Origin of the sequence: Campylobacter concisus (assembly GCF_003049705.1) — a bacterium.
Taxonomy (GTDB): Bacteria; Campylobacterota; Campylobacteria; order Campylobacterales; family Campylobacteraceae; genus Campylobacter_A; species Campylobacter_A concisus_AR.
Genome location: NZ_PIRF01000006.1, coordinates 57,672 through 113,588 on the forward strand (window position 1 = coordinate 57,672; position 55,917 = coordinate 113,588).

The 55,917-nt window shown below is 37.9% G+C and carries 63 protein-coding genes (2 of these 63 running past the window's edge); 44 read left to right on the forward strand and 19 right to left on the reverse strand.

The features are described from left to right. Both CVT05_RS07255 and CVT05_RS07260 read left to right on the forward strand, forming a co-directional pair. On the forward strand, positions 1-115 hold the final stretch of the coding sequence (locus CVT05_RS07255) for a thioesterase (protein WP_103589560.1). 419 nt of this gene lie to the left of the window's left edge; the window shows 115 of its 534 coding nt (coding positions 420-534); its start codon lies beyond the left edge, outside the window; it ends in the stop codon at positions 113-115. A gap of 187 nt (positions 116-302) precedes the next feature. Continuing rightward, a complete protein-coding gene (locus tag CVT05_RS07260; protein WP_107698313.1) occupies positions 303-1,640 on the forward strand; it encodes a major outer membrane protein in 1,338 nt (445 codons plus the stop codon). A 175-nt stretch (positions 1,641-1,815) separates the two neighbouring features. Here the strand turns inward: CVT05_RS07260 and CVT05_RS07265 are convergent, their stop codons facing one another. Further along, positions 1,816-2,418: an MBL fold metallo-hydrolase gene (locus CVT05_RS07265; protein WP_107698314.1), complete on the reverse strand. Its 603-nt coding sequence runs from the start codon at positions 2,416-2,418 to the stop codon at positions 1,816-1,818. Positions 2,419-2,538: 120 nt separating this feature from the next. Between CVT05_RS07265 and CVT05_RS07270 the strand changes: the two genes are divergently transcribed. Genes CVT05_RS07270 through kdsB form a run of 6 tightly spaced genes read left to right on the forward strand, consistent with a single transcriptional unit; the run spans position 2,539 to position 7,865 of the window. Beyond that, positions 2,539-3,276 carry an NAD+ synthase gene (locus CVT05_RS07270; protein WP_107698315.1) on the forward strand — a complete coding sequence of 246 codons (738 nt, stop codon included), beginning with the start codon at positions 2,539-2,541 and terminating at the stop codon, positions 3,274-3,276. Between the two features lie 10 nt (positions 3,277-3,286). Then, a complete protein-coding gene (locus CVT05_RS07275) occupies positions 3,287-4,417 on the forward strand; it encodes a DegT/DnrJ/EryC1/StrS family aminotransferase (protein WP_107698316.1) in 1,131 nt (376 codons plus the stop codon). After that, a complete protein-coding gene (locus tag CVT05_RS07280; RefSeq protein ID WP_107698317.1) occupies positions 4,410-5,330 on the forward strand; it encodes a tetraacyldisaccharide 4'-kinase in 921 nt (306 codons plus the stop codon). Before CVT05_RS07275 ends, CVT05_RS07280 begins: the two co-directional genes overlap by 8 nt. Before the next feature lie 50 nt (positions 5,331-5,380). After that, the gene (gene cutA, locus CVT05_RS09730; RefSeq protein ID WP_103578738.1) at positions 5,381-5,695 is read left to right on the forward strand and encodes a divalent-cation tolerance protein CutA; all 315 of its coding nucleotides are present in this window, start codon (positions 5,381-5,383) and stop codon (positions 5,693-5,695) included. Further along, positions 5,692-7,155 (forward strand): threonine synthase, encoded by a 1,464-nt coding sequence (gene thrC / locus CVT05_RS07290; protein WP_107698318.1) that lies wholly within the window; start codon positions 5,692-5,694, stop codon positions 7,153-7,155. The genes cutA and thrC overlap by 4 nt, the downstream gene beginning before the upstream one ends. Then, on the forward strand, positions 7,152-7,865 hold the full coding sequence (gene kdsB, locus CVT05_RS07295) for a 3-deoxy-manno-octulosonate cytidylyltransferase (RefSeq protein WP_107698319.1): 714 nt from the start codon (positions 7,152-7,154) through the stop codon (positions 7,863-7,865). Before thrC ends, kdsB begins: the two co-directional genes overlap by 4 nt. A 105-nt stretch (positions 7,866-7,970) precedes the next feature. Here kdsB and CVT05_RS09365 read toward each other — a convergent pair whose 3' ends face one another. Further along, positions 7,971-8,144, reverse strand: a complete 174-nt coding sequence (locus CVT05_RS09365) for a hypothetical protein (protein WP_021091517.1) — start codon at positions 8,142-8,144, stop codon at positions 7,971-7,973. Next, a complete protein-coding gene (locus tag CVT05_RS07300) occupies positions 8,145-8,390 on the reverse strand; it encodes a DNA-binding protein (RefSeq protein WP_072594609.1) in 246 nt (81 codons plus the stop codon). A 347-nt stretch (positions 8,391-8,737) separates the two neighbouring features. Here CVT05_RS07300 and CVT05_RS07305 point away from each other — a divergent pair, with 347 nt between their 5' ends. From CVT05_RS07305 to CVT05_RS07320, 4 genes are all read left to right on the forward strand, one after another. Then, positions 8,738-9,532 (forward strand): HrcA family transcriptional regulator, encoded by a 795-nt coding sequence (locus tag CVT05_RS07305; protein WP_107698371.1) that lies wholly within the window; start codon positions 8,738-8,740, stop codon positions 9,530-9,532. After that, a complete protein-coding gene (gene grpE / locus CVT05_RS07310) occupies positions 9,529-10,071 on the forward strand; it encodes a nucleotide exchange factor GrpE (RefSeq protein WP_009294121.1) in 543 nt (180 codons plus the stop codon). The genes CVT05_RS07305 and grpE overlap by 4 nt, the downstream gene beginning before the upstream one ends. 35 nt (positions 10,072-10,106) lie before the next feature. Next, positions 10,107-11,981 carry a molecular chaperone DnaK gene (dnaK, locus tag CVT05_RS07315; RefSeq protein WP_107698320.1) on the forward strand — a complete coding sequence of 625 codons (1,875 nt, stop codon included), beginning with the start codon at positions 10,107-10,109 and terminating at the stop codon, positions 11,979-11,981. 126 nt (positions 11,982-12,107) lie between these two features. Beyond that, positions 12,108-12,539: a trehalose-6-phosphate synthase gene (locus tag CVT05_RS07320; RefSeq protein WP_107698321.1), complete on the forward strand. Its 432-nt coding sequence runs from the start codon at positions 12,108-12,110 to the stop codon at positions 12,537-12,539. A 51-nt stretch (positions 12,540-12,590) separates the two neighbouring features. On the opposite strand, the gene ppk2 is transcribed toward CVT05_RS07320, so the two are convergent. Beyond that, complete coding sequence (ppk2, locus tag CVT05_RS07325) at positions 12,591-13,400, reverse strand: polyphosphate kinase 2 (protein WP_021091543.1); 810 nt, start codon at positions 13,398-13,400, stop codon at positions 12,591-12,593. A 105-nt stretch (positions 13,401-13,505) separates the two neighbouring features. Here ppk2 and dsbD point away from each other — a divergent pair, with 105 nt between their 5' ends. Further along, complete coding sequence (gene dsbD / locus CVT05_RS07330) at positions 13,506-15,236, forward strand: protein-disulfide reductase DsbD (RefSeq protein WP_107698322.1); 1,731 nt, start codon at positions 13,506-13,508, stop codon at positions 15,234-15,236. Here the strand turns inward: dsbD and nth are convergent. After that, entirely contained in the window at positions 15,229-15,861 is a 633-nt protein-coding gene (gene nth / locus CVT05_RS07335; protein ID WP_085658278.1) for an endonuclease III, read from the reverse strand. The genes dsbD and nth overlap by 8 nt on opposite strands. A gap of 95 nt (positions 15,862-15,956) precedes the next feature. Between nth and CVT05_RS07340 the strand changes: the two genes are divergently transcribed. The 7 genes from CVT05_RS07340 to CVT05_RS07370 all read left to right on the forward strand — a co-directional run bounded on the left by CVT05_RS07340 (position 15,957) and on the right by CVT05_RS07370 (position 23,234). Further along, a complete protein-coding gene (locus tag CVT05_RS07340; RefSeq protein ID WP_107698323.1) occupies positions 15,957-16,775 on the forward strand; it encodes a peptidylprolyl isomerase in 819 nt (272 codons plus the stop codon). A 15-nt stretch (positions 16,776-16,790) separates the two neighbouring features. Next, on the forward strand, positions 16,791-17,855 hold the full coding sequence (gene fbaA / locus CVT05_RS07345) for a class II fructose-bisphosphate aldolase (protein ID WP_107698324.1): 1,065 nt from the start codon (positions 16,791-16,793) through the stop codon (positions 17,853-17,855). A 4-nt stretch (positions 17,856-17,859) separates the two neighbouring features. Continuing rightward, the gene (locus CVT05_RS07350; RefSeq protein ID WP_107698325.1) at positions 17,860-19,173 is read left to right on the forward strand and encodes a MotA/TolQ/ExbB proton channel family protein; all 1,314 of its coding nucleotides are present in this window, start codon (positions 17,860-17,862) and stop codon (positions 19,171-19,173) included. Next, the gene (locus CVT05_RS07355) at positions 19,170-20,261 is read left to right on the forward strand and encodes an OmpA family protein (RefSeq protein WP_107698326.1); all 1,092 of its coding nucleotides are present in this window, start codon (positions 19,170-19,172) and stop codon (positions 20,259-20,261) included. Before CVT05_RS07350 ends, CVT05_RS07355 begins: the two co-directional genes overlap by 4 nt. Then, positions 20,254-21,105 carry a pyridoxal-phosphate dependent enzyme gene (locus tag CVT05_RS07360; RefSeq protein WP_103589543.1) on the forward strand — a complete coding sequence of 284 codons (852 nt, stop codon included), beginning with the start codon at positions 20,254-20,256 and terminating at the stop codon, positions 21,103-21,105. The genes CVT05_RS07355 and CVT05_RS07360 overlap by 8 nt, the downstream gene beginning before the upstream one ends. After that, positions 21,102-22,394, forward strand: coding sequence for a histidinol dehydrogenase (gene hisD / locus CVT05_RS07365; RefSeq protein ID WP_107698327.1), 1,293 nt, complete (start codon positions 21,102-21,104; stop codon positions 22,392-22,394). Before CVT05_RS07360 ends, hisD begins: the two co-directional genes overlap by 4 nt. Positions 22,395-22,478: 84 nt before the next feature. Beyond that, the gene (locus CVT05_RS07370) at positions 22,479-23,234 is read left to right on the forward strand and encodes a flagellin (protein ID WP_199906744.1); all 756 of its coding nucleotides are present in this window, start codon (positions 22,479-22,481) and stop codon (positions 23,232-23,234) included. A 233-nt stretch (positions 23,235-23,467) separates the two neighbouring features. Here the strand turns inward: CVT05_RS07370 and rpoD are convergent, their stop codons facing one another. After that, complete coding sequence (rpoD, locus tag CVT05_RS07375) at positions 23,468-25,324, reverse strand: RNA polymerase sigma factor RpoD (RefSeq protein ID WP_107698328.1); 1,857 nt, start codon at positions 25,322-25,324, stop codon at positions 23,468-23,470. 148 nt (positions 25,325-25,472) lie between these two features. Here rpoD and CVT05_RS07380 point away from each other — a divergent pair, with 148 nt between their 5' ends. Both CVT05_RS07380 and flgG read left to right on the forward strand, forming a co-directional pair. Next, entirely contained in the window at positions 25,473-26,282 is an 810-nt protein-coding gene (locus CVT05_RS07380) for a flagellar hook-basal body protein (protein WP_107698329.1), read from the forward strand. Positions 26,283-26,297: 15 nt separating this feature from the next. Beyond that, the gene (flgG, locus tag CVT05_RS07385) at positions 26,298-27,086 is read left to right on the forward strand and encodes a flagellar basal-body rod protein FlgG (protein WP_021091447.1); all 789 of its coding nucleotides are present in this window, start codon (positions 26,298-26,300) and stop codon (positions 27,084-27,086) included. A gap of 185 nt (positions 27,087-27,271) precedes the next feature. On the opposite strand, the gene CVT05_RS07395 is transcribed toward flgG, so the two are convergent. Continuing rightward, complete coding sequence (locus CVT05_RS07395; RefSeq protein WP_107698331.1) at positions 27,272-27,718, reverse strand: tetratricopeptide repeat protein; 447 nt, start codon at positions 27,716-27,718, stop codon at positions 27,272-27,274. Between the two features lie 104 nt (positions 27,719-27,822). On the opposite strand from CVT05_RS07395, the gene CVT05_RS07400 reads away from it, so the two are divergent. From CVT05_RS07400 to CVT05_RS07430, 7 genes are all read left to right on the forward strand, one after another. Beyond that, positions 27,823-28,485: an AzlC family ABC transporter permease gene (locus tag CVT05_RS07400; protein ID WP_107698332.1), complete on the forward strand. Its 663-nt coding sequence runs from the start codon at positions 27,823-27,825 to the stop codon at positions 28,483-28,485. Continuing rightward, positions 28,482-28,817, forward strand: a complete 336-nt coding sequence (locus tag CVT05_RS07405; RefSeq protein ID WP_107698333.1) for a branched-chain amino acid transporter permease — start codon at positions 28,482-28,484, stop codon at positions 28,815-28,817. Before CVT05_RS07400 ends, CVT05_RS07405 begins: the two co-directional genes overlap by 4 nt. 85 nt (positions 28,818-28,902) lie before the next feature. Further along, positions 28,903-29,949, forward strand: a complete 1,047-nt coding sequence (locus tag CVT05_RS07410; RefSeq protein WP_103600153.1) for a type II asparaginase — start codon at positions 28,903-28,905, stop codon at positions 29,947-29,949. A 108-nt stretch (positions 29,950-30,057) separates the two neighbouring features. After that, positions 30,058-30,657: a LysE family translocator gene (locus CVT05_RS07415; RefSeq protein WP_107698334.1), complete on the forward strand. Its 600-nt coding sequence runs from the start codon at positions 30,058-30,060 to the stop codon at positions 30,655-30,657. Between the two features lie 74 nt (positions 30,658-30,731). After that, complete coding sequence (locus CVT05_RS07420) at positions 30,732-31,091, forward strand: DsrE/DsrF/TusD sulfur relay family protein (protein ID WP_072594648.1); 360 nt, start codon at positions 30,732-30,734, stop codon at positions 31,089-31,091. 19 nt (positions 31,092-31,110) lie between these two features. Beyond that, positions 31,111-32,007, forward strand: coding sequence for a DUF4299 family protein (locus CVT05_RS07425; RefSeq protein WP_107698335.1), 897 nt, complete (start codon positions 31,111-31,113; stop codon positions 32,005-32,007). A gap of 189 nt (positions 32,008-32,196) precedes the next feature. After that, positions 32,197-33,048: a hypothetical protein gene (locus CVT05_RS07430; protein ID WP_107698336.1), complete on the forward strand. Its 852-nt coding sequence runs from the start codon at positions 32,197-32,199 to the stop codon at positions 33,046-33,048. 20 nt (positions 33,049-33,068) lie between these two features. Here CVT05_RS07430 and CVT05_RS07435 read toward each other — a convergent pair whose 3' ends face one another. Next, a complete protein-coding gene (locus tag CVT05_RS07435) occupies positions 33,069-34,028 on the reverse strand; it encodes an SLAC1 anion channel family protein (protein WP_107698337.1) in 960 nt (319 codons plus the stop codon). 83 nt (positions 34,029-34,111) lie between these two features. Between CVT05_RS07435 and CVT05_RS07440 the strand changes: the two genes are divergently transcribed. The 12 genes from CVT05_RS07440 to glyS all read left to right on the forward strand — a co-directional run bounded on the left by CVT05_RS07440 (position 34,112) and on the right by glyS (position 44,149). Continuing rightward, positions 34,112-34,756, forward strand: a complete 645-nt coding sequence (locus CVT05_RS07440; RefSeq protein WP_107698338.1) for a Crp/Fnr family transcriptional regulator — start codon at positions 34,112-34,114, stop codon at positions 34,754-34,756. Positions 34,757-34,840: 84 nt separating this feature from the next. Beyond that, the gene (locus CVT05_RS07445; protein WP_107698339.1) at positions 34,841-36,178 is read left to right on the forward strand and encodes an NAD(P)/FAD-dependent oxidoreductase; all 1,338 of its coding nucleotides are present in this window, start codon (positions 34,841-34,843) and stop codon (positions 36,176-36,178) included. Positions 36,179-36,188: 10 nt separating this feature from the next. Beyond that, entirely contained in the window at positions 36,189-36,350 is a 162-nt protein-coding gene (locus CVT05_RS07450; protein WP_021091464.1) for a DUF2892 domain-containing protein, read from the forward strand. Positions 36,351-36,354: 4 nt separating this feature from the next. After that, entirely contained in the window at positions 36,355-36,537 is a 183-nt protein-coding gene (locus CVT05_RS07455) for a DUF2892 domain-containing protein (RefSeq protein WP_103628693.1), read from the forward strand. Between the two features lie 128 nt (positions 36,538-36,665). After that, positions 36,666-37,151 (forward strand): 3-isopropylmalate dehydratase small subunit, encoded by a 486-nt coding sequence (locus tag CVT05_RS07460; RefSeq protein ID WP_107698340.1) that lies wholly within the window; start codon positions 36,666-36,668, stop codon positions 37,149-37,151. Positions 37,152-37,154: 3 nt separating this feature from the next. Then, positions 37,155-38,222 (forward strand): 3-isopropylmalate dehydrogenase, encoded by a 1,068-nt coding sequence (leuB, locus tag CVT05_RS07465; RefSeq protein WP_107698341.1) that lies wholly within the window; start codon positions 37,155-37,157, stop codon positions 38,220-38,222. After that, the gene (locus CVT05_RS07470; RefSeq protein ID WP_107698342.1) at positions 38,219-38,464 is read left to right on the forward strand and encodes a hypothetical protein; all 246 of its coding nucleotides are present in this window, start codon (positions 38,219-38,221) and stop codon (positions 38,462-38,464) included. Before leuB ends, CVT05_RS07470 begins: the two co-directional genes overlap by 4 nt. Further along, positions 38,446-38,877 (forward strand): CiaD-like domain-containing protein, encoded by a 432-nt coding sequence (locus CVT05_RS07475; protein ID WP_199906745.1) that lies wholly within the window; start codon positions 38,446-38,448, stop codon positions 38,875-38,877. Before CVT05_RS07470 ends, CVT05_RS07475 begins: the two co-directional genes overlap by 19 nt. Further along, positions 38,837-40,024: a CCA tRNA nucleotidyltransferase gene (locus CVT05_RS07480; RefSeq protein WP_107698344.1), complete on the forward strand. Its 1,188-nt coding sequence runs from the start codon at positions 38,837-38,839 to the stop codon at positions 40,022-40,024. Before CVT05_RS07475 ends, CVT05_RS07480 begins: the two co-directional genes overlap by 41 nt. A 74-nt stretch (positions 40,025-40,098) precedes the next feature. Next, positions 40,099-40,578, forward strand: coding sequence for a tRNA (cytidine(34)-2'-O)-methyltransferase (locus CVT05_RS07485; RefSeq protein ID WP_072594657.1), 480 nt, complete (start codon positions 40,099-40,101; stop codon positions 40,576-40,578). Next, the gene (locus CVT05_RS07490; protein ID WP_107698345.1) at positions 40,575-41,978 is read left to right on the forward strand and encodes an endonuclease/exonuclease/phosphatase family protein; all 1,404 of its coding nucleotides are present in this window, start codon (positions 40,575-40,577) and stop codon (positions 41,976-41,978) included. Before CVT05_RS07485 ends, CVT05_RS07490 begins: the two co-directional genes overlap by 4 nt. A 152-nt stretch (positions 41,979-42,130) precedes the next feature. Beyond that, positions 42,131-44,149 carry a glycine--tRNA ligase subunit beta gene (gene glyS, locus CVT05_RS07495; protein ID WP_107698346.1) on the forward strand — a complete coding sequence of 673 codons (2,019 nt, stop codon included), beginning with the start codon at positions 42,131-42,133 and terminating at the stop codon, positions 44,147-44,149. A gap of 45 nt (positions 44,150-44,194) precedes the next feature. Here glyS and CVT05_RS09645 read toward each other — a convergent pair whose 3' ends face one another. The 8 genes from CVT05_RS09645 to alaS all read right to left on the reverse strand — a co-directional run bounded on the left by CVT05_RS09645 (position 44,195) and on the right by alaS (position 51,658). Beyond that, a complete protein-coding gene (locus CVT05_RS09645; protein WP_265094350.1) occupies positions 44,195-44,563 on the reverse strand; it encodes a sulfatase-like hydrolase/transferase in 369 nt (122 codons plus the stop codon). Next, positions 44,491-45,063 carry a sulfatase-like hydrolase/transferase gene (locus CVT05_RS09560; protein ID WP_265094351.1) on the reverse strand — a complete coding sequence of 191 codons (573 nt, stop codon included), beginning with the start codon at positions 45,061-45,063 and terminating at the stop codon, positions 44,491-44,493. The genes CVT05_RS09645 and CVT05_RS09560 overlap by 73 nt, the downstream gene beginning before the upstream one ends. A 69-nt stretch (positions 45,064-45,132) precedes the next feature. Then, a complete protein-coding gene (locus tag CVT05_RS09565) occupies positions 45,133-45,765 on the reverse strand; it encodes a phosphoethanolamine transferase domain-containing protein (RefSeq protein ID WP_234400579.1) in 633 nt (210 codons plus the stop codon). 76 nt (positions 45,766-45,841) lie between these two features. After that, complete coding sequence (locus tag CVT05_RS07505) at positions 45,842-46,129, reverse strand: ComEA family DNA-binding protein (RefSeq protein WP_107698347.1); 288 nt, start codon at positions 46,127-46,129, stop codon at positions 45,842-45,844. A 9-nt stretch (positions 46,130-46,138) separates the two neighbouring features. Then, positions 46,139-48,067: a transglycosylase domain-containing protein gene (locus CVT05_RS07510; RefSeq protein WP_084042053.1), complete on the reverse strand. Its 1,929-nt coding sequence runs from the start codon at positions 48,065-48,067 to the stop codon at positions 46,139-46,141. After that, complete coding sequence (gene maf / locus CVT05_RS07515; RefSeq protein ID WP_107698348.1) at positions 48,064-48,606, reverse strand: septum formation inhibitor Maf; 543 nt, start codon at positions 48,604-48,606, stop codon at positions 48,064-48,066. The genes CVT05_RS07510 and maf overlap by 4 nt, the downstream gene beginning before the upstream one ends. Further along, on the reverse strand, positions 48,603-49,103 hold the full coding sequence (locus tag CVT05_RS07520; protein WP_084042051.1) for a 3-isopropylmalate dehydratase: 501 nt from the start codon (positions 49,101-49,103) through the stop codon (positions 48,603-48,605). Before CVT05_RS07520 ends, maf begins: the two co-directional genes overlap by 4 nt. After that, positions 49,100-51,658: an alanine--tRNA ligase gene (gene alaS, locus CVT05_RS07525; RefSeq protein WP_107698349.1), complete on the reverse strand. Its 2,559-nt coding sequence runs from the start codon at positions 51,656-51,658 to the stop codon at positions 49,100-49,102. The genes CVT05_RS07520 and alaS overlap by 4 nt, the downstream gene beginning before the upstream one ends. Before the next feature lie 167 nt (positions 51,659-51,825). Here alaS and CVT05_RS07530 point away from each other — a divergent pair, with 167 nt between their 5' ends. From CVT05_RS07530 to CVT05_RS07540, 3 genes are read left to right on the forward strand one after another with little or no spacing between them, the layout of a single operon-like run. After that, positions 51,826-52,695, forward strand: a complete 870-nt coding sequence (locus CVT05_RS07530) for a Gfo/Idh/MocA family protein (RefSeq protein WP_107698350.1) — start codon at positions 51,826-51,828, stop codon at positions 52,693-52,695. Continuing rightward, on the forward strand, positions 52,695-53,648 hold the full coding sequence (gene hemH, locus CVT05_RS07535; RefSeq protein ID WP_107698351.1) for a ferrochelatase: 954 nt from the start codon (positions 52,695-52,697) through the stop codon (positions 53,646-53,648). Before CVT05_RS07530 ends, hemH begins: the two co-directional genes overlap by 1 nt. Before the next feature lie 49 nt (positions 53,649-53,697). Further along, a complete protein-coding gene (locus CVT05_RS07540) occupies positions 53,698-54,159 on the forward strand; it encodes a response regulator (protein WP_103576938.1) in 462 nt (153 codons plus the stop codon). A 53-nt stretch (positions 54,160-54,212) separates the two neighbouring features. Here the strand turns inward: CVT05_RS07540 and CVT05_RS07545 are convergent, their stop codons facing one another. The 3 genes in view from CVT05_RS07545 to CVT05_RS07555 are tightly spaced (at most 8 nt apart) and all read right to left on the reverse strand, a layout consistent with a single transcriptional unit that may run on beyond the window. Beyond that, positions 54,213-54,680: a phosphatidylglycerophosphatase A gene (locus CVT05_RS07545; RefSeq protein WP_103576937.1), complete on the reverse strand. Its 468-nt coding sequence runs from the start codon at positions 54,678-54,680 to the stop codon at positions 54,213-54,215. Positions 54,681-54,688: 8 nt separating this feature from the next. Then, on the reverse strand, positions 54,689-55,870 hold the full coding sequence (locus tag CVT05_RS07550) for a sulfate adenylyltransferase (protein ID WP_107698352.1): 1,182 nt from the start codon (positions 55,868-55,870) through the stop codon (positions 54,689-54,691). Beyond that, positions 55,848-55,917, reverse strand: the 3' end of a protein-coding gene (locus CVT05_RS07555) for a response regulator (RefSeq protein ID WP_107698353.1). The gene runs 821 nt beyond the window's last position; the window shows 70 of its 891 coding nt (coding positions 822-891); its start codon lies beyond the right edge, outside the window — the gene reads right to left on this strand; its stop codon occupies positions 55,848-55,850. The genes CVT05_RS07550 and CVT05_RS07555 overlap by 23 nt, the downstream gene beginning before the upstream one ends.

Genomic DNA, 55,917 nt, shown 5'->3' on the forward strand with positions numbered 1-55,917 from the left:
ATTTCAACTTGTCACACTTGAAGAGCATATCTTCTTGGCTCAACAAAAAAATATCCAAAAAGAAGCTGCTATAAGGCAGAAAAAAGAGCGAGAAGAAGCTAAGGCTAATAGCTAAAAGTAAGTAAAAATTTTTGATTTTTAATCCCAAATAAAACGAAATTTTAAAAAGACAATCTTTATCTCATTATCCTATTTTGGTAAATAATTGGTAACATTTTTTAAATTTTTAAGAAAAATTAAGCAATAAAATTAATTTTCTATGATAATATCCTTTCAAAACTTTTTATCAAAAGGAGATTTAGATGAAAATTACAAAAGTTAGCTTAGCTGCTTTGGTTGCTTTAGGTGCATTTTCAAGCGTTGCAAGTGCAACTCCACTTGAAGAAGCTATAAAAAATGTAGATCTTTCAGGATTTGCAAGATATCGTTATACAAATGATAGTACTAAAAGTTCAAAAGTTAATGATACTGTAAAAGGTAATGGTGCTGGCCATGCTTTTAGAATGGAAACAGCATTTAAAGCTGCAATAGATGATAACTTCTTTGGTGTTTTGAGACTAAGATATTCTGCTACAGATGGTTCTGGTGATAATGCAGGAGCTGGCACAGATAAAACAAACACAACCGGATCATTTGGTGTATATGAAATGTATCTAGGCTACAAGGTAGCTAATACTACTATCACAGCTGGTAAACAACTTGTCAAAGGTTTCTTCATTGATAGTGATATAGCTGGCACTGGTCTAAAAGTAGTAAGTACTGACGTGCCTGGTCTTACTTTAACAGCTGCTGCTTATGATGCTATTGATAACGATGCTGAAATAGATAGAAAGGATCCAGTTCCTCCTGCAACAGTTGGAGATCCAAAAAAAGATGCTTTTGGACACATTAAATATAAAGCTAAAAGCCCAGATATAGATGGCCCATTATTGTCAAGACTTGGCAGTGATGAATTTAGTGATGCTGCTGGCAATATCTATAATTTAGGTGCTATGGGTAGCTATGATCCAGTATCATTCAAAGTAGCAATTACAAATATCCAAGAGGTTGCTACACTTTATGGCACTGAAGCTGGTGTAAGCTTTAATGTAACTGATGATGTGAATCTAAACTTAAAAGGTCAATATGCTTATAGCGACTCAGATCATAAAAAAGTAGTTGACGCAACTTTCTGGGCAGTACAAGCTGGTACAAAACTATTTGGTGCTAAACTTAACGCTGGTTATTTAGACTTTGACGCTAAAAACAAAGAAAATGACGCTAAAAACAAAGACAAAATCGCATTTACATCAATTGATGGAAATGGACAGTTAATCAACCCAACTAAGATCTTAAATGGTGTAATGAGTGGTGGCCAACAATACTACAATAACATCAAGGGCAATAACGACTACTGGTTTGTTAATGCTGGGTATGATATAGATAAATTTGGCTTTGGTGCTGGATATACTCAAGGTAAAGGTACAAGCTATGCACTTGGTAAAGAGAGAGCAAAAAGAAACGAATGGTATCTTGATGCTAGCTACAAATACAGCAAAAAACTTACATTCCTTTCTTGGTATGCAGCTGCTAAAGATAAAAAAGATAGCGAAAGCTTTAAACAAAATCGTATAAGATTTGAAGCAAAATATAGCTTCTAAAACATTATATCCGAGCGAGTTTTCGCTCGGATCTTTTCAAAATTTAAAATAGATCCCATATAAAATTTCTCTACCCTTTTTGATTGAGTCTTAGCTTTATAAAAAATATAAATTTTTAATAGTGATTAAGTGTATTCTAGAAGCTTGAAATTTGAAATTAATACCACCGAAATTTTTAGCTATTTTTTACTATATCTATCCAATAATCAATATTGTTTTGCTCGACCTCTAGTGTACTGCCTTCTCCGTGCCCTGGATAAAGCGTGAAGTTGCCTTTTAAATTTTTACACTTTTCTAGGCTTTTTAGCATCTCGTTTTTATCTGAAAAAGGAAAATCCCAGCGTCCTATGCTTCCTCTAAATAAAAAATCCCCACTAAACATCGTGTCATCTATCTCTATCATCGAGCAGCCTGGTGTATGTCCTGGAAAATGATGAAATTTGATGCAAAAATCATCAATGTTAAAATTTTCATCATTATCAACTAAAACATCTGGAGCAAAAGTACTTTTCATATAATCAAAAATATCACTCTCACACATGAAAGCATCAAATTTGTTAATATAAACTGGAATTTCTAGCTCATCTTTTAACTTACCAGCATCAAAAATATGATCAAAATGCCCATGAGTACAAAGGATGGCTTTTAAATTTTTGGCATTTTGTAAAACCCATTCTTTTGCCCCATCTCCTGGATCTATCACTAAAGATGAATCATTTTTTGTAACGATGTAACAATTAGTGCCAAAATCTCCAAAACTTTTGTGTATTACTCTCATTTTTTACCTTAAATTTATTATTTCTTAAAATTTTACATCTTTTTACTTAAACTTAAAGAAAAATTTTAAATTTACTTAGTATAATTTTTGCAAAAGGAAGCAAATATAGGCAAAGGAAGAATGAAGGAGTATCAAAAGATTGAAGAAACTTTAGTTTTTAGCTTAAAAGATAAAACTAAAGATAAAAATTTGTTGTTGGGTGTTAGTGGAGGTATTGATTCTGCTGTGGTAGCGACTTTGTGTGCAAGAGCAAAACCAAATGAAACTCATGCACTCATCATGCCAACAGCATCATCAAACAGACAAAATATGGATGACGCCTTAAATTTATGCGAAAAACTAAACATGAAATATAAGGTTTTATCCATAGAGGGCATTTTAAATGCCTTTTACGAAACGATAGATGTAAATTTAAGCAATTTAAGAAAAGGGAATTTAGCAGCTAGAGTTAGAATGAGCTTGCTTTATGATTATTCATCTAGTATAAACGCTCTAGTTATCGGAACAAGCAACAAAAGTGAGCTTATGCTTGGATACGGTACGATATTTGGGGATTTAGCATGTGCGATAAATCCTATCGGAGAGCTTTACAAAAGTGAAATTTTTGAATTTGCAAAACATCTTGGGGTTGATAAAAATTTTATCAACAAAGCACCTTCGGCTGATTTGTGGGATGGTCAAAGTGACGAAGGCGACATAGGTTACAGTTATGCTGTTATTGATGAGATTTTAGAAAATTTAGAAAATAACAAGGAGCAAGTCATCAAAAAGTTTGGATTAAAAGCAGTATCGGATATAGAAAATAGAGTTGTTTCAAACAGGTTTAAACGACAAATGCCGTTGATAGTGAAAATTTAAAGGATTAAAGATGAGAGAGATTCCGTTTTATAGACCAACTATCACTGAGCGTGAAAGTGAGCTTATTGAGGAGGCTTTGCACTCTGAAAATACTACTAATATCGTTGCTAGATTTGAAGAGAAGTTAAAAGAGTATTTTGGTGCAAAATTTGTAGTTACCACAAATAATATCGCAGCCGCACATCACTTGGCACTAAGCGCGCTTGACACTAAACGCGGAGATAAGGTCATTTGCTCCATAAATGCTTTTCCTAGCATTGCACAAGCTGTTAGACATTTTGATGCTGAACCTATTTTTGTGGATGTTGATGAAGAAGATTTTAACATCTGCCCAGATGCCCTTGAGAAAGTACTAAAAGAACAAAATCACAAAAAATTAAAATGTGCTTTTATCTCTCATATCGCAGGTCAAAGTGCTAGGATGGATGAGATAACGGCGGTTTGTGAGAAATACGGCGTAAAAATTTTAGATGATGCAAATCGCGGTATGGGACTAACATACAATGGTAAAAAAGTTGGCTCAGACTCCTTTTTGTCATGCTTCCAGACACATTCGCGTGTACAAAATCCTATATCAACGGTTGGATTTTTTACGACAAATGATGAGGAAATTTATAAAAGAGCAAAATTACTTCGCAACTATGCTCTTGTAAATGGCATTGATAAATTTGGTAGCTTGAGTTATATTTATGATGTCGTAGATATTGGCTTAAAGTATGATATAAACTCGATAAATGCAGCATTTTCTATTGCGCAGCTAGAAAGAACAGATAAGCTCATACAAAGAAGACAAGAGATCGCAAAAATTTATGATAAAGAGCTTGGTGAGTGCCGCAATATAACAATCCCTGTCAAAAAACGCGAGCACATTTACACTCAGTATATTATTAAGATAAACAAAAATCGTGATGGCTTTGCTAGAGAGCTTTTGGAGCATGGCATTCACACATCATTGCACTACATACCGATACATTTACTAAGTTATTATAAAAATAAATACTCGCTTAAAGTAAATGATTTTCCAAATGCTTTAAAAAATTATCAGCAAGTGTTGTCATTGCCTATTTATCATAGTCTGAGCGATGAAGAGGTGCAATACATCTGTAACAAAGTAAAAGAAATTTCTAAAACTCGTGTTTAAGAAATTAAATATTTTCTTGCATACTTGGGCGAATGAATACTTCTTTCGCCCAAATTTCTTTCAAATTTTACTAGCATTTTTACTTTTGCCACTAAGTTTTATCTATTTTCTTATTGTTATTTTTAAGAAATTTACTGCTAGAAAAATAGACTTTGGCATAAAGATAATAAGCGTGGGAAATTTGACACTTGGAGGAAGTGGTAAGACCCCGCTTTGCGTGGCAATTGCTAAAAATTTCGAAGGTGCTTTTATCATTCTTAGAGGCTATAAAAGAAAAAGCAAAGGCATGCAAGTTGTCGCTCGAAATGGCGAAATTTTACTTGACGTAGCAGCAAGTGGCGATGAGGCAATGATATATGCCACAAGTCTTAAAAACGCAAATGTGATAGTAAGCGAAGATAGGAAATTAGCTATAAAATATGCCAAAGAGTATGGCGCAAAGTATATTTTGCTAGATGACGGATTTTCTAAATTCGACATAGCCAAATTTGACATTCTAGTGCGTCCAAACCCAGAGCCAAGACTAAAATTTTGCTTACCAAGCGGGGCTTATAGATATCCATTTAGCTTTTATAAATTTGCTGATTTTATCGCTAGTGAAGGACAAACTCATTTTAGAAAGAGTGAAATTTTAAATAAAAGCGAAGAAATGGTTCTAGTTACTGCCATAGCAAACCCAGAGCGTCTTAAGCCATTCTTTGATGAGTGCGTAGCTCAAGTCTTTTTTCCTGACCATTATGATTTTTCAAAAGATGAGTTAGAAGAAATTTTAAAAAGATATGATTCAGCCTCGCTTTTGATGACGCAAAAGGACTATGTAAAGGCAAAAGATTTTGGTTTGCCAGTATCGCTTATCATGCTTGAAGTTACACTAAGTGAAGAGTTTAAAAAGGTTTTAGAGCGACAAATTTAAGCCCATTTTGTTATAATGAGCCACTTTTTAAAAGGAAAATTTAGATCAAAATGAGAATTTTAATCACCTCAGTCGCAAAGAAAAAAGAGGCAAAAAAACTAAGCAAAAAGCTCGTGAAAAAGGGACTTGCAGCTTGCGTGAGTAGCTTTAGCGCAAAGAGCATTTATCTTTGGCAAGAGAAGCTTTGTGATGAAAAAGAGCAAATTTTACTTATAAAAACGGACGCGAAATTTAAAAAAGTAGCTAAATTTATAAGAAAGCACCACAGCTACGAAACCCCAGAAATTTTGGCACTTAAGCCAAAAGAGGTTTTTAAAAAATATGAAAATTGGATAAAAAAATCAACCAAAAAAGGCAAAAAATGAGACTAATACCAACTAGAAGCGTAAAAGATGAAAAGGTAAAAAATGTAAATTTAAGCACAGCCATGCTTAGCCCAAGCTCCGCTCACGGCGGACTTTATGCGCCAAAAAAGCTTCCAAAAATAACAAGATCAAAGTGGCAAGAGTTCTCACAATTAAGCTACGAGAAGCTAGCACTTTGCATTATCTCGCTATTTAAATTTGATGTGCCAGAGGCTTTTTTCAAAAAGGCGGTTAAGAGATACGCGAGTTTTGACGATCCAAAGCACCCAGTCATTTTTAAAAAAATAGATAAAAATTTATACGTAAATGAGCTATATCACGGCCCAACTAGGGCATTTAAGGATATGGCGCTTCAGCCCTTTGGCTCGCTGCTTAGCCAGCTAGCAAAAGAGAGAGGCGAAAGATATCTTATTATGTGCGCAACTAGCGGTGACACGGGCCCTGCGACACTTCAAACCTTTGCAAACGATGAAAATATCAAGGTCGTTTGCCTCTATCCAGACGGCGGCACGAGCGAGGTGCAAAAGCTTCAGATGCAGACTATGCAGGGTGAAAATTTAAAGGTTTTTGGCATAAAAGGCGACTTTGACGACGCTCAAAGGGCGTTAAAAACGCTACTTGCAAATGATAAATTTAAGGCTGAGCTGAAGAAAAAGCGCCTTAAACTAAGCGCGGCAAACTCGGTAAATTTTGGCAGAATTCTCTTTCAGATCATCTACCACGCCTACGCCTACGCAAATTTGCTAAAACAAAAGGCGCTTAAGGCAAACGAGAGCTTTGATATCATCGTGCCAAGTGGAAATTTCGGCAATGCACTTGGAGCATACTACGCTAAAAAAATGGGCGCAAAGATCGGCAAGATCAAGATCGCCTCAAACGCAAACAACATCTTGACGCAGTTTTTCACCACTGGCGTTTACGACCTAAGAGACAAAAAGCTGGTTAAGACGATAAGCCCAGCTATGGATATTTTGATAAGCTCAAACGTCGAGCGCTTGCTATTTGATAAATTTGGCAGCGTTAGAACCAACGAGCTCATGCAAAGCCTAGCTAAAAATAAATTTTATAAGCTTAGCAAGCAAGAGCTTGAGGCGCTAAAAGAGGACTTTGAGGCTAGCTGGTGCGACGACAAAGAGTGCGAGACATACATCGCAAAGCTCGCAAAGGACGGCTACGCGATCGATCCGCATACGGCTACTTGCTTTAAGATGGTGGATGCTAGCCGCATAAACGTCATCACATCGACTGCGCATTGGGTGAAATTTACGCCAAGCATGATCAAGGCGTGCCAGATTAAAGATACAAAGGATGAAAAAGATGCGCTGGCAAAAACTGCTAAAATTTTAAATGACAGCGTACCAAGCTCGATTAATTCGTTATTTAGCGCGAAAATTTTACACAAAAATATCATAAAAGAGGACGAGATCGAAAAGTGCGTCCTAGAATGGATCGAGCGATGATAATCATCCCAGCTCGCCTTGCTTCAACAAGGTTTAATAACAAAATTTTAAAAGAGATAAATGGCGTGCCAATGTTTGTGGCAACGGCTCTTAGAGTAAGTGGTGTGGATGATGTGGTGGTTGCTGTGGATGAGTCAAGCGTGCTAGAGATCGCCAAGGCTCACGGCATAAAAGCTGTGCTAACTAGCAAAGATCATCAAAGTGGCACTGACAGGATAAACGAAGCAGCGCAAATTTTAGGGCTAAATGAGAGTGAGATCATCATAAATGTTCAGGCTGATGAGCCATTTATTGAGCCTAAAAATATTGCTAAATTTAGGGCGTTTTGCGAGCAAAATAAAGAAAAGGCCTTTATGTTTTCTTGCTGCAAAAAGATGGACGATGAGTTTGCGGATGATAAAAATTTAGTCAAAGTAGTGACTGATTTTGAAGGCTATGCGCTTTACTTTTCAAGATCAAGGATACCATTTAACAGAAGCGAGTGTAAAAGCTATAAAGCGCATCTAGGCATCTATGGATACAGCGTAAAAAGCTTAAAAGAGTTTTGTGTTCTTGCTACTTCAAGCCTTGAAAATACCGAAAAACTTGAGCAGCTGCGCGCCCTAGAAAATGGTAAAAAGATAGCAATGCTAGAGGTTGAGAGTCAAAGTATCGGCATCGATAGCGAAGAGGACTATCAAAGAGCGTTAGCTAAATTTGGTAAGAAATAAGTCGGCAAATTCTCTTTAAATAAAGTCAATATTTAAGGAGAATTTATCTAAATTATTAATCTTTAAATGCAGTAAAAAATATTTTTCTGCTCAAATAATATAAAACTAATTTTTCTTGATTTTTATTTTTTTAATTCTGTCTTTAACTACGTAAAATTTTAAAATCGCACTCGAGTAAAAGTCTTTATAGAAACCTAAAAATTTAGGCTCTTTCTTAGTGCAGATAGCTGCAAACACGCTCTCAAGGTCTATTCTCTCTTTTTGTGTCAAATTTTCCATCTATTTTCCTAATAACTTTCTCATCTTATTGATAACAAATAATATTTCATCGTCGTCAAGCTCACAAAGAAGTTTGCAAACTGCAGCAGCAGCTTGTGGCTTTGAGTTGCCAAGCCTCCAATCTTGATATGTTCTCATTGGTACACCAAGCTCTTCTGCCATTTTTGCTTGTGAAATTTTCTTACCGATATTTTTTGCCTCAACTGCATTGTGAAGCAAATTAAATATATCACTTGTTTCAATCATTAAAGTATTATACGGACTATTTTATTAAATATACATAAAATAATATATAAATAATAATAATACGTATAAATAAATTAAAATATATTATATATTATACTATAAAAAATTATATTAGTACGTAAAAACGTATAAAAATATTAGAACGTAGAGGCAATATAAAAGACTTTTAAGTTTGTTTAATTATTTTTTGTAATTTTATTTTCGGAAAGGCTTATACAATTAATATTAAAGAAGCTTAGTTATATAGACTAAAGATACATAAATAAATTTTTTTAACTTATATACTTGACATTGATAAACTAAAGTTGTATAATCTGCTTAGCAATTAAAAAGAAAGAGTGCTAAAAGTGAATAAAACAAATAAACGCAATTTGATACTAAATTCTATCATTGAAGCCTATTTGCAGAACAATGCGCCTATTGGCTCAAACGAGCTTGGCTCTCGCATGAGCGTGGCGATACCAGCATCTACGATACGTGTTTATTTCAAAAAGCTTTCAGATGAGGGTGAGATCACAAAACTTCACATCAGTGGCGGTAGGATCCCAACCATTGCTGCGATGAGAAGATATTGGAGTGAAATTTTTGCTAAAAGCGACATAAATTTAGAGATAAATGATCCAAGAAGCTTAAAGATACTCTGTGATGAGTTTGAGCTTTATTGTATGATTTTTGGCACAATCGACAAAGAGCTGCTAGAAATTTTAAATTTAGATGATAGATATCTGGTCTTAAATTTTAGCGGTGATGAGATCGTTATCAAATTTGATGCTAGGATGTATAAATTTTTAAACAACCTTATCGGAGTTAGTTTAGACAAGCTTGAGCTTATCTGCTCTCAAGTTGGCTTAAGCGAACTAAAAAACAAGATAAGAGAGCTTAAAAGGACTAAAATTTACTTCCAAGAAAATGAGATTTTAGCCTTTGATATGTTTAAGGATAGACGCTTTAAGATGGTTTTTGACCCAAGTTTTAGCTTGCAGATGGATGAAGAACTTACATTTTCTCCTATGTTTGATGAAAATTACATGGGGCTTAAATTTAAAGCAAACTACCTTGGTAGCGAGGCGCAGATGATCTGCGCTGGCAGTGTTTATACTGATTATGTGAAATTTATAAATCTAATAAAGGAGGCCGCGTGAGCGAAGAGGTAAAAGAGCAAAATCTACCTGAGGTCGAGCCAGTGCAAGAGGCAGCTAGCGATAGCGTAAATTTAGACGCACTTGGCGATATCTCAAAAGTGGAAAAGCTCGAAAAAGAGCTTGGCGAGATCACTGATAAATATTACAGAGCAAATGCTGAGTTTGAAAATATTAAAAAGCGTTATGAAAAAGAGAAAGCAGACGTTGCAAGCTATGCAAATGAGAAATTTGCAAGGGACTTGCTACCAGTCATCGATGCGCTCGAGATCGCTGCAAATTTTGACCCAGAGGATGATGAATTTGCCAAAAAGATCAAAGAGGGCATTTTGATAACAATAAATCAGTTTAAGAAATGTTTTGAAAAGCATGGCGTGAGCGAGATCGCAACTGATGCCGAGTTTGATCCAAATGTGCATAATGCCGTTTTAAGGGTCGATAGCGAAGAGAAGCAGAGTGGTCAAATCGTGCAAGCTTTGCAAAAAGGCTATATGATAAATGGTAGGGTTTTGCGCCCAGCTATGGTCAGTGTAGCAAACTAAATTTATAAAAATAAAATCTAATAAAAAGGAAAAATATGTCAAAAGTTATAGGTATAGACTTAGGTACAACAAACTCTTGTGTGAGCGTTTTTGAGCGTGGCGAGAGCAAGGTTATCCCAAACAAAGAGGGCAAAAACACAACTCCATCAGTTGTTGCTTTCACAGACAAGGGTGAAATTCTAGTAGGTGACGTTGCAAAACGTCAAGCAGTTACAAATCCTGAAAAAACGATATATTCTATCAAACGTATCATGGGTTTGATGAGCAATGAAAAAAATGCTGAAGAGGCAAAAAACCGCTTGCCATATCACGTTGTAGACAGAAATGGTGCTTGCGCGGTTGAGATCGCTGGTAAGGTTTATACTCCACAAGAAATTTCAGCAAAAATTCTTATCAAACTAAAAGAAGATGCTGAAGCATATCTTGGCGAGAAGGTGACAGATGCGGTTATTACAGTGCCAGCTTACTTTAATGATAGCCAAAGAAAAGCTACAAAAGAGGCTGGAACGATCGCAGGACTAAACGTACTTCGTATCATCAATGAGCCAACAGCTGCAGCACTTGCTTATGGTCTTGATAAAAAAGAGGCTGAGAAAATTTTAGTTTACGACCTAGGTGGTGGTACATTTGACGTTACAGTGCTAGAGACTGGTGATAATATCGTTGAAGTTTTGGCAACTGGCGGTAACGCATTCTTAGGCGGTGATGACTTTGATAACAAGATAATTGACTGGCTAGTAAGTGAGTTTAAAAACGAAAATGGTATTGATCTAAAAGGCGATATCATGGCACTTCAACGCTTAAAAGAGGCTGCTGAAAATGCTAAAAAAGAGCTAAGCTCAGCTCAAGAGACTGAGATAAATTTACCATTTATCACAGCTGATGCGACTGGTCCAAAACACCTTGTCAAAAAGCTAACTCGTGCTAAATTTGAAGGCATGATCGACTCACTTGTGGGAGAGACTATCACTAAGATAAATGAGGTAACAAAAGATGCTGGTTTAAATAAAAGCGACATCAAAGAGGTCGTAATGGTCGGTGGTTCAACTCGTGTACCACTAGTTCAAGAAGAGGTCAAAAAAGCATTTGGTAAAGAGCTAAATAAGAGCGTTAATCCAGATGAAGTCGTAGCTATCGGTGCTGCTATCCAAGGCGCTGTTATAAAAGGCGACGTAAAAGACGTGCTACTTCTTGACGTAACTCCACTTAGCCTTGGTATCGAAACACTTGGCGGCGTGATGACAAAGATCATCGAAAAAGGTACAACCATACCAACTAAGAAAAGTCAAGTCTTCTCAACTGCTGAAGATAATCAAAGTGCCGTTACTATCATGGTTTTACAAGGTGAGCGTGAGTTTGCAAGGGATAATAAATCACTTGGAAATTTCAATCTTGAAGGCATCCCAGCAGCTCCAAGAGGTGTTCCTCAAATAGAAGTTGAGTTTGACATTGACGCAAACGGAATTTTAACCGTTTCAGCAAAAGATAAAGCAACTGGCAAAGCCCAAAACATCACCATCTCTGGATCAAGCGGCTTAAGCGAAGAAGAGATAAACAACATGGTAAAAGATGCTGAGCTTCATAAAGAAGAAGACAAAAAGCGTAAAGATGCAGTTGAAGCTAGAAACCAAGCTGATGCACTAGTTCATCAAACTGAAAAGAGTATGAGTGAACTTGGCGAGAAAGTTCCAGCTGAGGATAGAAGCAACATCGAAGCTGCACTAAACGATCTAAAAGAGGTCTTAAAAGATGAAAATTCTTCAAAAGAGCAAATTGATGCTAAAGTAGAAGCCCTAAGCAAAGCTAGCCACAAACTAGCAGAAGCTATGTATAAAAAAGATGAAAACGCTGGAGCAAACGGCGGAAATAATAAAAAAGACGACGACGTTATAGACGCTGAAGTCGAGTAAAACTCCTAGAGCAGGGCGCTTGCCTTGCTCTTTTGTAAATTTATCTTCATAAATTCTTAAAATTGATTCAAAATAAGCAGTTTAAATATTTAAAATTTATATAATGCCAAACAAAAAGGCTAAAAAATGTACTTATTTTTTTTGATTACTCATTTAATTTGTGCCATTGTATTTATAGGATACGTATTTTTCGATGTTTGCATATATCCATTTGCTAAAAAAACGGTTGATGCTAAAACCCTTGAAATAGTTAAAAAAGCCTACACAAAAGGCAGCGCAAAGGTTTTTGGCACAGCATTTTTGTTGCTTTTAATAAGTGGCGCTTATATGGCAAAAGACTATTTTGGAGGCGAGCTTGGCTGGTGGCAAAGCAACTTTCAAAAGCTGCTACTTGTAAAAATTTTTGTCTTACTCATAATGTGCCTTGTAACTTTTATCTCTGTTTTTAATGTCGTTCTTTTAAAAAAGCCTGATCCATTTGGTAAATTTTCACATTTAATAGCTCTAGTGCTTTGCCTGATAATGGTCATTTTAGCAAAAGTAATGTGGTGGGCTTAAAAATTTAGCTAGCAAATTTAAGCAAATCGCCAGCTAGAAGTTAAAAATTCTTTAATCGATACTCTTTAACTTATCTTTATTTAGCCCTTCTTCTATGCGTTTTATCTCTTCACTTCCGTCTCTTACGACGTTTTTGTCAAATTCCAAGTAGTCATTTATCTTTTTTGGATATTCAACGTGACTTAGGATAAATTTAAAGACATTTAGCCTAGCTTCTTTTTTGTTATCGCTTGAGACAATGACCCATGGCGAAATGCTATTGTGAGAGGCAAGAAGCATTGAGTATTTGGCGATAGAGTATTGATCCCAAAGCTCTTGTGCTTTTTGATCAACGGGTGAAATTTTAAATTGCTTTAACGGATCATTTTGCCTCTCTTTGAAGCGTTTTTTCTGCTCATCTTTTGTGATTGAAAGATAAATTTTAAAGAAAATTATGCCAGAGTTTATGATCATCTCTTCAAATTTTGGCACTTCACGTAAAAATTCCTTATGCTCTTCTTGCGTGCAAAAGCCCATCACTGGCTCAACACCAGCTCTATTGTACCAACTTCTATCAAAGATCACGATCTCTCCAGCACTTGGCAGATGAGTCACATATCTTTGAAAATACCACTGCGTTTTTTCGACATCACTTGGCTTAGCAAGCGCTACTATACGGCAACCTCTTGGATTTAGATGCTCAGTTAGGCGTTTTATCGTTCCTCCTTTACCGGCTGCGTCGCGCCCTTCCATTAACATAAGTACTCTAAGGCCTTTTTCTTTTACGTAATTTTGAAATTTTAAAAGTTCAATTTGAAGTAGTCTAAGCTCTTCCTCATAGCCAAGTTTCTCACTTTTTTGGTGTTTTTTGTCTTTTGACATCTTTGCTCCTTTAAAATTTCACATATTTTCACGATTTTACAATAAAATAGAATAAATTTAAGAATTTAGACTAAAATCATCTTTTTTAATTTAGCAAGGATTAGTATGTTTTTAAAATTTCTTTTTTCGATTATTTTATTTGCAGGCTCGCTTTTTGCTGAGGTTTTAGATGTTAGCAAAGCCTTTGTTTTAACTCCAAGCGTTGATAGTCAAAATGTTGAAGTGAAGTTTAACTTTGGTGAAAATATCTATCTTTATAAAGAGAGTTTTGAGATTAAACTAGCTGGCAAAAAGATAAATGAGCTATTAAATTTGCCAAGTAGTGAAAATACGGGAGAATATGAAATCTATCCAAAAGATTTTTCGATTTTTATCCCATTAAATTTAGTAAAAGAAAATCTTTCAAATGGCAAAGCAATACTTGACATTAACTATCAAGGCTGTGCTAAAAACGGCATTTGCTACCGTCCGCAAAGTAAAATTTATGAGATAACTGACCAAGCTGGAAAATTTAGCATCGCCACTTTTAAAAAAGAGCAAAAAAGCGATACCGATAGCTTTGCTGAAGAATTTTCTAGCGAGCAAGATATCGCAAATGGGCTTGGAGATAAAAATTTTTTTATCTCACTTCTTACTTTTTTTGGTTATGGTCTCTTGCTTTCGCTAACTCCTTGCGTCTTTCCGATGATACCGATACTTTCAAGCATAATTGTCTCAAAAGGCGCTAATTTAAATGCAAAAAAAGGCTTTTTATTATCATTTATCTATGTTGTCGCGATGAGCCTAGCTTATGCACTAGCTGGAGTGGCAGCTAGCCTACTTGGCTTTGGTATCGCAGGCGCTTTGCAAAACATCTATGTGCTTGGCGCTTTTGCGGCCATTTTTGTCATTTTAAGCTTTAGTATGTTTGGATTTTATGATATAAAATTGCCAGCAAAATTTGAAAATTTGATAAGTAAAAAATCGCAAAATAGTTCAGGCTATGTTGGAATTTTTATTATGGGTTTTGCCTCAGCTCTCATCGTATCACCTTGCGTAGCAGCACCATTAGCTGGTGCGCTTCTTTATATTGCCCAAAGTGGAAATGTCTTTTATGGTGGCATTATGCTTTTTGCCATGGGGCTTGGCATGGGCGTGCCACTACTTATTATCGGGCTAAGCTCTGGAAAACTCTTGCCAAAACCTGGTAGTTGGATGGATGAAGTGAAAAAATTCTTTGGTTTTTTAATGCTCATAATGGCGATTTGGATCCTTGCGCGTGTGCTTGGAGAATTTTTTGAGCTATTAGGATATGGCATTATAGGCGTTTTTATGGCAGTTTATTTTGGGGCATTTGAAGTAGCAGAGCAAAGCTGGGCTAAGTTTAAAAAAGCGTTTTTTATCTTGGTTTTTATATATTCAGTTATGCTAATAGTTGGCTCATTTTTGGGCTCAAAGGAAGCTTTTTCTCCACTTTCTGGACTAAATTTGGCAAAAAGTGATAGTGCGTTAAAATTTAATTCCGTTAAAAATTTAGATGAACTAAATGAGGTAATAAAAAACTCAACCAAACCCGTTTTAGTAGATTTTTATGCTGATTGGTGTGTAAGCTGCAAAGAGATAGAAAAGATCACTTTTAAAGATAGTGATGTTATGGATGCTTTGGCAAATTTTGCACTTATTCGTATCGATGTAACAAATGGTGGATCACAAAATGATGAGATGCTAAGAAATTTTGGGCTTATTGATCCGCCTGCACTCTTGTTATTTAATGGTGGTGATGAGCTAAAATTTCTTAGAACTATCGGCTTTATAGATGCTAAAAATTTTCTAGCAAAGCTTGAGAAAATTAAATAATCTTGTCCTTACTGTTACAAAGATCATTTAAGATACACTCATGGCAAAGCGGTTTTTTAGCTTTACAGGTGTAACGTCCAAAAAGCACCATGGCTTGATGAAGCTTACCAAGATCTGTTTTAAAGGCATGGCTAAGATCAGCTTCAGTAGCTTCTGGTGTTTTTGCATGGCTAAGATCAAGTCTGTGTGCCACTCTAAAAACGTGTGTATCAACAGCCATAACATTTGCATTTGTAGCTTCTAAAAGTACGACATGAGCGGTCTTTTGTCCAACTCCAGCAAGCGCTTTTAGCTTCTCTTCATCAAGCGGAATTTCTCCATTATAAAGCTCAACCACGCTGTTTGCCATTTTGATTAAATTTGCAGCTTTGTTATTAAAAAAGCTGCACGAGTTTATCATTAGTTTTAGACTCGCTAAATTTGCGCTAGCTAGCTCATAGACATCTTTATATGCTTCAAATAAAGCTGGAGTTATTAAATTTACTCTCTTATCGGTGCACTGGGCTGAGAGCATGACACAGACAAGTAGCTCATATAAATTTCTAAATTTAAGCTCACTTTTGGCGTCTTTAAACTCTTCTAAAAGTCTTCTTTTTATCTCTAAAATATCTTTTTTTGTTCTCATCTTCGTATTTTACCTTATTTTCTTAAGTTAAATGAAAAGTTATCGCTTTATTTGATATAATCTTGCCCATAAAATCAATTTTTTAAAGGATTTATATGAAAAAATTTTTGTTTCCAGCAGTTTTAAGTTTAGCAGCAGCTGTTACTCTAAATGCAGCAGTAGTTGCAACAGTTGATGGTGATGCTATAAGCGATAGCGATATTTCAAGCCTTTTATCAGCAGCCATGCCAGGATTTGACGCTAGCAAGCTTCAACCAAATGAGAAAAAACGTATTATCGACGATCTAATAAATAGAAAACTTCTTTTAAAAGATGCTAAGTCAAGCGGTATCGAAAAAGATGTAGAGTACATCAAAGCTGTAAAAGCAGCGCAAGAAGGCATCGCGGTTGAGCTTTATATGAGAAAGCTTTTTGATGGCATAAAAGTAAGTGATAGCGAGCTAAAAGATTTTTACAATAAAAACAAAGCAAGTATGAACGAGCCAGCTCAAGCAAAAGCAAGACATATCCTAGTTGAAGATGAAAAAACAGCAAACGACATCATCGCTCAACTTAAAAATTTAAAAGGTGAGGCGCTAACTAAGAAATTTGCAGAGCTTGCAAGCCAAAAATCAATCGACAAAGGCTCAGCTGCACATGGTGGCGCACTTGGCTGGTTTGGTCAAAGCCAAATGGTAAAACCTTTTGCAGACGCAGCATTTTCAATGGCCAATGGCACAGTTTCAACTAAACCAGTTAAAACTCAGTTTGGTTACCATGTTATCTTAAAAGAAGATGGTAAAGCTGCTGGTACTGTAAGCTTTGAGCAAGCAAAACCAGAGATCGAGCAAGCTGTAAAAATGGAGAAATTCCAAGCTGCTGTTAGACAAAAAAGTGAAGCTCTACGCCAAAAAGCAAAGATAGAATACAAATAAAATTTGGAGGATAAAATGGGCGTTTTAGATATCGTAAAACCTGGTGTTTTAAGCGGAGATGATGTAACAAAACTTTATGCTTATGCCAAAGAGCAAGGTTTTGCAATACCTGCTGTAAATGTCGTAGGCAGCGACTCAGTAAATGCTGTTTTAGAAGCGGCAAAGGTTGCTAACTCGCCTGTTATCGTTCAGTTTAGTAATGGCGGTGCAGGTTTTTACGCTGGTAAAGCCTGCGAAAATGCAGCCGTTCTTGGTGCGATCGCTGGAGCAAAGCATGTTCATTTGCTTGCCAAGGCTTATGGCATGCCAGTCATTTTACACACTGACCACGCTGCTAGAAAGCTTTTGCCTTGGATAGATGAGCTAGTAAAAGCAAGTCATGAGTATAAAAAAACTCACGGCGTGCCACTTTTTAGCTCTCACATGCTTGATCTTAGCGAAGAGAATATCAACGAAAATTTAAGCACGTGCGAGAAGTATCTAAAAGAGCTTAGCGAGCTTGGCATCAGCTTAGAAATCGAGCTAGGCGTTACTGGTGGCGAAGAAGATGGCGTAGATAACACAAGCGTTGATAACGCACTTCTTTACACTCAGCCAGAGGACGTCGCGCTTGCTTATGAAAGACTAAGCAAGATAAGCGATAAATTTAGCATCGCAGCTAGTTTTGGCAACGTCCATGGTGTCTATAAACCAGGCAATGTCGTGCTAAGACCAGAAATTCTTAAAAACTCACAAGCCTATGTCGCTAAGAAATTTAACACAAAAAGCGATAAGCCAGTAAATTTTGTATTTCACGGCGGAAGCGGCAGTGAGCTAAAAGATATCAAAAATGCTGTAAGCTACGGTGTTATCAAGATGAACATTGACACCGATACGCAGTGGGCATTTTGGGACGGCGTGCGTGAGTATGAGGCTAAAAATAGAGCATACTTGCAAGGTCAGATCGGCAACCCAGAGGGCGATGATAAGCCAAATAAAAAATACTACGATCCAAGGAAATGGCTAAGAAGTGGCGAGGAGAGCATGGTTAAGCGTCTTCAGACTGCTTTTAGCGACTTAAACTGCCTAAATAGGAACTAATCCTATGCAAAATCAAAATGATTTTAGTGAGCTAAGCGTGCCAAAAGAGCGCCAAGCTCACTCTTTCTTTGTCTTTTTTAAAGTTATCTTTATCCCTTTAGCTATCTACATCTTGGCGATACTAGCCTATCTTGGTGTTATAAATTTTCAGATGAAGCTTCACACCATCGTGATGATGGGCGTTATACTCTTTGTCGCTTTTGTGTTTTCACGCCACAGCGCCTTGGTCGCTTACTCAAATTTCTTAGCAAATGCCAAAGATTACAAGATAAGGCTAAAAGAATTTATCATCGCTCACCTTTTTGAAATTTCAAGCGTCAAAAAGGCAAACGCTAAATTTGAAGATTTTTTTGAGAGCTATACAAGAAATTTTAGAAATGACAACCTAGCAAACATTGGCCAAGCAGTCTTTCCTATGCTTGGAATTTTGGGCACATTTATCAGTATCGCCATCTCCATGCCAAGCTTTAGCTCAAGCACTGCAAACGGACTTGAAAAAGAGATCGCTATACTGTTAAACGGCGTAGCTACGGCGTTTTATGTATCGATTTATGGCATATTTTTAGCACTTTGGTGGATGTTTTTTGAAAAGATCGGCATTAGTAAATTTGAGAGATTTTACAGCGAGCAAAAAGAGCTAAGCCGTGAGTTTTTCTGGCAGGAAAATGAGCTAAATGCAAATTTCATGAAAGCAAGTGTAGGCTACTTTAAAGATAGTCACGACGCCTTTAAAATGGTGCTTGATGATAAATTTGTAAAAGAGCTAAGCGAGCAGACAAATGAGAAATTTAACAGCCTAAAAGAGCTTTGCGAGGTTGAGAAAAATATCATCAATCAAAGCAAGGCAGAGCTTAGTGTAAGTTTAAAAATGCTAAATGAATCTGGACTAAAACAAGATGAATTTGTAAAAATCCACTCCGATATATTAAAGGCGGTTGGAGCGTTTTCTAATGCATTTAAAGATATGGAGGTTAAAATTTTAACCGAGCATGCAAAGCTTGGCGAAATTTTTAGCAGAAATTTAAACGCCACAAAAGAGAGCCAGCTTAAATTTGAGCAGACTATCAAGAGTTTTGACGCCATTTTAAAAGAATTTTCTCTCTCTTTGATGAAAGAGCAAAACGAAGCATTAAAGGCATTTAGAACCTCGCTCGTGGAGAGTGCTACGATATTTAAGGCAGCCTACGAGCAAGAGGGCAGGAGCTTGGAGCGTGAAAAAGAGCGCGAGAGCCTCATTGCTGAGCTTAAGAAGAATATAGACGAGATCGATAAAGAAGCAAATTCTGTAATAGAAAAGATCGAAAATCTAGTGCAATGAAAATAGACAAAAATAACGAAGATCAATCGAGCTTTTGGGTTTCGTACGCGGACTTGATGGCGGGTCTGCTCTTTGTTTTTATGCTGCTAATCGGCGCTGTCGTCGTAAAATACGTCCTAACTCAAAACACCCTTGAAAATAAAGAGCAAGCTATCATCACAGCTTTAGCAAATTTAAAAGACGCCCAGGGTAAGAATTTCACACTCGAAGAGCTAAATGACGCCCTAAAAAGCGAGCTTTCAAAGATAAGCGACGAAAACATAAATTTAAAAAAATCAAATGAAATTTTTGTCATCCAAATAGACGCCCTAAAAGAAAAGCTAGCCCAGCTCATAGATGAAAACAAGGACGCAAATGCGAGCATAAAAGAGCTAAATGCTAGCATTTTTGATCTAAATCAAAAGATGATCGTGCTAAATGATGAAATTTCATCAAAAGATAGAGCGCTTAGCGATGCAAATTCAAGCAGCGAGAAAAATTTAGCCAAGATCGCCTTTTTGCTCGAGCAAGTGAGCCAAAGAGAGGCTAGATATGACGAACTTTTAAGGGATCTAAACGTCACTCGTGACAGGGTCAAAAACCTAACTGGCATAAGGGTAAAAGTGATCAGCGCCCTAAAAGATAGGCTAGGATCAAGCATCGAGATCGACCCAAACTCAGGCGCGCTAAAGCTTAGCTCATCAGTGCTTTTTGATAAGGGGAGTGCAGTCTTAAAAGAAGAGGTTAAAGAGGAGCTAAAGGCCACGCTTAGTAAGTATTTTGACGTGCTTTTAAATGATAAAGAGATCGCCTCAAACATCGATCAGATCGTCATAGAGGGCTTTACAGATAGCGATGGAAGCTACATTTATAACCTAGAGCTTTCACAAAAAAGAGCCTACGCGGTGATGGAGTTTATAAACTCATTTAGCGATGATGCACGCCTTAGAAAGCTGCTTGTCGCAAGTGGCAGAAGCTACAACGAGCTAGTTTTTAAAGACGGAGCCGAGGACAAGGACGCTTCAAGACGTATAGAGATCAAATTTTCACTCTCAAACAAAGAGGCTATCAACGAGATAGAGAAATTTTTGGAGTTTAAAGGTGATTGATAAAATTCGCATAAGAGGGCGAGAATTTTGGCTTTTAAGAGATGATCTGCTAGGCGAGTTTAACGGCAACAAAGCAAGAAAGCTAGAGTATTTTCTAAAGGCCGATCTTAGCGGCATCAAAGCCATCGTGTCTCACGGCTCAAGCCAGTCAAATGCTATGTATAGCCTAAGCCTTTTTGCCAAGCTAAAGGGGCTTAAATTTTACTACGTCGTCTCTCATCTAAGCTCAAATTTAGAGCAAGATCCAGTTGGAAATTTCAAATTTGCACTTGAAAATGGCATGGAAATTTTTGTAAAAGAGGAGCGTGAGAAATTTGCTAAAGAGCTAGCAAAGAGTAAAAATGCGCTCTTTATAAACGAGGGCGTGGCGCAAAGCGAGGCTGAGCTTGGCTTTATCACGCAGGCACGCGAGATCAATGAGTGGAGCAAAAAAAGCGGCATAAGGCCTGATATCTTTTTGCCCTCAGGCACAGGCACAAGCGCATGCTACCTAGCAAAGCACACCGATCTTAGCGTTTTTACAACTCCTTGCGTGGGGGACAGCGACTATCTAAAAAAGCAAATTTATGAGCTAGACAAAAATAGCAAGGTGCAAATTCTAAATCCACCAAGGAAGTATCATTTTGGGAATTTATACCAAGAGCTTTATGAAATTTGGCTAGAGGTTTGCAAAAGTGGCGTGGAATTTGACCTAGTGTATGACCCTGTTGGCTTTATCACGCTTTTTGCAAATTTAGACAAATTTGGGAGCGAAATTTTATATATCCACCAGGGCGGAATTTTAGGTAACATTACACAAAGACAAAGATACGAGAGAAAATTAAAATTAAAGGAGCATAAATGAAATTTTTTCATAGTAGTGACGCTGATTTTGAGAGTAAATTTTTACAGCTTGTTAAACGAAGTGATAATGACATGAGTGCTGTAATGCCGGTAGTTGCTGGAATAATAGATGAGATAAGAAAAGATGGCGATAGTGCACTTTTTGCGCAGATAGCTAAATTTGATAAATTTAGCGTTACAAGTAAAAGCGACATAATAATTGACGTAAAAGAGATGGAGGCGGCCTACAACTCGCTAGATAATGCCCTAAGAGTGGCTCTAAATTTAGCTCACAATAGGATAAAAAACTATCACGAGCGCACAAAGCCAAGTGACTGGACATATAAAGATGAGCATGATATCTTGCTTGGTGCAAAATACACAGCGGTTGACCGTGCTGGCCTTTATATCCCAGGTGGCAAAGCGGCTTATCCTAGCTCGCTTCTTATGAATGCGATCCCAGCGATAGTAGCTGGAGTAAAAGAGATCGTAGTGTGCACTCCAGCGCCAAATGGCAAGGTAAATACCTTACTTCTTGCTGCAATGCACCTTTGTGGCATAAAGACAGCCTTTAAAGTAGGCGGTGCAAGTGCCATTGCGGCGATGGCATACGGAACTGAAACGATGCCAAAAGTAGATGTCATCACAGGACCTGGCAATATCTACGTAGCGACTGCTAAAAAGCTAGTTTATGGCGACGTAAATATCGATATGATCGCTGGTCCAAGCGAGATAGGCGTCATCGCTGATGACAGTGCTGATCCTCGCCACATAGCTATCGATATGCTCTCTCAAGCTGAGCACGACGAGATCGCAAGTGCCTTTTTGATAACGCCAGTAGAGGCTTTTGCAAGAGCGGTGCAAAGATACATCGAAGATGAGCTAAAGACACTAAAACGTGAGCCAATTGCAAGTGCTAGCATAAGAAATAAGGCTGCAATAATAGTGGCAAAAGATTTAAAAGAGTGTTTTGCTCTCATGAATGAGCTTGCTGTTGAGCACCTAGAGATCGCTACAAACGATGCTTTAAGTTATATTGATGATGTGACTCATGCGGGCGCTATATTTTTTGGACACTTTACGCCTGAAGCGATGGGAGATTATATCGCTGGACCAAATCACACATTGCCAACTGGTGGAAGTGCGAGATTTTACTCGCCGCTTGGAGTTGAAAATTTCATGAAGCGAAGTTCGATCATTTCAGTGAGTAGAAAAGGTATCATGCATCTTGGCAAATCATGCATGCAGCTAGCTGAAGCTGAGGGGCTAACCGCTCATAAAAAATCAGTTGCAGTGAGGCTAGAAGAGTAAAGAAAAATGGATTTTATAGAGATTTTGCAACTTTTTATAGAATTTATAGTAGAATCCATAGCGAATTATTAAAAAGGAGTTGTTATGAAGTTAGGAACTTATACTGCAAACCAGGCTTCAGGAAACTATTATTTAGATCAAGCAAAAAATAGCGAGAAGAAAGCGCTAAATGCTATCTCTGCAAACAGCGAGATCAAAGCATCAGGTGCAAATTTGCAAATCGCAGAGAGTTTGCTTTCACAAACAAATGTCTTGAACGAAGGTTTAGCAAATGCAAACGACATGATCGGTATGCTTCAAATCGCTGACTCAACGCTTTTAAATTTAAGTAAAAGTACGGATAGAATAGGTGAACTTTCAAGCAAGCTTACAAATCCTACTCTCTCAGCAAATGAACAAAAAGGCATAAAGGGCGAAATCAACGTACTAAGAAATGCTATGAATGATAGCGTAAAAGAGGCTAAATTTAATGGCAAAAACATATTTGATGCTGAGCTTGGATTTTTCACAGGTGAGAGTACAAAAAATATAAATTTAGGCACAAACACTCTTTTAAATGTAAAAGATGACGGCTCAAATACAGGTGAAATTTTAAAAAATATAAATTCACTTCGCTCAGAGATCGGATCAACACAAAATGCTGTATTTAGAGGTATAAATGCTCTAGCCGCAAGAAGCGTGGCAAATGCTAATAGTGTAGAGAACCTTGATAGCAGCGACATCGCAAAGAGCTTGGAAGAAAATTTACAAGCAAATTTAAAACTTCATGCTGCGAGCTTAGCTAAAGCTCATGATACTACGAGCTTGGACGCAAAACTAGATAAACTTCTAGCTGAATAAATTTTCACCGGTCTTGCGCCGGTAAATTCTTTTTATCTAATCTTATTCTTTAAAAAATATTAAGTTTTTTGTATTTTTAAGTTGGTCTAATGGCTAAATGAGGGCTGAATCCAGCCTTTCAATAATAAAATCAATGTAGATTGTTAGTGAAATTTGTTGCTAAAAAAATTTTTAAATTTTATAAAGCTAAAGAGAAAGTCTTAAGGAAAATATCCAAAAGAAAAAAGGGCTTTTTAGCCCTCAATGTAGTTTTTAAGTTTTCTACCGACTTTTGGGTGTTTTAGTTTTTTGATAGCTGAGCTTTCTATCTGGCGGACACGCTCACGAGTGACATTTAGTGCCTTGCCGATCTCTTCAAGTGTGCGGTCGCTCTCATCTTCAAGCAAGCCAAATCTCATTGAAATTACAGCCTTTTCACGCTCATTTAGCTGCGAAAGCACATCGTCAATTTGCTCTCTAAGGTCACTTTTTAAAATTTGCTCTATCGGAGAAAGTGAGCTTTTATCCTCTACAAAATCTCCAAATTTTCCGTCCTCTTCGTTTGCGATTGGAGCTTCGAGGCTTATAGGCTCTTTTGTTATTTTGATGACTTGTTTTACCTTATCAACGCTTAGCCCAACCTCTTTTGCGATAACGCTTACATCAGGCTCTTTACCTTCTTCTTGGAGGTATTTGCGGTTTATTTTGTTGATACGATTTATCGTCTCTATCATGTGGATAGGTATCCTAATCGTCCTTGCTTGATCGGCGATCGCACGCGAAATAGCCTGGCGGATCCACCATGTGGCGTAGGTTGAAAATTTATAACCTTTTCTGTATTCAAATTTATCAACCGCCTTCATAAGGCCGATGTTGCCCTCTTGGATGAGATCCAAAAATGGTAAGCCCCTATTTGTATAGCGTTTTGCGATACTTACAACTAGACGGAGGTTTGACTTAGCCATTCTAGCTTTTGCCTCGTCAGAAATTTTCTTTCCACGTTTGATCTGCTCTAAAATTTCTTTTAGCCTTGTTGGCTCAAGATCAAAGCCTTGCTTGCTTGCCTCTTTTGTAGTAAATAGCTTTTTGATCTCGACATAAGTTGAGACCATTGTAGCTTCTGGCACACGAGCTGCGATCTCTTCTTTGCTAAGCTTGATGATATCTTTTAAGATACTTTTGTGATTTTTCTTAAGTTCGTCGCTAAACATTGGCAAGCGATACTCCAAACGTTTTAGCTCTCTGTCAAATTCGTCGTCGCTTTTTAGTGCTGTTTCCATTGATTTTACGATCTCGCTAATTAACTTGCTTGTTGGGCCAAGATCCATTAGCTTCTCTTTTAAAATTTTCTTTTTAAATGCAAGAGTCATCTTTGAAGCTGTGTCATAGCTCTCAACTTTATCTTGTTTGTTTGCAGTCTTTAGCCACTCTTTTTTTGCCTTTTCGAGGGCCTTGAAACTCTCTATAACTTTTTCAGCGCGTTTATCGTTTTTGGCTGATTTTTTAGGAGTTTCGTTCTCTTCGTTTTCTTCATCTTCCTCGTCTATATCGTCTTCGCTGTCTTCATTCTCTTCGTTTTCACTCTCGTCCTCAAAGCTCTTAAAAAGCTCTTTTACACGGCGTTCTCTGTTGATAAGTGGCTCTTTATAGTCAAGTATGAAATCGATCAAAAATGGCACAGAACAAAATGCATCGATAATGATATCTTCGCCAAGCTCAATCCTTTTGCTGATCTCAACTTCCTCATCTTTTGTAAGAAGCGCGATCTGACCCATCTCTCTTAGATACATCCTGACAGGACTATCAGATCTTGACCACTCTAAAAGGTCACTTTCGCCTGAAAGATCGAGATCCTCATCGATATCTTGATCGCTCTTTTGAGCATTTTCTTGGCGTTTTTTAGCATCAGCTAAATTTCTAAGCTTTGCGGCCTCAGCAGATGTGATGAGCTGGACTTTATTTGTTTTTGCTAGTTGTTCTATCTTTTTTACTATCGTAGCAGTCGGAGCTTTGTCTAATAATTTTACTAATTTTTCGTATGTCAAAAAGCCTTTTGCATTTTCAGCGAAAAGCTCTTCTATCTGAGAAAAAGAGTCTTTTGCGGCGCTCATAAATTTCCTTTCGAATCGTCTAATTGTGATTTAAGTGTTGTTTAAAAGAAAGTGGATTATACCCAAATTTTGTAAATGTGTATAAAAACAAAGTTGGAACGATGATTGCTTAGTAGCTATAAAAATCAAATTTTGATTAGGAAATTTTATGCAAAATGGTTATTATCAAGCTACTGCTGGCATGGTAACGCAGTTTAACAGATTAAATGTGATCTCAAATAACCTTGCAAATGTAAATACGATCGGCTATAAGCGAAATGATGTAGTTATCGGTGACTTTGCGAGAATTTTTAAAGAGACGCAAGATGAGCTTCCTCTTAAAAATCACACAAAAGATGGAGCTAAATTTTTAAATAGAACGCTTGACCGCGTACCACAAGTGAGCGAAGAGTACACCGACTTTAGCGCTGGAGGCTTTAAATACAGCTCAAACACGCTTGACTTTGCGATAAAAAGAGATGACGCGTTTTTCTTAGTTGATACCCCAAACGGCGTAAAACTTAGCAAAAGCGGCTCTTTTAGCCTTGATGGCGACAGCTACATCGTTACAAAAGAGGGCTATAAAGTTTTGCCAAGCGGCTACGAGGCACAAAATCCTGGCCAAAGAGGTATCCAAGTGCCACAAGGTGAGGTGCTAACTGCCGATAAAAATGGAAATTTATACTCAAATAACAATCAATTTTCTAAATTTTTTATAGCTCAGCCAAGAGAGATAAGAGATCTTAAAAAGGTCGGAGATAATCTCTTTGAGAGTAGAAATTTTGACGACATCACAGAGCTTGAAGAAGCTGATAGCGTGATGCAAGGTTATGCTCAGATGTCAAATGTAAATCCAGTTTTAGAAATGGTTGGTCTAATAGAAACCCAGCGCTTAGTTGATATGTATCAAAAGGTTATGACAAGCCACATGAATGATCTTAACCAAGATGCTGTTCAAAAACTAGCCCTAAAAGCTTAATAAAAGGATAAAACTATGATGAGATCACTTTACACTGCAGCCACTGGTATGATAGCCCAGCAGACGCAGATAGACGTAACCTCACACAACATCGCAAACGTAAATACTTATGGATACAAGAAAAATAGAGCTGAATTTGCCGATCTTATGTATCAAGTAATGGAGTACGCAGGTACGGCTACAAGCCAGACTACCACAAGCCCAACTGGTATCGAAGTGGGTCTTGGTGTGCGCCCAACGGCTATAAATAAAATTTTCTCTCAGGGATATTTTAAAGAGACCAGTAACAACCTAGATATGGTAATAGCTGGTAATGGTTTTTTTCAGATTCAACTGCCTGATGGCACTACGGCTTATACTAGAAATGGCGCTTTTAAACTTGACGCAAACGGCACTATTGTAAATAGCGATGGCTATCAGCTCATCCCTCAGATTACCGTGCCTGCGAATGCGACACAAATTTCTATCGGCACAGATGGCACCGTATCAGTACTCCAAGCAGGTGAGAGAGAGATGGCTCAGATAGGTCAGATTGAGCTAGCAAACTTTATAAACCCAGCCGGCCTTCACTCAATGGGCGACAACAACTATCTAGAAACAAGCGCTAGCGGTAACGTGGTAGTAGGCGTTGCAGGACTTGACGGACTTGGTACGATCAGACAAGGATTTGTTGAGATGAGTAACGTTCAGTTAGTTGAAGAGATGACCGATCTTATCACTGGTCAGCGTGCATACGAGGCAAACTCAAAGGCGATAACTACGAGCGATTCGATGCTTGAAATAGTAAATGGGCTTAAAAGGTAGATAGTATGAACGCAACTCTAGCTATCGTTGGGCTTATACTGCTTTCTTTTACGCTTGAGGTATTTTGCTTTTTAAATAAAACGCCAAAAGGCAAGGACTCGATAAAATAGACTCATTAATTTGGGCGAAATTAAAATTTGGCACATCTCGTCTAAAATTTCTACTTTTAGGAGCAAGAATAAAAGTTACTGAGAAATTTTTAAGCTACTGCATGCTTCTTCCAAATCAAGCTCACAGGCTCTTTTGTAGTAGTTTTTTGCTCTATTTTTATCTTTTGGTATACCAGCATCTCCAGCTTCGTAGATGAGTGCAAGGGTGTAGCAAGCAAATGCATTTTTTAGTTCGCAAGCCTTATTATAAAGCCTAAGCCCTTCTTCTTTTTCTTGTGCTAGGGTGTCTTTTTGTAGATATATATTTCCTAAAAATAGACAGCTATGTGGATTGCCTAGCTCACAGGCCTTGTTTGCCATAGCTACCATTTTATCGCGCTCATTTTTGTCAAGGTAGATATATATAAGATCGGTGCAGCTTTCTACGTTATTTAAAGTGCATTTACTTTCAAGCTTAGTGGTATCTAAATTTTTACCCCAAGAAAATAGAATACAAAATAAAATTAAAATTATCTTTTTCATCTTTTAACTCCAAAAATTTTCTATCATTTTATAAAATTTAACTCTATTTTTACTCTAAATTTTTCAAATTTTGCTAACATTTCGGCTTTTATCAAGGTAAAAATTTGATATTTAAATATGTTTTTAAACTATCCATTCCTATCTTTATGGGCTATTTTCCGCTTGGTGTCGCATTTGGCATTTTGGCTAAAAGTATGGGTGTTAGCGCATTTATCGCTGTGGCGCTTAGTACGTTAGCATACGGCGGCGCAGCGCAGTTTATGATGCTCTCGCTCTTTAGCGTTGGCACGAGCTATGTTGAGGTTTTTATCGTGAGCTACCTTGTAAATTTGCGTCACACTTTTTATGGAATTTCACTTTTAAAAGAGTATAGTGGGATCAAATTTAGGCTTTTAAACATCGCTTTGCTAACAGATGAGACCTTTGCGATATTTAAAAATTTGGGACTAAAAGAGGCGAGTGACCGCAGCTTTGTCTTTACCTGGCTAAATGTACTTTCTTGGTCTTACTGGGCGGCTGGGACGCTGCTTGGAGTGATACTTGGCGATTTTATAAAGGCCGATACAAAAGGGCTTGAGTTTAGCTTGACAGCACTTTTTATAGTTATTGTGATTGAAATGTTTAAAAATGATAAAAACTACCGCGTGCTCTTTGCGGCGACATTTTTTGGTGTGCTTGGAGTGAGCCTATTTCCAGCTAAATTTGTGCTTGTTGGCTCAATGGCACTTTGTTTTATATTTTTGCTTTTGTTCAAGGATAAAATTTGATAAGTGTAAGCTCAAGCGAGATGGTACTTTTTGTGGCGGTGCTTTTAAGCGCCATAGCTACTTTTATAACGAGGGCAACGCCGTTTTATGCACTGAAAAACTATAAGTCAAACCCTTATTTAGACGCCATTGAGAAGCATATGGGTATGATGATAATGGTCGTTTTGGTCTGCTACGGTTTAAAAGATACGAAATTTAGCGAGTTTCCTTATGGCTTAAGCGAGATAGTAGCAGTTTTTACAGCTATTTTGATGCATTTAAAGTTTAAAAATACCCTTCTTAGCATAGTTATTTCAACCGGAATTTATATGTTTTTGATAAGAATTTTTTAAATAAATATAAAATTTAGAAGTTAATAATTTTTTTAAATAAATGGCATTATAATGACTTTGCAAATTTTAATGCAAAGGAGCTAAAATGCGTTTAATCTTTAAGGCGGTGTTACTCATGATTTTAGGTGCTACTTTAGCGGTTGCAAAGCCAACCATCTACATACTAGCTACTGGTGGAACGATAGCGGGAAGTGGCTCAGGATCGCTTGATGCGAGCTATACTTCTGGAACTGTTACGGTCGATAAACTAATCGCAGCCGTGCCAGATATAAACAAGATCGCTACCATAAAAGGTGAGCAAATTTCAAATATCGGCTCACAAGATATGAACAACGAAGTTTGGCTTAAGCTTGCAAATAGAATAAACGAACTTCTAAATAGCGGCAAAGCCGATGGTATCGTCGTTACTCACGGCACAGATACTATGGAGGAGACAGCTTACTTTCTAAATTTAGTCGTTAAAAGCGATAAGCCAGTTGTGCTTGTAGGTGCGATGAGAAATAGCGGCTCACTAAGCGCAGACGGCCCGCTAAATTTATTTAACGCCGTCAATGTTGCTATTAGTAAAGATAGCGTAGGCAAGGGTGTTGTGGTCACTATGAATGACGAAATTCACGCTGCTAGAGAAGTGACAAAGACCAACACTACAGGCGTTGATACATTTAAATCACCAAATAGCGGTAAGATCGGCACAGTCTTTTATGGCAACGTAAAATACTATATGAATCCGATCAGAAAACACACAGCAAAATCAGCATTTGACCTAGAGGGCGTAAAAGAACTTCCTAGAGTCGATATCATCTACTCTCACGCAAATGACAACCCTGACTTTGTAAACATAGCTGTTAAAAACGGCGCAAAAGGTATCGTTAGCGCTGGTCTTGGCAATGGCAATCCTTACTTTAGCGTACTTGATGCACTTGGCGAGGCTTCAAAAGCTGGCGTAGTGGTAGTTCGCGACTCACGTGTAGGAAGTGGCGAGACGACTATGAACGGCGAAGTAGACGACGCAAAATACGGCTTTTTAACAAGCGATAATCTAAACGCGCAAAAAGCTAGAGTACTTTTAATGCTTGCTCTTACAAAAACAAGCGATAAAGCCAAAATTCAAGAGTATTTCTTAACTCACTAAAAAAGAGGCGGCTTGGTCCGCCTTTTAAATTTAAGCTATAAATTTGATCGCTGGATTTGATTTATAGCTTAAATTTTTATATTTGTTAGCTAAATTTCAAGGCTTTTTATGGACTTCTTACTCTTTTTCGCTACGCTTGCTCCTATCTCGCTAATGCCGGGCATCAACATGACCTATGCGATGAGTATCGGTATGAGCTTTGGTTATAAGCACTCGTTTATTATGATGACCGGGCAGCTTCTTTCGCTTGCTTTCGTGGCGTTTTGCTGTATGCTTGGCGCGGGCGCGGTGCTTCATCATTTTGAGTACGCATTTAAGGCGCTAAATATCATTGCAGGGCTTTATATGCTCTATCTTGGCGCGATGCTTCTTTTTGGCAAGGGCGAGCTTAGCGTAACAAACGTCTCAAATTTACCAAGCAAAAAGCAGATGTTTATAAACGGCCTCATCGTTTGCGTCACAAATCCAAAGGCATGGATATTTTTCTCGGCTTTACTGCCTACGTTTTTGGATAAAGACGATCCCTTTAGTCTAACTCGTATGTGCGCGATCGCGGCAACGCTCGTTTTCATCGAGTTTTGCTCGCTAAATATCTACGCACTCGGCGGAGCTATGCTAAAGAAATTTTTACAAACGCACCTAAGGCTACTTGAAATTTGCACCGCCATTATCGTCTGCACGATCGGAGTACTTTTACTTTTTAGATAAATTTAGCCTCTTTTTATATAGCTTGGCTAAAATTTGCCCGGTTTGCACTACATTTTTGGCAAAAGGAGAAAAAGATGAAAAAATTTCTATTTATACTTACAAATCAACCATACAACGGTACCGACAACGCTTACAACGCATTAAGGCTAGCTAAAACGCTAAAAGAAAAAGGCGAAGAGGTCAGAATTTTTCTAATGAACGACGCGGTCGATCTTGCGCGAAATAGCACCAAAAAGCCGGAAAACTACGACGTAGATCTAGTAGCGATGTTAAAAGAGCTTTACGCTAGCGGCGCTATGCTAAAGGTTTGCGGTAGCTGCCAAACGAGGTGCGGTTTGCATGCGGGAGAGCCTTATTTCGAGGCTGAGGTGAAAGGTAGCATGGATATCTTATCCGAGTGGGTTAGGCAGTGCGATCAAGCGATGACGTTTTAGAGTAGGCAAAAGAGAATTTATGAGCGTAACATTTAAGGTAAAAAATAAAAAGAAGCTTTTGGGCGGATATGAAAAGGCGCTAAGCGAGCGTGAAATTTCAGAGTTTATAGAGGGATTTTGCTTTTTTAATAGCCAAAACGACGAGCCGAGCGGGCTTTTGCTAAACGAAAACGTGATGATTGCTGGCGTATGGCAAAAGAGTGCTCGTGGCTTTGAGCTAAGCTACGAAGACGGCAAATATATCGTTCGAGTCTGTACTCCAAGCGGCGTTGGCGACTGGCAGACGGCACTTTTGTTTCTTTCTAAAATTTCAGCCAAAACCGGCTCAAAAATAGAGTGCGACAATGAAGAAATTTACGATAGCGAGCAAATTTTAAAATTTGATTATGAAGCCGACATAATGTGGGGACTTGAAGCTCTAAAGGAGGCAAAAGAGAAAAATCAAATGCTTTATATCTCTGGCCTAGAGCGCGACGTGGCGTTTGACGCGGTTATGATAGATGAAATTTTTGCAAGCGCTAGCCCTGCGGCTAAATTCGATGAGATGATGAGGCAGACGCAATATCTTGACGCTTATAGCGCAAGAGAGAATTTATACGAAGATAAAGACGGTAGCGAAATTTTTGGCGCATATACGCTTAGCGAAAATTTACCGACTATCTTGCCTTACGCTCCCTCTCCGTCGTGGCAGGCGCAAGAAGTTCTAGGAGAGAGAAAGGTCTCGCGCTGGATACTTACGCTAGTAGTCGGCGTAGACGATAAGGACGCGCATGTGCTTGGCGAATGCGAATATGGCGCTTTTATGGTAAATCTGCCAAAAGAAAAATATCGCTTCATAGACGCCGCAAATATACTGGTTGAGCCGCTTAGCGAAGAAGAGATGAGAGAAATTTTTAAAAAGGCAAATGAAGCTTAGGTTTAAGTTAATAAACCGCAAGGAAATGAAAATTGCCTCAGGCTTGCTTAAAAATTTAAGTCGGTTTCAAGCGCGGGTTTAAACTCGTAAAAGCTAGGATTTTACCGGTATTGTCGCTTTTGGGGCTAAATTATGCGAAATTTTAACCTAAACTAATCTAGGCTTTGCGTGATTTAAAAAAGGATAAAAATGAAAATTTTAAAGGCTATTTTAGCGGCGGCATCGGCGGTTTGCTATCTAAACTCGGCCGTTTTGCCTGAAAGCGACTGGAGCAAAAGAGAGCTAAAAGGCGAGGTAAAAAGCATGACGGCTACGGAGTATGAATACTCTACGGACGGCTCCGGGACGCTAGAAAATACGCGCGTAAAGCGAACGGAGTTTAACGAAAACGGCTATATAGTGCAAGAAACCGAGCATATAAACGGCGTACCGAACAGCTCGGTTTTGTTTGAGTACGGCAAAGACGGGCTAGTGCGCAAAAAATATCAAGATAGCGCCGTTTATCTCTACGAATACGAATTTGACGGCGAAAATTTAGTCGCGACGGCCAAAGAGCAGCATGTGGAGGATAAATTTTACCCACGCACGGAGAAAACCACTTACGGCAAGGACGGCAAAATGATCGCTCGGGCGGCGTATTCGGGCGGGACGCTAGTGACAGACGATAGCTACGTCTACGACGAAAAGGGCGTTTTAACGCGGATAGAAAATAATATGGAGCCGCGCCACGGTATAGAGATAAGCTTCGAGCGCAAGCCAAACGGCGAATACGAAAAAATCACGCAAGCCCCGGGCTCAAAATGGGTTTATTACTACGCCGCAAACGGCGACGAGATGGAGTATACGTCGGTGAATTACTTCGGCTCTGAGGCAAAAATCTGGCAAATCTTGCAGTTTAAAGGCATAACGAGGGACGAGCGGGGAAATTTGACGCATAAAACCTCGGTCAAATTTAAGCCCGCGGACAAATACTACGAAAACGGCGACATAACGGAAATCGGCCTATATAAAAAGCTAGAAATCAGCTACAAATACTACTAAAGTAAATTTTTGAGCTAAGGTTATTTTTCTGAAAAAATTTCGCCGTTTATTATAGATTTAACCGTTAAAAATCCGACTATCAAAATCGAAGCGACTAGAGCCGCAAAAGCGCCGACTCCTAAAACTAAGTAAAAATCGCTTTGAGTAATTTCGTAAGCTTTTAAAAACGCTATGGAGCTAGCAGCCGTCGGGAAGGTAAAAGCCCACCACGATAGGGCGAATTTGAGTTTAATAAATCTTTTATACGAAAAAAGTATAAGCGCCGCGAAAAATACGTTTATATTAAGTAGTATCGCCGCAAAAGCGTCGAATTGCTCGGTTAATTTTACGTATCCCAAAAACGCCATAGCCGGCGGCGCTAGCGTAATGACTAGCGTCGGGACGAATTTGTCGGCTAGCTTATCGTAAAAGACTAACCTATAAAATATAACGGCGAATAAAATAATCCAAAAAAATAACCCCAAACTAAAATAATACCAGATCGCTTGAGATTTTTCGGCTATGATCGGGATTAGCAAGTTGCCCACTACCGGGATAAACCATGCTGGATTTAGCATCATGATATCGAATTTTTCGTCGATCCAAAAAGAAATTACGTAAAGCGTAAAAATCGTTTGCAAGCCTAAAGCCGCGTAAAAAAGCGAGTAGTATAGTTGCGGCGCGTCTTTGTAAGCTAGAGCTAAAAGAAAAAGCGAAATGATAAATCCGCCGAAAAAATTTATCTTTATAGGGTGCGAAAATTCGGCCTTTACTTCTTCTTTAAATTTTAAAAGCTTAAAGAGGTAAAACGCCGAAAGTAGGCAAAATACCGTGCAGTCTAGCGCTCTAAGCGCCGAGAATATCTCATCCGGTAAATCAAATATCTCGCTTAATTTCTTATAAGCCGCGCAAAGCCCTCCAAGCCCCATAGTACCGGCAAAAAGCATAATCGGAAGCGATTTTATTTTGCTTTGCGGGTCGTTTTTCTTAACGTCGTGCATTGTTTTTCTTTTCGTATTAAATTTTTATGCAATATTACCTATAATAAGGTTAAATTTTTGTAACGAAGTCACGAAAGGGCAAAATGCTAAGCGAAGAGTTAAAAGAAATTTTGCGCGAGAGGTTTACGAATAATTTCGATCTAGCAAGCGAGGATCTAAATGCGATCTTTGCTAACGCGTATCTAAAAACCGTAAAAAAGGGCGAAATATTTTACTCCGGAAACGATTGCTTTGGATTTATCCTTATACTAAAAGGCGTTTTAAGGGCGTTCGTGTCGTCTAGCGCAAAGGAAATAACGATATTTAGGCTAACTAAAGACGAGAGTTGCGTGCTGTGCGATACGTGTTCTATAAATTCGCTAGAAAATAAAGTAAGCATCGAAATCGAGCAAGATAGCGAAATCATCGTTATTCCGGCGCGAATTTACAAACCTCTTAAAGAAAAATATCCGAGCATTTTAAATTTTACTCTAAAAATCGTAGCCGATCGATTTGCCAGAACGATAAACGTTATGGAGCAGGCTTTGTTTTCGCCGCTTTCGGCGCGGATTATGAATTTTTTATCCCAAAGCATCGAAAATCTAAACGAAAATTTTATAAAAATAACGCACGAAGAGCTGGCGAATCATCTAGGAAGCGCTAGAGAAGCGATATCTAGGGTGCTAAAAGAGCTTGAGAGAAGCGGGCAAATAACGCAAAGCCGCGGCGAAATAAGGCTTGTTTCTTAAAATTCTCGTTTTAAGGTAACTTTGTTACGGATAGGGCGGCCTTTTTTAGGTAGCATTTCATAAACTCGTTTAAAAGGAGAATTTATGAAAGGACTGCAAAGAAGAGACGCTTTAAAGCTAATGGGGGCCGCTGGACTAGCCGCGAGTATGAGCGGTTGCTCGGTAATAGGCGGCGAAAACGACGATATAAATTCTAAAATCGTCATAATGGGCGCAGGACTTAGCGGTATCGCGTTGGCGGCTAAACTTAGAAGAGATATGCCTAACGCCAAGGTAATTCTCGTGGATAAAGACGAGAAATTTTACTACCAGCCGGGCTTTACGCTAATCGCCGTCGGAATTTACGAAGCTAGCGACGTCGTTTACGAAAAAGCGGATTATATCCCGCAAGGAACCGAGTGGATACGCAAAAACGTATCGGAGATAAAGCCCGAAGCCAATCTACTCGTCCTAGACGACGGGAGCGAGCTGGGGTATGATTATCTAATCGTAGCAAGCGGCGTGGAATACGACTTTGAAGCCGTTAAGGGGCTAAGCTTAGAGGATATTAACGATACTAGCGGCAACATATCCTCCGTCTATACTCTACAAGGCGCCGTAAAGAGCAACGAGTTGATGAAAAAATTCTCTCAAAACGGCGGCGCGGCGGTGTTTTGCGATCAAAAAACCCCGATGAAATGCAGCGGCGCTAATAAAAAAGTAACTTGCATGAGCGAAGATAGACTGAGGTTGGCCGGCAACCGCGATAAAGGCAGCGTTAATCTTTACGTCGGCGGCGGCAAGCTTTTCGGCGATCCGACTTATGCCGCGGCGATGACTCAAATAATGATAAAAAGAAAGATAAATTTTAATCTCCGCCATCAAATCGTAGCCGTCGATAAAAGCTCAAATACCGCTACTTTCGAGTTTTGGACGGCATACAGGCAAAACGGCGAAGATAAAATCGCATCCGAGCTAATCGACGTAAAATACGACTGGCTTCACTTGCCGCCTAAGCAAAAAGGAAGCGAAATTTTAGCTCGCGCCGGCCTAACTAAAGAGGGCGACAAGCTAAATTTCCTAGCCGTCGATAAATATAGCCTACAAAGTACAAAATTTAAAAATATATTCGGTATCGGCGATATTTGCGGATTTGCGGCCGGCAAAACAGGGGCTAGCGTTAGGAAAATGTATCCGATCTTAGCTAAAAATTTAGCCGATACGATAAAAGGACGAGAACCCAGCGAGAAATTTACAGGATATACGGCTTGCCCTTTTATCACCAAATACGGCAAGGCCATAATGGTAGAGTTTGACTGGGAGGGAACGGCTCCGACGTTAGAGTGCTTCGGCGCTACCAGAGAGAGCTATATGAGTTGGCTGGTTAAAATTTACGGATTTAAACCTATGGTTATGAACGGAATGCTAAAAGCTTTGGCTTAAAGGAGATAAAATGAGCGTTTTAGATAAAACTATACGTTTGATTATAGCGGCGATTTGGTTTTTTATTTTCGGATTTATTTGCGACTGCTGGTTGTGGACGGTCGGGCTAATTCCGCTTTTAACGGGATATTACGGCTACTGCCCACTTTATAAAATTTTTAAGAAAAGGTAAAAATATGGTAAGCGTGAAAAGTAGAATTATTAGGGTCGTACTAGGGCTAGTTTTTATGGTGGCAGTTTGGTATTTTTACGAGAGCTACTGGGCGTTAATCGGCCTAATTCCAATTATTGTCGGCGTTACCGGATTTTGCCCAGCGTGTAAATTCTTAGGTAGGTGTTCTTTAAATTTAAAAAGATAAAAGGGGCATTAAACGCCCTTTGCCTTGCCCTTTAGCTGTTTAAATCGAAGACTTTATTTGCGATTTGATGAATTATTTAGTTACTTTTGGCTAAAATCAGCTCAAATTTACATAACAAAAGGTTAAAGATGAAAGAAGGCAAGGTTTGGAAATTTGGCGATAATATCGATACTGATATCATCATCGCTGCTAGATACTTAAACACCTCCGACGAAAATATCTTGGCAAAGCATATTATGGAAGATGCTGATCCTAATTTTAGTACCAAAATAGACAAAGGCGACATCATCGTGGCAGGCGAAAATTTTGGCTGTGGTAGCTCTCGTGAGCACGCTCCTATCGCACTTAAAGCTGCTGGCATTGGCGCGGTGATAGCTAAAAGCTACGCGAGAATATTTTATAGAAATAGCTTTAACACAGGACTTTTGATACTTGAGATTAAAGAAACGGACGAGATAAACGCTGGCGATAAGCTAAAAATAGATGTTGATAACGGCGTGATCGTAAATTTAACCAGTGGCAAAGAGTATAAATTTAGCCCTATACCGCCTTTTATGCAAGAGCTTTTAAACGCCGGCGGACTTATAGAATACGCAAAAGTAAAGTTGGATTAAATAATGAGAGAATATAAAATTTGTGTTATAAAAGGCGATGGCATCGGCCCTGAGATCATAGATGAGGCGATAAAAATTTTAGATGTCGTTAGCGCTGAGTTTGGGATAAAATTTGAGTACGACTATAAGCTTATGGGTGGCTCCGCATATGATGTATTTGGTGTGCCTTTGCCAGATGAGACGTTAAGCGCTGCTCTAAGCTCTGATGCTGTGCTTTTTGGAGCGATCGGCGGCGAGAAATGGGACAATTTGCCAAGACATCTAAGACCAGAGAGCGGACTTTTAAAGATTAGAAAAGAGCTAGAAGCTTATGCAAATTTACGCCCAGCTATCGTTTTTGATGAGCTTGTGGATGCTAGCACGCTAAAGCCAGATGTTTTAAGAGGCGTTGATTTTGTCGTGGTTCGTGAGCTAACAGGCGGACTTTATTTTGGACAGCCACGTGAAAAAGGTGAAGATAGAGCGTTTAATACTATGGTTTATTCTAAAATGGAGATCGAGCGCATCGCAAAGATCGCTTTTGAAACAGCAATGCTTCGCAATAAAAAGGTCTGCATGGTCGATAAGGCAAATGTGCTTGAGACTAGCCAACTTTGGCGTGAGGTAACCAGTGAGGTCGCGAAAAACTATCCTGAAGTAGAGCTTAGCTTTATGTATGTGGATAACGCGGCGATGCAGCTAGTAAGAGCCCCAGCAAATTTTGACGTCATCCTTACTGAAAATTTATTTGGCGATATTTTAAGCGACGAGGCGAGCATGGTTTGTGGCTCGATAGGGCTACTTCCAAGTGCAAGTATGGGTGGTAAAGTTGGAATTTACGAGCCGATACACGGTTCAGCACCAGATATCGCAGGGCAGGGTATAGCAAATCCAATAGCTACCATTTTAAGTGCAGCAATGATGCTAAGATACGCATTTGGTGAGAGCGAGGCAGCAGACGCGATAGAAAATGCCGTAAAAACAGCGCTTGCAAAGGGATATAGAACAAAAGATATCGCCGCTTTTAACGCAGTCGAGATCTGCTCAACAAGCGAGATAGGCGACGTGATAGCGGGATTTATCAAAAAATGAAAAACACAATCACTGAAGCACTCATCTACGAAGCTCAAGGACTAAAAGATGATGCACTTGAAATTTACAAGAACATCTTAAAACAAGATCCATCAAACAAAGATGCTCTTAGCGCGATCAATCGTTTAAGCGGACTAAGAAAAGAGCGCGTGATAAAAAATGAGCAGATGAAAGAGTTTTTTATAGCGATGAAAAGTGACGAAGAGATAAATGAATTTAAAAGGTGGTTGATAAGATTATGAAGCTTGATGATATCGCTAGAATGGCAATTAGTGAGGTTAGCGCCGAGCTTGAGAAAATAGAAGCACTGCAAAACAAAAAGCAAGAAGAGCTCGAGCGAGAGAATTTAAAAAAAGAGCTTTTATCCATAGAGACTAATGAAAATGCACTAAATAACGAGCTAAAAGTTGAGACAAATTTACAAAATGAGCAAGCGTTTGAGGTAAAAGAGGAGCCAGCAAGTCTAACAAAAAGTAGAGAGGTGAGCGAAGAGAAAATTTTCTTAGCAAACCTTGCTGAACGCATAGAAGTGCTTTTTGAAGGGCTTAAACAAACTCCCGAGCAAAATCTTGCTTCAAGGCTTGAGCTAACGACAAAATTTTTAGAATTTACCCTTGCAAATATCGAAAATAGACTCCAAAATCTCTCAAAATAAGCCATTAGATGGCTCAAAAAATGAGATAAAAATCAAAAATGAAATTTATAAAAATAGCGAGCTAGACTTTTTTAGATCGCTATTTGCTTCATTTACTTCACGTGTCTATCTAGTTGGTGGCTGCGTGAGAGATGCGTTCTTGGGGCGAGAAATTTACGATTATGACATCGAAGTTTATGACATTGAGCCTTTAAAATTTAATGAGCTAATGGCTAGCATAGGCGCTAGCGGTGTTGGTAAAAGCTACTTCATTTACAAATACAAAAACTACGATCTTGGTCTGCCACGAAGCGAGAGCAAAACCGGAAATTCGCACAAAGACTTTGCCATAAGCTACATAAATGATCCAAGCCTTGCAAGTCTAAGGCGTGATTTTACAGTAAATGCTATGATGATGAACATCTTTAACGGTGAAATTTTAGACTTTCATGGCGGCAAAAAGGACCTTGAAAGCAAAACACTAAGACACATCGATAGTGAGAAATTTAAAGAAGATCCGCTAAGGGTGCTACGTGGCGTGCAGTTTAGCGCTAGGCTTGGCTTTAGTATAGCTGACGAGACGCTAGAGCTTATGAAAACGCTTGATCTAGCGCATCTAAGCAGAGATAGGATAAATACTGAGCTTATTAAATTTTTTCGCGCAAAGTATCTAGAAAAAGGAGCTTACTATCTTTTTGAGCTTGGACTTTTTAAAGAAATTTTTGGTATGCAAATTTCTATGGACGATGGGTTTTTAAGTGATCTTAAGAGTGCTAGAGAATTTGTGGATGATGAGAGGCTATTTTTGTATCTTTTGTTTGGCAAATTTGAGCTTGACGCAAATGAAATTTTAGAGAAAATGCGTCTGCCAAAGAGCTACTTTTCTATCTTAAAGCAGCCTTATTTTAAGTACATGCCAATCGATAAAGAGCTAATGCAAATAGCTCTAAATATGCCCATAAAATCATGGCTTGGAGCTTATAATAAAGAGCGGATAGAGCGTGCCAAGAAGCTTGGAATTTATGAGGTAAAATTTGATGCGAAGGTTGATGTAGCGGAAATTTTATCAGCTGGTTTTAAAAACGAAGAGATCGCAAAAGAGATAAAACGTAGGCAAGAGCTTGAAATTTCAAAATATCTAAGCGAGCGTAAGCCTAGAAAAGATTAGTCTTTAAAACTCTTAAAAGCCCATTTTGGCTAAAATAGGCTAGTTTATAACACTTTTTAAGGCAAAGAAAGCTTATGTTTAACATAGTCCTAGTCCATCCTCAGATACCGCAAAATACTGGAGCTATCGGTAGAATGTGCGTTAATGCAAATTTAAAGCTACATATCGTTAAACCCACCGTGTTTGATTTGAGTGAAAAGGCTGTTAGACGAGCAGGGCTTGACTACTGGAAAATTTTAAATCCAAAAATTTGGGATAGTTTGGAAGAATTTTTAGAAGCGAACTTGAGTCACAAGGATAGATTTTTCTTCGCTACCACAAAGACAAATAGGCTTTACTACGAGGCTAGGTTTAAGCCAGGAGATTTTATATTTTTTGGTGGCGAGAGTACTGGGCTGCCAAGAGAATTTATGGATATAAATTTTAAAAATGCCATAACCATACCAATGGGAAAAGAGGGCAGGAGCTTAAATTTAGCTATGAGTGCTGGCATTATCGCGTATGAGGCGATCAGGCAAAATATCACTGAATTTGACTTTAGGAGTGAAATTTGAGAGTAGTTTTTGCTTTGTTTTTTACCATTTTGGTGGCATTTGCGAGTGAAATTAGCATCGCAACTTATAATGTGCAAAATTTATTTGATTGCAAAGATGATGGTAGCGAGTATCTTGATTTTAAAGTAGGCGTATCAAAATGGGACTGCGAGGCGGCTGATTCAAAACTACAAAGGACAAGACAAGTCATAAATGCACTAAATACTGACATTATCGCACTTCAAGAGATCGAAAATGAGCAGGTTTTAAAAGCTTTGGTAAGTGATAGTGAGTATAAATTTATAAGCTTTACAAAGGAGAAAAATTCGCCTGTTGGGCTTGGGCTTATTTCAAAGTTGCAGCCAAGTGGTAGTGAAATTTTTAAAGTTCCAAACGTAAAGACGAGAAATATTTTAAAGGTTATTTTTGAGGTAGAAGGTAAGAAATTTAGCATATTTGTAAATCACTTTCCAACTTATAAAAATGGCATAAATATGCAAAAAAAGGCTGAAAAAACGTTAAGAACGGCTCTAGGTAAAGAGAAAAATGCAATTATTTTGGGTGATTTTAACTCGCCCTTTGGACAAAAATCCATCCTAAATGACATCATTGCAACGAGAAATTTTTATGATCTTTATAAAGAGCTTGAGCCAAAAGATAGATATTCTCACGCAGTACATGGCAAAAAAAGAGCGATCGATCATGTTTTGCTTTCGCCTAGTTTTATGGAAAATGGCGATCTAAGCTATGTTGGTGGCAGCTTTGAAGTCTTTAAACCAAGCTTTGCAGTCGATGAAAAAGGCTTTGCAAAGAGCGACCTTTACTCAGATCACTTTGCGTTAAAGTTTAAAATTTCAACTGATCCAAGTCCAATAAAAAAGGGCTTTGTGAGTAAAATTTTTAAAAAAGATGAAAACAAAGCCAATAAAAAAATAAGCGAACAAAGCTATAAGACGGCTGATGTGGATACGCTTTTTGATCACCCAGAGGCAGTGCCAGCAGTGATTGAAAAAGCGGTTGTTATCTTAAAAGATAAGCATGGCTTCATTATCTCGAAAAATCACCGTGGAATTTATGTTTATGATCCTAAAAATAGCGTTACTGTAGGCGAAGAGCTAGATGTTTTAGTGAGGCGAATGAAAATTTATAAAGATGCGCTTGAAGTTAGCTCTTATGAGATCATAAATGAGCATGGCACAAAAGATATTAGCGAAAATTTACTAGATGCATCGCAATTAAGCGAAGCTAGAAGTGGCGATGTCTTTGCTAAAATTTCTGGTAGACTAGAGAGGGGCTATCTGCATACACCATACGGTAAGATCAGGGTTTATAGTAAGAAAAAACTAAAAGATGGCGAGTATAGTTTTGAAAATGCGAGAGTTAAAATTTACAAGAGAGAAAACCAAATCGTTGTGGAGTAGAGAGTGCAAATTTTAGATATTTTTATGATTACGGCGTTTGTTTTATTTCTTATTTTTATGATAAGAGGCGTCATTTTGCAGTCACAGGAGAAGGAGAGGGCAAGAAAAATGGTAAGAGAAAAAAGAGAAAATTTTAATAAAAAGAGTGAAATATGAAAGAGTTATTATTAGAAATTGGAGTTGAGGAGCTTCCAGCGATACCGTTTTTAAGGGAGCTGCCAAATATCAATGCTAAATGGCAGGCTGTGCTTGAAAAATATAATCTTGTAAGTCCTTTTAAATTTTATTATACGCCGCGTCGTTTGGTTTTTTTTCATGAGAAATTTCCACAATCTCAGCCTGACAGCGTAGCTAGCTTTATCGGTGCGCCAAAGCAAGTGGCACTAAAAGACGGAGCATTTACAAAGGCAGCACTCAGCTTTGCAAATAAATGCGGCATAGATGATAGTGAGCTTAAATTTAAAGAGATAGACGGCAAAGAGGTGCTTTACTACGAAAAAGAGGTAAAAGGCGAGCCGGTTGCTAAGATAATGGGAGACATGGTTGAAGAGTTTTTAAAGAGTCTTAACTTTGGCAAGTCTATGCGTTGGGGCAACGGAGAGTTCGAGTTTATCCGCCCGATAAGATCGTTTTTGTGTTTGCTTGGTGATGAGGCCATAAAATTTAATAAATTTGGCGTAGAGAGCAGTGATTCAACCTATCCACATAGAAGCATTAGCTATGACAAGATAAAAATTTCAAACATAAAAGAGTATTTTGAAGGCTCAAAGAGCCGTGGTGTCGTGCTTGAAGCGGATGAGAGAGAAAAAATAATCCTTGATGAGTTTGAAAAAATTAGCCAAAAAAGTGGGCTAAAGATCGAAATCGATAAAGACTTGTTAGCTGAAGTCGTGGCGATCACCGAGTATCCGACAGCACTTCTTGGCTCATTTGAAGAGGAATTTTTGGAGGTGCCAAGCGAGGTCATCATCACTTCTATGAAAGAAAATCAGCGCTACTTCCCAGTCTTTAAAGATGGCAAGCTAGCAAACGGCTTTGTAGTCGTAAGTAACGCCATCACAAAAGATTACTCGCTCATCATTAAGGGCAACGAAAAGGTGCTAAGGGCAAGGCTAAGTGATGCGATGTTCTTTTGGCAAAGCGACCTAGCGCACGAATTTGGCCCAGAAAAACTAAAAAATATAACTTATCTAAAAGAGCTTGGAAGTATCTACGAAAAAGAGCTTAGGGAGCTACAAGTGGCTAAAAAGCTTGCTAGCAACTATGACGAGCTACTCAAAAAAGAAGCTGGCGAGTACGCGGCTAAGCTGGAGCGAGCTGTGATGTTAAGTAAGGCTGATCTTACAACACAGATGGTTTATGAGTTTACCGAGCTTCAAGGTATCATGGGCGCTTACTATGCAAAGGCTAAAAACGAGGATAAAGACGTCGTTTTAGCCATAAAAGAGCAGTATTTGCCAGACGGCGAGGAGGCACAGTGCCCAAGTAAGGTCTTTAGCTCAGTTGTAGCGCTTTCAAATAAGCTTGATACGCTAATGGGGCTATTTAGTATCGGCAAAATCCCAAGTGGCACCAAAGACCCATACGCTCTAAGACGTGCGGCAAATGGCGTGATAAAGATCATTTTGGCGCATAATTTGAAATTTAACGTAAAAGAAATTCTAGAAGATATCGCAAAAGATTATAAGAAATTTGACGTTGAAGTACTAATAAATTTTATCCTTGATAGGCTCTACACCTTCTTTGATGCAAACGCTTCTATCGTAAAAGCGTGCATAAAAAGTGGGGAAAAGGACATCTTGGAGTTAACTAAGATGATAGAGGCACTTGCTAAAATTTCTAGCGAGCCAAACTTTAGAGAGAATTTCTCTACATTTAAACGCCTTGCAAATATCATAAAAGATGATAAATTTAGTAAGGTTGATGAGGGTCTCTTTGAGATAGATGCTGAAAAAGCCTTAAATGACGCATTTAAAGCGGTCGATAAGAGCCTTGTATACGAGCCAAGGCTAAAGGCGCTATTTGCTCTAAAACCTCAAATAGATGAGTTTTTTGACAAAGTTATGATAAACGTTGAAAACGAGAAAGTGCGAAACAACCGCATCGCGGTCATCGGTCAAATTTATAGTGAGATACTAAAAGTAGCTGATATAAAAGAGATCAGCTTTTAAATTTACGCCAGCTTCAGGCTCTTGCCTAGGCTGGCTTTAAATTTACTACCTAAAGATATCAAATTCTGGCTCATAAGCCTTAGTTTTTATTCCAAAATATCCAAGAACTGAGCTAAATATAAAATCATGCGAAAGACTTTCATTTTTTCTAATTTTTAGCCTTTTTAAAAGTTCTCTATCGCTTGAAAAGACGATGGCTGGGATGTGTTTTTGCTCATCTGGGGCGATGGAGTAAGGCAGACCATGTAAATATATGCCGTTTTCGCCTAGGCTCTCTCCGTGATCTGAGAAAAAGAACATGGTAACTTTAAATTCATCTTTTCTTGCTTCAAGGGCGTTTATTAGCTCGCTTTGTAGATAGTCCTCATATAAAATGGTGTTGTCGTAAGTTTTGCTATCTCTTCTGGTGTACATTTGTTTAGCTCGGCAGTGTCGCATGTTGGGGTAAATTCTTTAAATTTGCTTGGGTAGCCTTTGTAGTAGATAGGGCCGTGCGAGCCTTGCAGATGTAGCACGATAAAGGTGGTGGAATTTGCATCTTCGATGACCTTTTTTGCTTCATTAAATATCACTTCGTCAAAGCCTTCTGCTCGATGATCTGAAGTATGGTTTTGATCAAGATTATCACAAACGCCCTTGCAACCGCCGCTATTGTTGCCAAAAAAGTATGTTTTTATGCCAAGTTTATTGATGATATCAACTAAATTTTCACTAGCTTTTGCTTCGCGGTTGCTAAAATTTTCTCGCTTTAAGTCTGAAAATAGGCAAGGCACGCTAGTCTCCGTGGCTGTTCCACATGAGTAGAAATTTATAAAACTTACCACACCTTTTTGTTTAGTAAATTTATTCGTATTATTTTTGGCGTAGCCATTTAGTGAGTAGTTTCTGCTTCTTTGCGTCTCGCCAACTATCAAAACTAAAATTTTCTTTTTATCATTAGCTAGTACCGCATCATCTGCTACATAAGTAAAAGGTAGTGGTTTTTATGTGATCGATTTTACTAGTTTTATAGCCGAGTAGATGGGATAGTATGGGAGCAATGCGGTCCTTAAATTCGAATGCTCTCTAAAAAATGGTATAAAAATTTTAGACGTTAATGAAAATATGATAGCTATCGCAACTATAGAAAATGAGATAATTTTTGCTCTTAATTTAAGCTCATTTTTGAAACTATCATAGTTAATTTTTACAAATAATACATATACGCAAGGTAAGATGGTTGTAAAAATTATCCAAAAAACTAAACCTGTGCTAAAGTAACTAAAAGCTTCTTTGGTATCGGTATGTAGGACGTTTAATAACATATCTTTATCTATAATAACACCATATGCTTGCATAAAGTAAGCAGATATGCCACTTGCTAAAATCAAAATAATCGCAACTGGCTTTAGCGAAAAAGGCAAAAATAAAATACAAAAAATACTAGTGAAAACCAAGATAAAGACAATTGCAAATATAAGAAAAAAGAATATGGAAAAAGAGAGTTGATTATTTTGTAGAAAGCCTGAAAAAACGCCCTTGTATAAAAATATATAATTTATAAAAAATATGTAAGCAGTAAATAAAATCAGAAATTTTAAAAAACTGATATTTTTAAATTTATTAATATTTAGCATCTTTTCAGCCTTTGTAAAAAGCCATAATAATAGGACTCAAATGTAAATGGCTAGAAAATTTAAATAAAAAATAAGATTATTTTTTCTTGCCTTTGGAGTTTTTTGCTTCAGTTTTTTTGACTTTTGCATTCTCTTTTATGCTAAGTTTTTCTTTAACTTTTTGCATATCGTTAAAACCAATACCTTGGACTCTTTCAAGCTCATCGATACTTTTAAATTTATGGGCTTTTCTGTATTTTATAATGTTTAACGCTTGGCCTTTGCTTAGCCCAAGCTTCATCAACTCATTTTTGCTGGCTGTATTTAGATTAGCGCCATATGCAATACTTGCGACTACTAAACAAAGTAAAATTTTAATCCTCATCTTATCTTCCTAGAATAATAATCCATCATTTTCTTGATCTTGTATGATGTCATTTGCTGGCATATTTTGAGGTAGTGGTGAGTCGTTTGTGTAGTATTCGTCACTGCCACCATAATAGCCTTTATAAACACCGTCTGGCTGCTCAAATGCACGTCTTAAAGTAGGATAAAGCTTAATGTAGCCTTCCATAAATTTCTTAAACACAGGTGCGGCTGTTCTACCACCGCCTTCAATCTTTTTCATAGGACTATTGTCGTCATTTCCGTACCAGATTATTGCTTCGATATCAGGTGAGTAACCACAAAACCAAGCATCGATGTTATTATTTGTTGTGCCGGTTTTGCCTGCTATTTGGATGCCGTTTATTTTAGCGTTGCGTCCAGTGCCGTTATTTACGACATTTTGAAGAAGTGTCGTCATCAAAAATGCTTGTTCTGGTTTTAGCACTTGCTTTCTTTGTGGTTCATAGTCCATCGAAGCCCCAAAGCTATTTTCTATATGCTTAATAAGTGTTGGCTCAACCATCTCGCCCTCATTTGGGAACATTGAGTAAAATTTTGCAAAATCAAGTGGTGAAATCCCAAAACTTCCAAGTGCGATAGATAAATTTTCTGGGATATCGTTAAAGCCCATATCAGTAAGCTGTTTACGAACCGAGCTAAGGCCAAGATCGTTTAGCAAATTTATGGTTGCGAGGTTACGAGACTGAGTTATGGCTGATTTTATAGTGATATAGCCTTGAAAACCGCCACTATAGTTCTTTGGTGTCCACTCTTTGCCATTTCCCATATCAAATGTCCTAGCGATATCAGCCACTTGAGAAACGACTGAGTAGCCGCTATCAAGTGCTATTTGATAGATAAATGGCTTAAAGCTAGATCCTGGCTGACGCTTGCTTTGAGTGGCACGGTTATAACTGCTTTTTGCGTAGTCAATACCGCCAATTAGTGCCAAAATTTGACCACTTTGTGGATGAGTGACTACTATAGCTCCATTTAGAATTTCTGCATTTGCTTTTTTATCGCGCTTTAAAATTTCATTGTAGCCATAGACTAGAGCTTCTTGAGCGATCTTTTGGACATTTAGATCAACTGTGCTTTGTATTTTATAGCCACCAGTTTTTATATCGTCAAATTTCTTTGAAGCCTCTTTTATTATCTCATCGACTACGTAAGGAGCTTTATTTCTTGTGAGTGTATCGTCAAAGACTGCTGGCTCTTCAAGCACACCCTTGCGGTACTCATCCTCATTTATCCAGCCGATACTATACATTCTCTCAAGTACTCTATTTGCACGGCTAAGCGACAAGTCAAGGTGCTTTGTAGGATCATAGGTACTTGGAGCCTTTGGCAGGCCAACTAGCATGGCGACCTCTTTTATGCTTAGCTCATTTAGCTCTTTTCTAAAATATCCCTCAGCTGCCGTTTTTATGCCGTAGTAGCCATGTCCAAAATAGACGTGATTTAGGTATCTTTCGATGATATCTTCTTTGCTAAGCTCGCTTTCAAGCTTCATGGCAAGCACGATTTCTTTTATCTTTCTTGTAAATTTCTTCTCACGGCTTAGAGCCAAATTTTTAATGAGCTGTTGTGTTAGTGTTGAAGCTCCCTCGACTAGTTTTCTAGCTTTGATATCTTTTATGGCAGCCCTTGCCATGGCTTCTACGTTTATGCCACCATGCTCAAAGTAGCTCGTATCTTCGATAGCTACGAGCGCTTCGATGACACGCGGCGGGATGTCGTTATACTTTACGTAAATTCTATTTTCTTCAAAGATATTTGCGATGAGTTCGTTGTTTCTATCAAAAATTTGCGTTGTAAGCTTTGGTTTATAATCAATAATAGCGTAAGCATCAAATCTAACTTGCGAATAAAAATATAAAAATGCTCCACCAAGCGAAATGGCAACTATAAAGATAAATGCCAAAATATATTTCATAAAAATGCCTTTAATATTTTTAAATTTAGTCCCATGGCCGTGCTGGTTTCGCCGTGTTGGGAGGTGATATATTTTTTATTAAAATTTTCTATCGTCATGGCTCCAGCCTTGCCTTGCCACTCATTATTTTTTATGTATTCATTAAGGTCATGCTCGTCAAATTTTTTAAATTTATACGTAGTTTTACTTACGTTTATAAGCTCAAATTCGCCTAAAAATATCATCGCCGTATAGACGCTGCATTCGTTACCGCTTTGTAAATTTAGCATGGCAATCGCTTCTTTTTCATCCTTTGCTTTACCTAAAATTTTATCTCCACACGCTACACAGCTATCTGTAAAGAGCAAATTTTTAAGACCCATGTTTTCTTTTAAAAATTGCTCTTTTTTAGCTTTTACGACATTTTGGACATAAATTTCAGGCTTTACATTTTTTTCTATCTTGCTCTCGTCAAACTGGAAAGAAATTTGAGTGAAATTTATACCAGCATCTTTTAATAAATTTGCCCTTGTTGGCGAGCTTGAAGCGAGTATTATCATAAAAATACCTTATAGCTTATGCCAAGATAAATGGCTGCTAGAGAAGCTAATAAATTTAGCGGTGTGAAGTAATAAATTATAACGATCAAACTTTCGTTTAGCTCGATCATTTCATGCGATCTTAGTGCTTTTAAGGCCTTTTTGTATCTATAAAATATATAGCTTAAATTTAATAGCAAAAATAGTTCTATTGCACATTTTGTTGCTACCATTGCACTTGCCATAGGATTTGTCAAATTTGCATCATAAAATCCAAAAATTATAACCACACTTGTCGCTATCACGCAAAGGATTAGTATGAAAATCGCAATGCCAAAGCGTCTTATAATGTGAAGTAAGATGTGATAGCGTTCCTTGTCTTCAAATTTATTTTTTATAAAGTAACTTCCAACAAGCACAAGACCGGCTTGTAGCCCCACAAAAAGAGCTACAAAGCACACATGCAAAAATAGTACAACTTGGTCAAATTTTATAAAAGCTATATCGTAATGACTCATTTTTCTAAGGCTTGCCTTGCGTACTCAAGTGAGTCTTTTATCGCATCTTCTATCATTGATGCATCTTTGCCACCGGCTGTTGCAAAGTCATCTTTGCCACCGCCATTGCCACCTAGGATTTGCGCTGCAAATTTTACCCAAGCACCTGCCTTTAAAGGAGCGTTTTTAACGCCAGCTGCAAGAGAAATTTTGCCACTCTCATCGGCTTGGATTAGCAAAATAGCAGCACTTTCATGCTCATTTTTAAACTCATCTATCAAAGTTTTTATATCTCCACCATCTACGCTTGTGACGCAAAGCTTGGTTTTATTTATATCTAAATAGACTAGCTCATGAGAATTTTTAGCATTTTTTAGTTTGTCTTTTAAAACTCTTAGTTCATTTTTTAGCTTTTTGACCGCATTTAGTGGCTCGGTGCTCTTTAACTCATCTTTTAGCTCATCAAGCTCAGCTCTAAATGATTTTGCTAAATTTAGCGCAGCCCTTGAGCAAACGGCCTCTATACGCCTAACGCCAGCACTTACGCCACTCTCTTTTGTGATGAAAAACGATCCGATCTCGTCTATATTTTTCACGTGTGTGCCACCGCAAAGCTCTTTGCTGACGTCGCCAAAGCTAACGACTCTTACATTATCAGCGTATTTTTCATTAAATAGTGCGATAGCTCCACTATTTTTAGCATCTTCAAGTTTCATAAGTTCTGTTTTTGAGTTAGCACCATTTAGTATCCACTCATTTACCAAATTTTCGACCTTTGAAATTTCTTCGCTAGTAAGTGCTTTTGGATGTGAGAAGTCAAACCTTAGCCTATCTGCCTCGACGTTTGAGCCAGCTTGAGCGATATGTGTGCCAAGTACGTTTCTAAGAGCTGCATGAAGTAAGTGTGTGGCGCTGTGATGACGTGCGATCTGGGCTCTATCGCTGCCAACTTCAAGTTCTACTTCATCGCCAACTTTTAGCGGTGCGCTAGTTTTTACTAAAGATAAATTTAGTCCATGAAATTTTTGTGTATCAAGTACATTTGCTTTACCAATTATCTTACCGCTATCGCCGCACTGACCGCCACTTTGAGCGTAAAATGGAGTGACATCAAACATCACCCAGCCCTCTTTGCCAGCATCTAAGCTATCTACATTTTTAAATTCTTCATCAAGCAGGGCTAGAATTTTACTTTTACTTTTAAGCTCTTCATAGCCTATAAATTTATTCTCGCCAAATTTCTCAAGAAGCTCTTTAAAATCGCCCTTCGCACTCTTATCGCCACTGCCTTTCCAAGCAGCTTTTGCACGTGCTTTTTGCTCACTCATAAGCTCATCAAACCTTGCCTCATCGACTTTTAAGCCCTTTTCTCTAAGCATATCAGCTGTTAGGTCAAGTGGGAAGCCAAATGTGTCATAAAGCTTAAACGCAGCCTCTCCGCTAAAAATTTCTTTTGTATTTTTAAGCTCGCTCTCAAATAGCTCTAAGCCACTAGCGATTGTCGCTAGAAATCTCTCTTCTTCAAGCTTGATCTGCTCTTTTACAGCCGCTTTTTTCTCATTTAGATAGGTGTAGTGCTCTCCCATTAGCTCGCAAACTTTATCGACAAGCTTATACATAAATGGCTCTTTTATGCCTAGCAAGTATCCATGGCGGATCGCACGGCGTAAGATGCGGCGAAGCACGTAGCCACGACCTTCTTTATCAAATGTCGTGCCCTGAGCTAGCAAAAATGTGACTGAGCGGATGTGATCGCTTATGACGCGGTAGCTAGCGCCACTTTCATAGACGTATGGCTTGCCGCAAAGCTTTGCTACTTCGCTTATGAGCGGCATAAAAAGTGTGCTGTCGTAGTTGCTAAATTTACCTTGCAAGATAGCAGTAACGCGCTCTAGCCCCATGCCAGTATCGATGCTTGGCTTTGGTAGTGGGCTTAGCTTGCCATCTGCGCTTCTTTCATACTGCATGAAAACAAGGTTCCATATCTCTAAAAACCTATCTCCATCGCCGCCCATGTAATCTTCTGGTGTGTTAAAATGTTCAGCGCCTTGATCGTAAAAAATTTCACTGCAAGGGCCGCATGGTCCAGTGTCGCCCATCTGCCAGAAGTTATCATGATCGCCAAAGCGGTAAATTCTCTCTTTTGCGATGTGAGTGCTCCAAATTTCAAACGCCTCATCGTCGCTTTCGTGAACGGTTACATAAAGCTTATCTTTTGGTAGTTTTAGCACCTCTGTGACAAATTCCCAAGCGTAAGCGATCGCCTCTTTTTTGAAGTATTCGCCAAAGCTAAAGTTGCCAAGCATCTCAAAAAATGTGTGGTGGCGCGCTGTGTAGCCGACGTTATCAAGGTCGTTGTGCTTGCCTCCAGCTCTTATGCAGGTCTGACAGCTGGTACGGATAGGTGGTGTTGGGCGTGGCACTTCGCCTGTGAAAATGCTCTTAAATGGCACCATGCCAGCATTTGTGAAAAGTAGTGTTGCATCGTTTGGCACGAGTGGCGCAGAAGCTACGACTTCGTGACCTTTTGATTTAAAAAAATCAAGATATGCCTTTCTTATATCTAAATTTTGCATTTTTATCCTCGTTAGTTTTAAATTTTGCTCGATTTTAGCTAAAAATCGTTTGTAAATTTATAAAAAAATACAAAATTAATTTTTGCTTAATATATTTTATAAATTTATTTGTTTAAAAGCGATTTGCAATTAAAATAGCCTAAAAATTTATAACTAAAAGGTCTTTAGTGAAACTCAAAATTGGCATTGTTGGATACAATCTAGTTGGCAAGCGGCACTATATGGAGCTGAGGCGTTCTGACAAATTTGAAGTTTGTGGAGTTTTTGATAAAGAAAATAGAGATGATGCTTGCAGAGCTCCGTTTTTTGATGAGTTTAAAAAATTTATAGAAGTTGCCCAACCGCAAGCTGTCGTACTTTGTTTGCCTCAACATGAGATCGTAGAGGCCTTTTGTCAGTGTGCAAAATATTGCCAAAATATCTTGATTTCAAGGCCAATATTTAAAAGTGTAAGCGAGCTAAAAGAGATAAAATATGCTTCAGTGGTAAACAAAGTAAGAGTTTGCACCGGCGTTGATGAGCGCTTTAACCCGACTATTGTTTCATTAAAAAAGGCACTTTTAAAAGAAGAAGAAATTTATAGCATTTCAATTGCGCATTTTAAACCACTTTGTGAGGGAAATATTATAAACGAGCTTTCGCTTTGCGATATAGACCTTGCGAAAAATTTAGTAGATAGTGAAGTCTGCAATTTCTTTTATACTCAGGCAAATAAAACCAATACCAAAATATGCGATAATGTTGGAATTAACATTAAAATGAAAAATCAAATTTTGGTGAGCATTACCGATTCGTTTTGTGGTTCATTAGAACGTTTTAAAATAGAAGTAAATGCCAAAGAAGGTGTTTATTTTGGCGATCTTATTGATTACAAACTTCACAGAGTAAATGAAAATGGTCAGATGAATTTAAAAACCGATCCTTTAAACAATGAAATAAAAGCTCAATATGATGCCTTTTATGATCTTTGTCAAAGCGGCGAAAGTAGCGAGCTTTCAAGCATTGATGATGCGATAAAAATTAAGGAGTTGTTTTGATGAAAAAGGCACTTTTGCTTTTAAATATGGGTGGGGCAAATAGCCTTGCTGATGTAGAAATTTTTCTAAAAAATATGTTTAATGACCCTTATATTTTAGGTATAAAGAATAAATTTTTAAGAAAATTTGTAGCTTTTATGATCACAAAAGGTAGGCTAAAAACGGCTAAGCATAACTACGAACAAATAGGTGGCAAATCGCCTATTTGCGAGCTTACAGCTAAGCTTTGCGATAAAATTTCAAGCTTACAAAATGAGTTTGATGCAGTTGATTTTGCGATGAACTATACTTCACCATTTGCAAAAGATGTGCTTAAAAAATACGAAAATTTTGATGAGATAGTGCTTTTGCCACTTTATCCTCATCATTCACAAACTACGATAACTTCAAGTTTAGATGATTTTAAAAAAGCAAAAGATGAGCTAGAGATAAAGGCTAAAATTTTGCTTTGCGGGCCATTTTATGATGATGAAATTTACAACAAAATCATAATCTCGCACATAAATGAAGCTATAAATAATATAGATATAAGCGATGTGGAGCTTATCTTTTCGGCTCATTCGTTGCCTCAAAAAATTATCGATAAAGGTGATGTCTACGAAAAGCATATAAATGAGCATGTGCAAATTTTAAGCAAAATGATAAAAGATAGCGGATTAAACTTCAAAGAGATAAATTTAGCCTACCAGTCGCGTCTTGGCCCTGTAAAATGGCTAGAGCCCTCACTAAATGAAATTTTGGCAAAGTGTAAGAGTAAAAAGGCTCTTATCTATCCACTCTCTTTTTGTATAGATAACTCTGAGACTATTTTTGAGCTAGTTATTGAGTATGCAAAGATCGCAAAAGAGCTAAATTTTAGCTTCTACAAGGTTGTTTGGTGCCCAAATTTTAGTGATGAGTTTGCTAGTTTTATCTTACAAAAAGCAAAAACAGCCAAAGAGACTAACTTTTAGGAATAAATCTTGCTTATAAAATATATCTCAATACAGTAAAAGGAGATATATGAAGGTACAAAATAACGACATAATCGATTATTTATTGCAATCAGGCTCAAGCAAAACTAAAGATAAAAAAAATAGTTTTGATGAAATTTTAAGCCTTGCTATGGATAAGATCGCAAGCGATGCAAAAATTTCAGATAAAGTTGAACAGTTTAAAAAAAGGCTTACTGAAATCGGCGCAGTTGGTTTTATAAGCGAGTTAAATTCTAACAAGATAGAAGAGAAAATAGCCCAAAAGAAAAAGGAGCTAACAGAACTTCTAGGTATAGATGATCCCGCAAAAACACAGGATCAAAAGAATGAGCTGCTTAAGATAATGGATAAAATTTTGAGCGATTATCGCAAAGAGCTAAATGTAGCACTTGCTAATCAAGCTCTGCTAGAGAAGCAAAAAAATCTTAATAGTAAAAGTAGTAACTCGGTTAATCTAAGTTCTGTTTTAAATGAGCTAGGACTTGCTTAAAATTTATATAAAAGATATTTAAGCCTATATAACTTTGCCAAAAATCTATATTTTTACGGCAAAGTTATGCCAAATTTTATAGCAGCCCCGTATATTATTGCGCTAATTATTCCAGCAAAAAAACCAGCTACCATATCATCGCCCATTACGCCAAGGCCACCTTTTACATTGCGGTCGATCCTGCCTATTATCGAAGGCTTTTTGATATCAAGCACTCTAAAAAGCATAAGTGAGAGTATGAGTTGAGAGATCGTAGCTCCACTAATGGCAATAGCAAGCCAAACTCCAGCAACTTCGTCTATAACGATAAAACTTTCATCGTGAGAATTTACCTTTTTTTCAAAATCATCAATAACACTAATGCTTACCAAAAATAGCAAAATACTAGCTAGAAAAAGCGTGGTTGATGATAAAAAATAAAGCACAAAATAAGCTACTACAGCGCCAGCAATAGAACCCCAAGTGCCAGGTGCTTTTGGTAAAAGTCCAAATCCAAAAAAAGTTAAAAATAGTTTTTGCATAAATTTCCTTAAGTCATCGAGGATGTTTGATAAAGCTTCATAAGCTCTTCGTAAAAGTCACGGTCAGTTTTGTTTTCAAGCAGTCCTGAATTTACAAAAAGATCATCGCAAAGCTTTTGCACGTCTTTGAAGCGATTTGTAAAGAGTTTGCTTAAAACTAGTGCAGAAAGTTCTGGCCTCACAAGAATGGCTGGTGGCATAATACCGTTAAATAGCAGCTCCTTGATAACATCTGGATGATATTTGATCTGATGGTGTTGTCCGTGCGGGCAACTTTTGGTACTAACTAGCGTCTTACACTTGTTGCAATAAACTAGCTCTGGCAGCACGATTACCTCTAAATTTAGGTCGTTTTTATAAATATCAAGAATCGTATGAGCTTCATTGTGATCAAAAAACATTCCAATTCCTGAGTGGTTTTGTCCGATGACTAGCTTATTTGCTCCAAATCTTGAAGCAGCGATGCATTCAAGTGTTGGGTTTGCATGTGAGCTAAAAAGAGTCGTATTTTTTAGAGCAAAGACAAAGACCTTTTTTATCGGTAAATAATTTTGTATAAAATAATCCAGCACTTGTTTTCTAATCTCGTAATCAACGTGCTTTTCTTCACGTGTTCGTATCAAAAAAATGATTACTAAATCAGCCTTATCAATAGTCATTCTAACAATGCGCTCGTGAGCTCTATTAAATGGATCAGCCGTTAAAAAGACAGCCGTTATCTTTTTAGCGCCATCTTCCTTTATTAGATCATTTAGTGCGTTTTTGCTTATTTGCATACTCTCATCATAAAGCTCAAATTCGCCGCTAATGCCGTATTTGCCTAAATTTAGCTCTTTATCATTACTGGCTTCATTTGCTAAAAATATATTTTTAGCCCTCATATTCTCGTCAAATTTAAAGACTTTAGCAACATTGATGTGTCCAACGATCTTACCATCAAGACTTAGATTTACCTTTTGTCCAGGAGTAAGCTTGCTAGCAATATTTTGATTTAGCTCGCCAAATGGAGCAAATCCAAAAGAATACGGCATCGGCTCGCCATTAAAATAGCCCTTTTTGCTCACCTCTTTTATCTGCTCATCATCCATAAGCGAGTCGTAATCTGAGAGAATCTTATTTTTTATTAGCTCCAAAGCACCAAAAACTTCGGTATTTATAGAAATTTCACTATTTTTTCTTGCTGACGTCATATTTCTTTCTCTTTTCCCAAAGTGATTTTCTAGAAATTCCAAGCTTC

Excerpts from the sequence above, each read along its gene's own strand:
- CVT05_RS07260 (WP_107698313.1), top strand. The coding sequence starts at position 303 with ATGAAAATTACAAAAGTTAGCTTAGCTGCTTTGGTTGCTTTAGGTGCA.
- CVT05_RS07265 (WP_107698314.1), bottom strand. The coding sequence starts at position 2,418 with ATGAGAGTAATACACAAAAGTTTTGGAGATTTTGGCACTAATTGTTAC.
- CVT05_RS07270 (WP_107698315.1), top strand. The coding sequence starts at position 2,539 with ATGAAGGAGTATCAAAAGATTGAAGAAACTTTAGTTTTTAGCTTAAAA.
- CVT05_RS07275 (WP_107698316.1), top strand. The coding sequence starts at position 3,287 with ATGAGAGAGATTCCGTTTTATAGACCAACTATCACTGAGCGTGAAAGT.
- cutA (WP_103578738.1), top strand. The coding sequence starts at position 5,381 with ATGAGAATTTTAATCACCTCAGTCGCAAAGAAAAAAGAGGCAAAAAAA.
- thrC (WP_107698318.1), top strand. The coding sequence starts at position 5,692 with ATGAGACTAATACCAACTAGAAGCGTAAAAGATGAAAAGGTAAAAAAT.
- kdsB (WP_107698319.1), top strand. The coding sequence starts at position 7,152 with ATGATAATCATCCCAGCTCGCCTTGCTTCAACAAGGTTTAATAACAAA.
- CVT05_RS09365 (WP_021091517.1), bottom strand. The coding sequence starts at position 8,144 with ATGGAAAATTTGACACAAAAAGAGAGAATAGACCTTGAGAGCGTGTTT.
- CVT05_RS07300 (WP_072594609.1), bottom strand. The coding sequence starts at position 8,390 with ATGATTGAAACAAGTGATATATTTAATTTGCTTCACAATGCAGTTGAG.
- dnaK (WP_107698320.1), top strand. The coding sequence starts at position 10,107 with ATGTCAAAAGTTATAGGTATAGACTTAGGTACAACAAACTCTTGTGTG.
- CVT05_RS07320 (WP_107698321.1), top strand. The coding sequence starts at position 12,108 with ATGTACTTATTTTTTTTGATTACTCATTTAATTTGTGCCATTGTATTT.
- ppk2 (WP_021091543.1), bottom strand. The coding sequence starts at position 13,400 with ATGTCAAAAGACAAAAAACACCAAAAAAGTGAGAAACTTGGCTATGAG.
- dsbD (WP_107698322.1), top strand. The coding sequence starts at position 13,506 with ATGTTTTTAAAATTTCTTTTTTCGATTATTTTATTTGCAGGCTCGCTT.
- nth (WP_085658278.1), bottom strand. The coding sequence starts at position 15,861 with ATGAGAACAAAAAAAGATATTTTAGAGATAAAAAGAAGACTTTTAGAA.
- CVT05_RS07340 (WP_107698323.1), top strand. The coding sequence starts at position 15,957 with ATGAAAAAATTTTTGTTTCCAGCAGTTTTAAGTTTAGCAGCAGCTGTT.
- fbaA (WP_107698324.1), top strand. The coding sequence starts at position 16,791 with ATGGGCGTTTTAGATATCGTAAAACCTGGTGTTTTAAGCGGAGATGAT.
- CVT05_RS07350 (WP_107698325.1), top strand. The coding sequence starts at position 17,860 with ATGCAAAATCAAAATGATTTTAGTGAGCTAAGCGTGCCAAAAGAGCGC.
- CVT05_RS07355 (WP_107698326.1), top strand. The coding sequence starts at position 19,170 with ATGAAAATAGACAAAAATAACGAAGATCAATCGAGCTTTTGGGTTTCG.
- hisD (WP_107698327.1), top strand. The coding sequence starts at position 21,102 with ATGAAATTTTTTCATAGTAGTGACGCTGATTTTGAGAGTAAATTTTTA.
- CVT05_RS07370 (WP_199906744.1), top strand. The coding sequence starts at position 22,479 with ATGAAGTTAGGAACTTATACTGCAAACCAGGCTTCAGGAAACTATTAT.
- rpoD (WP_107698328.1), bottom strand. The coding sequence starts at position 25,324 with ATGAGCGCCGCAAAAGACTCTTTTTCTCAGATAGAAGAGCTTTTCGCT.
- CVT05_RS07380 (WP_107698329.1), top strand. The coding sequence starts at position 25,473 with ATGCAAAATGGTTATTATCAAGCTACTGCTGGCATGGTAACGCAGTTT.
- flgG (WP_021091447.1), top strand. The coding sequence starts at position 26,298 with ATGATGAGATCACTTTACACTGCAGCCACTGGTATGATAGCCCAGCAG.
- CVT05_RS07395 (WP_107698331.1), bottom strand. The coding sequence starts at position 27,718 with ATGAAAAAGATAATTTTAATTTTATTTTGTATTCTATTTTCTTGGGGT.
- CVT05_RS07410 (WP_103600153.1), top strand. The coding sequence starts at position 28,903 with ATGCGTTTAATCTTTAAGGCGGTGTTACTCATGATTTTAGGTGCTACT.
- CVT05_RS07415 (WP_107698334.1), top strand. The coding sequence starts at position 30,058 with ATGGACTTCTTACTCTTTTTCGCTACGCTTGCTCCTATCTCGCTAATG.
- CVT05_RS07420 (WP_072594648.1), top strand. The coding sequence starts at position 30,732 with ATGAAAAAATTTCTATTTATACTTACAAATCAACCATACAACGGTACC.
- CVT05_RS07425 (WP_107698335.1), top strand. The coding sequence starts at position 31,111 with ATGAGCGTAACATTTAAGGTAAAAAATAAAAAGAAGCTTTTGGGCGGA.
- CVT05_RS07430 (WP_107698336.1), top strand. The coding sequence starts at position 32,197 with ATGAAAATTTTAAAGGCTATTTTAGCGGCGGCATCGGCGGTTTGCTAT.
- CVT05_RS07435 (WP_107698337.1), bottom strand. The coding sequence starts at position 34,028 with ATGCACGACGTTAAGAAAAACGACCCGCAAAGCAAAATAAAATCGCTT.
- CVT05_RS07440 (WP_107698338.1), top strand. The coding sequence starts at position 34,112 with ATGCTAAGCGAAGAGTTAAAAGAAATTTTGCGCGAGAGGTTTACGAAT.
- CVT05_RS07445 (WP_107698339.1), top strand. The coding sequence starts at position 34,841 with ATGAAAGGACTGCAAAGAAGAGACGCTTTAAAGCTAATGGGGGCCGCT.
- CVT05_RS07450 (WP_021091464.1), top strand. The coding sequence starts at position 36,189 with ATGAGCGTTTTAGATAAAACTATACGTTTGATTATAGCGGCGATTTGG.
- CVT05_RS07455 (WP_103628693.1), top strand. The coding sequence starts at position 36,355 with ATGGTAAGCGTGAAAAGTAGAATTATTAGGGTCGTACTAGGGCTAGTT.
- CVT05_RS07460 (WP_107698340.1), top strand. The coding sequence starts at position 36,666 with ATGAAAGAAGGCAAGGTTTGGAAATTTGGCGATAATATCGATACTGAT.
- leuB (WP_107698341.1), top strand. The coding sequence starts at position 37,155 with ATGAGAGAATATAAAATTTGTGTTATAAAAGGCGATGGCATCGGCCCT.
- CVT05_RS07470 (WP_107698342.1), top strand. The coding sequence starts at position 38,219 with ATGAAAAACACAATCACTGAAGCACTCATCTACGAAGCTCAAGGACTA.
- CVT05_RS07485 (WP_072594657.1), top strand. The coding sequence starts at position 40,099 with ATGTTTAACATAGTCCTAGTCCATCCTCAGATACCGCAAAATACTGGA.
- glyS (WP_107698346.1), top strand. The coding sequence starts at position 42,131 with ATGAAAGAGTTATTATTAGAAATTGGAGTTGAGGAGCTTCCAGCGATA.
- CVT05_RS09645 (WP_265094350.1), bottom strand. The coding sequence starts at position 44,563 with ATGTACACCAGAAGAGATAGCAAAACTTACGACAACACCATTTTATAT.
- CVT05_RS09565 (WP_234400579.1), bottom strand. The coding sequence starts at position 45,765 with ATGCTAAATATTAATAAATTTAAAAATATCAGTTTTTTAAAATTTCTG.
- CVT05_RS07505 (WP_107698347.1), bottom strand. The coding sequence starts at position 46,129 with ATGAGGATTAAAATTTTACTTTGTTTAGTAGTCGCAAGTATTGCATAT.
- CVT05_RS07510 (WP_084042053.1), bottom strand. The coding sequence starts at position 48,067 with ATGAAATATATTTTGGCATTTATCTTTATAGTTGCCATTTCGCTTGGT.
- maf (WP_107698348.1), bottom strand. The coding sequence starts at position 48,606 with ATGATAATACTCGCTTCAAGCTCGCCAACAAGGGCAAATTTATTAAAA.
- CVT05_RS07520 (WP_084042051.1), bottom strand. The coding sequence starts at position 49,103 with ATGAGTCATTACGATATAGCTTTTATAAAATTTGACCAAGTTGTACTA.
- alaS (WP_107698349.1), bottom strand. The coding sequence starts at position 51,658 with ATGCAAAATTTAGATATAAGAAAGGCATATCTTGATTTTTTTAAATCA.
- hemH (WP_107698351.1), top strand. The coding sequence starts at position 52,695 with ATGAAAAAGGCACTTTTGCTTTTAAATATGGGTGGGGCAAATAGCCTT.
- CVT05_RS07540 (WP_103576938.1), top strand. The coding sequence starts at position 53,698 with ATGAAGGTACAAAATAACGACATAATCGATTATTTATTGCAATCAGGC.
- CVT05_RS07545 (WP_103576937.1), bottom strand. The coding sequence starts at position 54,680 with ATGCAAAAACTATTTTTAACTTTTTTTGGATTTGGACTTTTACCAAAA.
- CVT05_RS07550 (WP_107698352.1), bottom strand. The coding sequence starts at position 55,870 with ATGACGTCAGCAAGAAAAAATAGTGAAATTTCTATAAATACCGAAGTT.